The sequence below is a fragment of the Bartonella sp. WD16.2 genome, from assembly GCF_002022505.1.
Classification (GTDB): Bacteria; Pseudomonadota; Alphaproteobacteria; order Rhizobiales; family Rhizobiaceae; genus Bartonella.
In genome coordinates this window covers 576,713-634,383 of the sequence record NZ_CP019781.1, presented here as the reverse complement: position 1 = coordinate 634,383, position 57,671 = coordinate 576,713, and the positions used below count along the sequence as shown (strand labels likewise).

The window sequence follows — 57,671 nt, the reverse complement described above, 5'->3', positions numbered from 1 at the left end:
GGATATTGTTAGTGTAGTTTGTGGGTTTTTTACTAAATTGTTCATGATGAACTCCTTGATGTAATTAACGTTTGTTAATGACACCCAAAAGGGCGCCGGGTGCTAACAAACACGGCATCAAGTCCGTCGTTATGCTTTCCCCATAAAGGGTATTGTATCGCATAACCACACCCGACAAAGTCATTATATGCTACACGCATACAGTGAGTCAAAGTCTTAATAATGCACGGAAGACTGATTATTTCGGTAACCAATCCGCTTGATGTTTTAAGGTGTTTGTTAAGCACCTGGTCCGTGTATAAACGTATTCTCTTAATTGTGTCAAGTCGTTCCTGATATAAATGTAGCCCACTGTTCTAAGAGAGCATGTCGTTGTTCTAAAAAATCTGTTCTCATATAAGCTTTTGTCACTGAACTACCAACTGAATGAGCAAGGACCGTCTCTGCAATCTCAAATGGTGTTGATGTTGTTTCTGCTATCCAATCCCGTAAGCTTGAGCGAAAACCGTGAGGACGATACTTTAAACCACAAGAGGCCATATACTTTGACATACTCATATCCGAAATCGGGGTGCCTTTAAGACCAGAAAATAAAAAACCATTTTTTTCAAAGGGGAGAGCTTTTTCAATGACTCTCAAAGCTTCATTACTTAGCGGTACGCGAAAGTCTGAAACTTTTCCTACAATACCCTTCATATTTTCTTTTGGTATTGTCCATATATTTTTATCAATTTGCTCAAGACGTAAATATCGCAAGGGATATGACCGTACTCCAGTCAAAATTAGCAATTTCAGCGCTAAGTTTGAAAGGAGATCATCATTTAAGGATTGATAAAAAGCTGGAACTTCCCGCCAAGGCATAGCAGGAATATTTGTTGATATAGCGCGTGACTTTCCCAAAAGGGCGCGTGCTTTCATACAAGCTTGTAAATCAACATCCAAGCCAAGAGCGGCGGCATATTTTAAGCAAATATTGATACGGTTAAGTACTTTTCGCGCTGTATCTCCTTTTTTATGCCAAAGTGGAGCAAGAACATTGCGAATAATATTCGCTGTTAATTTTTCTACAGGAAGATTACCTATATGTGGAATAACGTGTAACTCTAGTGGAGAAAACCAACGACCATTTTTACCTTCATTTTTCAACTCAGCTTTTTTACTCTCAAAAGCTGCTTGAGCAATTTCTTGAAAAACATTACTTTGCTGTTTTAAAATACTTTGTTCTCGAAATACAATAGGATCGTTGCCACCCTTAAGAATATCACTATAATGTTTAGCAAGTTCGCGTGCTTCCTTTAAAGAAGTTTTTGTAACAGGACCAAGCCCCATTTCACGGCGTTTATTGCGGTATGTATAACGAAAAAACCAACCGCGTGTATTGTCTTTTCGAACATTTAACCATAAGCCTGCTCCATCACAATACTTACCCTGAGGAGATGTCTTTACAAACGATGCTGTTAACCTATGAATCGCCCTCATTTACCCCTCCTTTTCGACCACCTTTTTGACCACCTTTAATTTTTGATATCAGATTTTTTATTTAATCATTAATTTTCTTACTGAATCATAAAAAGCTATATACAGCAACACGTCTTTGCACATTTTTATGTGATTGGATTCTACTTGCTAAGGACTGATTCGCCCTCTGGGGGCACCAGTTTATTTTAATAAATCAAGTATAATCGACATATTATTATATTTGCAAATTTATCTTTTATTGCCTAATTTTTTAATGCGTTAGACTATTAATACATTTAAATTGTATTGCGTTAGTCGACTGATCATCTTTTTCATTATATTCTTTGTTGAGGTTATGAATACTAATAACCCACGCTATCAGAGCAAAATTCTAGAAATAACACTTACCGCTCTATTTCATAATAAAAAGCATTTTGCTATTTTTTAATAAAGCAATGCCTCATTTTAAGTTGTTGCTTTCAGTATTCAAAATTCATAAGTACAACAACATTCTTCAGCTATAGCCTTTTAGATATATACTAATAATAACTACACGATTTAAAGTATGCTTTTTTACAAAGAGAAGATCAAGACTCTCACAATAAGTAATAATTTCTGGAATAGATGATATGGATGTTTTGACATACTTTTATTTTTATCACATACAACCGTCCAACCACCTTTAATCAATGACCATATTAAAACATTTTTATGAACATCTCTGTAACAAATAACATAGGCCATTTGCAAATATTTGATTTTCAGGCGTAAAAGTTTCACATTACACTGCAATACAGGCCCAGCTACTTTGAAGATCATTCAATCGTGATTTAATATTAGTAAAGTTCCCTGTAAATACAACAAAGCTATCCAGAGTACCAGAAAATTTCTTGTATCTAATGTCAGCCAATCGCTTTTTGAGTATTTCTACATTTTGATAAGATGTCATTTACAATTCTCTGTTTGCACATACCTTTTTCAAAATTGACCAAGCTGCATATTCCTGTAAAACTGTACTTAAAAGCGGACGCGTGTAAGGGAAAGTAATCAGATCATCGCTATAACCTTGAACTCGAACAGTCATTGTAGCACGACCGAGATCTTCTTTTTGGTTTTCTAATATCTCTAAAGAAGGATGACAAGCTGATTTCAGCCTAAAGTTGTAGAATAGCTTTTATGTTTTTTTCTGTTGGCTGAAAATATTTTAAAAAGTGTGGATCATTGGCTAACCAATGAACCTCTGCATGTATTGCTAATTGTTCGCGAGCAGTAGTGATCCCTGCCCCAACCAAATATTGACGAAACTGATTTTCAAATTGTTCAATTAAATGCCTTGCTAAAGGCGTAGATGACTGACCAATGAGTTGCACAATAACATAAGAACTTTTCCATAAAAAATGCCGTTCAAACGGCACATTAGCAAAAAAACAATCAACCCAACTTGCAATTGTGCTTTCGTCATTCCCAATTAAAGTCCAAATATGTTTAGCATATGACACAGTAGAACGTTTTTGAACATTTTGTTCTAAATAATCTTCTAAAAGCGATAGAGCTTGTGTGGGAGGTCCAGGCAAAGCTACAAGAGAACTTTCTCCATAGGAGAGATAAAATCCAGGTGCTGTACCAGTAGGATTGTCAAGAACTTTTGCTGTTTCAGGAAACAATGCTTGACGTGCATTACTTGTATCCGGCACGATACCTAACTGTTGCAATTGACCTCTTATTGTTTGCCAAACTGTTTCATGATGAATCAATGGTTGTTGCACAGCTTGGGCAATTGCATCGCGCGTTTTGTCGTCAGATGTTGGCCTTAATCCTCCACGGAGAATAATCAAGTCTTCCTGCCTGAGACAAACAATGACCGTTTCACTAATTTGCTGTAATTGATCTGCACAAACGAAATGGCGGGTAACTTGGATATTTCTCTTTTCTAAGCTCTAACTTAAATCTTGCAAATTTGTATTTAAATATTGCCCTGAAAGAAGTTCATCACCAACAGTTATAATTGCTGCACGACAAACGGGTGTAGGGTTCACAATAAAACTGACAACAGCTTTAGCCATTTGACGTGTAGATGCTAAACCGCCTAGATCATAAGTTACGCTTTTTCCAACACGAATAACTTGATCAACACTATGAGATAGTTGTTGAGAAGCGTCCTTAAAACCCAAATGATCTAAGAGTAAAGCAGTGGTATACAGCATCGCAGATGGATTCGCTTTATTCTGCCCAACAATACATGATGCACTTCCGTGAACGGGTTCAAAACAAGCAATTTGACTTCCCACATTTGCACTAGGAACTAATCCTAATCCACCCATAACCCCAGCAGCAATATTGGATAGAATGTCAGCAAATATATTTTCAGCAACAATAACGCCAAAATGTTCTGGCTTTGTTACAAGCCATAACGCAACTGTATCAACATTATGAATATCTGCTTTGATTTCTGGATAATTTTGGCAATTTGTTCAAAAATTTCTTGTGCAAATTGACCACTTTCTCGCATAATATTTGGTCTATTGGCAAAAGTGATGCGTGAAAAACCATGTATCCGCGCATAAGAAAAAGCATATTCAAATAACCGCTCTAAACCAAAGCATGTCTGTAAACGCACTGTCCATGCTGCTTCATCAAAGCCATGTTTTTCTAAATTGAGATGTTTTAACCACGTCGCTGTTTCGGCAGCTATACCGCGAAAATCTAATCCTGCATATAAACCTTCTGTATTTTCTCTGATAACACAAAAATTAAAGGGCTTTTTCGAACGAATAATATATTTTACAGGTCGTACATTAGCAAACAAACCTAATTTTTGACGAAGCTGAATAACAGGTGAAACATATGTGGGATTTTTCTCTCTTAAATGCGGTACAAGCTCTTTTAAAGCAGCATCATTTCCTTTACTGGTAACAGTCCCAAGCAAAATAGCATCGCTTTTAGCAATTTTTCTCCAAGTAGCTTTAGGTACAGGATCCCCCTCTTGTTTCCAACATTCCCAGCCAACATCGCCATAGGTTAATTCAATCGGCAACTTAAACTGTTCTAAAACCATCAGCGCAGCATCACAAATCTCTGGCCCAATTCCATCACCAGGTAACACAAGAACTTTCTTTTTCATAAATCCATTATCCATTCATTAACAATCGCATGTACCATAGAAAATTATCTTCCCATAGGCGATATCAGCATTAGGGGTGAACTTATATTCATGGTCCGAACTGTGATTTGTGCTTGATTGTCTACAGTTGTAAGCTGTGATTTTTCCCAACTAAAGATAAAAATTTTCCACCATATTTGATCATTTCACCCTCGTATTCATATTTAAAAGCAATCGAAATCTCTTTTGCATACATTCATGTGTGAAAACCAATCTCTAAAAGCAAAATATCTCTTGTTTCTTGTACTAACTGCGTTACAGTATTCGGCAAAAAAACTTTATTAGAATTAGCTAAATAAAAAAAATCCTGGCTCCATAATTAACCGCTTCCATTAGCTGCGCGATATAAATAGCTTATCAAGCTGACTTATTCTCATAACATTGACACTAACACACAACCCTAAAAAGCTAGCATAACGGATACAAAGTGCAAATGTAGATTCAATAGCATTGTTATCCAGAAACAGCAGTAAGAGTACTGTCATAAAAACTTTGGATTCACGAATATCTGTTTGAGTGATATGTGCGGCTGCGCAATAATGATAAGCTTAGTATTAGGTATAACATTGTATGAAATTAGGCGTAATCATTGCGTAAAAACATATGCTTATGCTAACCATAGGTTTAAATGAACTTTTATGATAACCAACCTCAATATATTCAACATGAATTTCTATCAGATTTAATATATCCAATTATATATTTCAATGAAAAGAAATTGATCCACTATTTTCCATCGCACAAAATAATATCAAAATGTTTAAGCATAAATCCTCCCATTATATTCCTTAATTTGGTTTATGATTTTATCTCCAAAGTCATAAAATAATTTGCTTTTCGAATATAAATGATAAAACCCACTAGGCAATATGTAGCCAATAAAATTGCTACAACCCATGGAATATGTCCAGATATTTTTCCGATAATTGCGGCACTTAATGCAGCACTACCCAATTGCAAAGCTCCCATAACGCCAGATGCTGCTCCAGCAGTGTGTGAATGAGATGAAATAGCCAATGCAGTTCCCAACGGCAATAAAAAACCATTACCAAAGGTAATAATAGAAACGGTTATTAAGCTTGTCACAAGTGGCCACGGACTTACAAATATTTGTAAAGCAAACAATATTCCCCCTATGACAAAAATAATATACCCACGCCGTACAGTTTGTTCTATAGCCTCTCGCTTGAGAAACTTTCTCGCAACTAAATTACCTAAGATATAAGTTAAAGAAACACCAATGTAACTATAACCAATGTAGATAGACGACAGACCTAAAGTTGTTAGGAAAAAAGGCGATTCTACGATATAAGCAAAATAAGTCGCGTAAGCAAAACACGGAATAAGTGCATAAAAAAGAAACTGTTTATTTTTTAGAACCCCGAAACTATTCTTAATGAGTCCTATAGGAGTAAAAGATTGACGTTTTATAGGCGGTAAAGTCTCTGTCAGTACAGAGCAACATAATACAATAGTTAAGAGTATAAAAAGACTTAAAAAGATAAAAGTCGCCTGCCAATGAAAAGTCTGTAATAATATTCCCCCAATGAATGGTGCGAGCGCTGGTGATGCTCCTACAAAAGGAAAGATAACTAGATAAAGTTTTCCCGCTTCTTTTTTATCCAATAAATCATTGATAATAGCACGACTTAAAACAATCCCTGCACAAGCTCCAAAACCATGCAAAAAACGTAATACAAGTAAAGTCTGAAAAGTATCTGCATAAACTATACCAAGTGTTGTAAACAACCATAAAAATAAACCAAATAACAGTGTCTTTTTACGCCCAAAATTATCGCTAAAAGGCCCATAGATTAGTTGCCCAGAAGCTAATGCCAATAAAAAAATTGCTATTGTACTTTGAATTTGAGATTCAGTAACTTGGTAATGATAACGCATATCCCTAAGTGCAGGCAAAAAGATATCCGTAGAAATCAAACCACCTACTGATAAACATACAATAAGTATAATAAATACCAATATAGGTCTATAATTCATAAAAAACGTACTTTATTATTCAAAATTTAAATTTATTAATAATAAGATATAATTTTTATTTTACTATAATATTGTATTTATACTTATTTGAATTGTATTTATTTTTATATATAAATAAAATTCTTGTAATAATGCATTAATTTCATACAATAAAATTGCTCTTCATTATTCTACAAATAAAAAAATAATTTATATTATTTACAATTTAATATTATAAATTTCAATTATATTGTGTTATTATATACTTCAATAATTGACTTTAAAGTAAAATTACACCATAAATCCTAAGATTATAAGTAATTATCCACCATTATTAAATACCTAAATAAAAATAATAGCTTTATTGATAACCATTACTTTCCATTTTGGGAAAGAAAATTTGAAACTTCATCACAAAGAAAAAATCTCAAGCTAGAAAGTATTTTAGTTCTAATTTTTAATAATCTTATTCCTCAAAGAGATGCGGATTTTCAAAAGAAAGCTTTTCTCGTGCTTTTTGTAAGCGCTTAATGACTTCATCAATCTTTGACGTAAAACAAGAAGATTCTTGGTCGTTCAATAGGCGTTGTTTTTCTCTTCCTTCACAGAAACACTGCATCTGAGATTGAAGCGTTCTAATTTCCTGAAATAAAAAACGACTTGTTTCTTTAAAATTATTATTCAATGAAAATAATTGATCAGAAATTGATATTAAAGCTTGTTTTAAAAAGCGCTCATGTTCTTGACGCTTACGATATTCTAAAATAAGAGCGTAACTCATCTCATCTAACTGCTTTTTAGTGACATCAATTTGACGCAATAAATCTGGACTTTTTCCTTTGCTATCTTTTTTTACCTTCAAAAGCATAGCATAAACATCTAGCAGCTTAACCGCAGAATAAGATAAATAATCAACTAATGTAGATGTGTTAACATAGTGCTTTTTTGTAACCATCACAAACCCACCTAATGATTGGCTTTACAAAATTATCCCACTATTCATTTAGTACCTTATAAAATTATTCTAAAAAAAGTGCTAAAATACCGTCTAAAATATTGTTTTTAATTCATCGATATTAGACATTATGCTTTCTAAGCTTCACATCTAATAATCAGTTAAAGGAGACAAAAGGTGTATAGGTGCAGAAAGAATAAAGTCTGTTGTTTTTTTCAAAAAATGACCACTATCAGCAAAAATCTCTTGACCAGGTGATAATTCTGTACCCTGCATAATCGCTGAAGCTAAAGAACCCTCCCTAGAAAGAGCCATTAATGTCGGAGAAGACGCAAATACACTATGCGCCCCACCATCAACATCAGAAAAATCTAAAACTGCTATTTTATTCTTACGCAATATTTCGATACTTGAACCATCCCCTACACGAGCGTGCCCACCCGTAAGACGTCTTGACAAAGCGAGAGCCTTATCTTTACGAGATACTAAAATAGCTGTTGGATGAGGCAATTTTTTAATATCATGAAGTTGGCGTTCAAATACATCAAGATCAATATCTGGTGCAGCCATCAAGAAACTTGTAATACGGTAAATTGGTTTATATTTTTTCTGCAAGGCTAAAGTTCTGAATGCTTCCATGATAACGAAATTGCCCATAGAATGCGCAATAACCGAAATCTGATCAGCTGATGTTTCGCTGATAACTGTTAAGAGCTCTATTAGCCCGTCACGTGCAAAATTAGCACTATCACGATCATAAATATAAAAAGGCACGGATCCAGCAGAGGGCCACGAATAATGCACAGCAACTGCATCTAAAGAATAATCATAAGAAAATTGAGCTGTGCGGAATGTGCCATCTGCAAAATTATTATTATAACCATGAATAAAAAGGAAAATTTCTTTTTTTCCTTTTGGTTTTTTTGCTAACGCAAGATTTAATTGCTGTTTAAATCGTTCTTTATTATCATATTGTCGCAAAGCCACTGCTGTAAAATATTTATCGAGGCTGGGTTTATACGCATTTTTTTCAACGATACCTTTCATATGCTGTTGAGGAATTCCTACATCAACACGATTATAATACACTCTATTTGATCGCTCTGCCCCATAAGGTTGAGAATAATTATCTTGGGCCCTGCGGCTTGTTGCAACATACACTGGAACGATAGCTTTCGGAGAAATTAATCCGCCTTCAACTTCTCGTTGTGTAGCAATCATAGATGGTGTTGCATTTATCCCATGCCAAAGCACAGCACGCTGGTTGGTACACGCTATAAGTAAAGTGGCGCAAATAAAAAATATTACACATTTTAAAAATATTTTCATTACAACACCACCCAATCTTATCAAAAAGAGAGCTCATACTTTAAATTTATAGTAAAAAAAATGACTTTTAACGAACTGAAATAGAATTACTATTAGAAAATGTATTATAATAAAATAGATAAAGAAGGAATTTTTGTGTTCATCCACACTTCACAATAATAACAGAAAATGCAAATGAATAATAATAGAGAAGATAAATGGTTCTGCGAGAGAGCAAAGCAGGTTTTATCAATATGAATCAATTACATAAAATTGTGCAAAAATGCATTATTATGTATGGCTTTTTATGATTCAATAAGAAAATTAATGATTAAATAAAAAATCTCATATCAAAAATTAAAGGTGGTCTAGAAGGAGGGGTAAAATGAGGGCGATTCATAGGTTATCAGCATTGTTTGTAAAGACATCTCCTCAGGGTAAATATTGTGATGGAGCAGGCTTATGGCTGAATGTTCGAAAAGATAATACACGCGCTTGGTTTTTTCGTTATACATACTGCAATAAACACCATCAAATGGGGCTTTGGTTCTGTTACAAAAACTTCTTTAAAAGAGGCACGCGAGCTTGCTAGACATTATAGCGATATTCTTAAAGACGGCATGATTCTATCGTATTTCGAGAACAAAGCATTTTAAAATAACAAAGCAATATTTTTCAAGAAATTGCTTAAGCGGCTTTTGAAAGTAAAAAAGCTGAGTTAAAAAATGAAGGGAAAAATGGTCGTTGGTTTTCTCCACTAGAGTTACACGTTATTCCACATATTAGGTAATCTTCCTATAGAAAAATTAACAGCGAATATTATTCGTAATGTTCTTACTCCACTTTGGCATAAAAAAGGAGATACAGCGCGAAAAGTACTTAACCGTATCAATATTTGCTTAAAATATGCCGCCGCTCTTGGCTTGGATGTTGATTTACAAGCTTGTATGAAAGCACGCGCTCTTTTAGGAAAGTCACGCGCTATATCAACAAATATTCCTGCTATGCCATGGCGGGAAGTTCCGGCTTTTTATCAAAACTTAAATGATGATCTCCTTTCAAATTTAGCACTGAAATTACTGATTTTGACTGGAGTACGGTCATATCCCTTGCGATATTTGCGTCTTGAGCAAATTGATAAAAATATATGGACGATACCAAAAGAAAATATGAAGGGTATTGTAGGAAAAGTTTCAGACTTTCGCGTACCGCTAAGTAATGAAGTTTTAAGAGTCATTGAAAAAGCTCTCTCCTTTGAAAAAAAGGGTTTTCTATTTTCTGGTCTTAAAGGCACCCCGATTTCTGATGCAAGCATGGCAAAACATATGAAACTTTGTGGTTTAAAGTATCGTCCTCATGGTTTTCGCTCAAGCTTACGGGATTGGATAGCAGAAACAACATCAACACCATTTGAGATTGCAGAAACGGTCCTTGCTCATTCAGTTGGTAGTTCAGTGACAAAAGCTTACATGCGAACAGATTTTTTAGAACAACGACATGCTCTCTTAGAACAGTGGGCTACATTTGTATCAAAAATCGTTTGAAAAAATTCCAAATGATGAGTCTTTTTCTTCATTTTAAAGAACAAAAGTTGAGCAATGTTTGCACGACATTGCTCGCTTTTAAGTCAAAGAGTTTCAAAGAGAATTTTTAAAGTGTTATTTGTATATAATAGTTAGCTTTTACAATAATATAGGATGTTTGTTAGTTTATTATATTAGTTTTATGATTCGATATTTCTGCTTGCTGGAGGGATAATGGTAAAAACTACAAAAGTTTCTTTGAAAAAACTTAAACTTGATCCAGAAAACCCTAGAATTTCTGTACCATCAAATGAAAAGGATGCTATAAATTCTCTTTGCGATACAGAACAAATTACGGAATTGGCTAAAGATATTGCCGAAAACGGGATATCTCCATGTGAAAAATTTATCGTATTGCAAGATAGAGAAAAGTATATTGTTTTAGAAGGTAACCGGCGACTAATTGCACTTAAGTTTATTGATAATCCAAATTTAGCTCCAGAACGCTTCTTCAAAAAAATTAGCAAGTATAGTGCAAACCGTAAAGTTCGAATAAGTTCTGTAGAATGTATGATTGTTTCTAATAGAAAAGAGGCTAATCACTGGATAGAGATAAAACATTTAGGTCAAAATAAAGGAAAAGGTGTGAAACAATGGAATGCTATACAAAAAGCACGTCAGTCCCAATCAAGTCCGGATAGATTTGCATGCCTATTATTCGATCATCTATTAGAAGACCCTTCACAATACTATAATATTAGCACTGTGACACGCTTTATTTCAAAACCGATTTTTTCTGAATATACTGGAATTGATTATGATCAGGAGAAAGACAAGGTAATCTTTCCATCCTATGAAGAAAATTCTGCGCTTGATAATTGTCTGAAACAATTTGTACAAGATATGCTTGAAGGGAAGATAAATTCTCGTACCCACAATAGTAAAAAAAGCATTGAAAAATATTTCGAACTATTATTTCGAAGATTCAAGCTGACTAAGGTTTATTCTAGAAATGATTCTAGAAGAAGCAAGGATAAAAAAGAAACAAAACATTCTGAAGAACAATATAGACTATTATTTAACAATGATGCGAATAAAAATGAAAATTGTCAAAAACAAAAATTATCTTGTTATGATGAAGAAATTGCGAAACAATTGACTAAATTAGGTTATATAAAACTTATTAGCATATATTCTTCAGTAAAAAAATTAAATATTCACGCGGATACACCTCTTTTGTATATGGCATTTAATTGTTTATTCGAAGCGCTCACGGGTATATTAGGTCGTCCAAAAGATGTATCTTTTGATACGTTTTTAAAGAACCACTCATTATTAAAAACTATATTTGATAATACAAACTGTATACGGGACAATAAAAAAGATACTTTAGCTACTCTAACAAAGGTCAGAAAACAAACAAACATAGCTAAACATGCTCTCTTCGCAGCACCTTTAAGTTATGAACAAATTGTCAGTGATATGCAAGTATTAAAGCCATTGTTAATGCTGTTAATCAATGAAGCATGTAAGAACAAGCCACATGAGAATCAAGAAAATGTTTCAGCCACTGCTGTCCAATATAAACAAAATACGATGACATGATTTTTTCTAATACTGTAGGGGTTGAGAAAGATGGTTTGTAGTTATTCTCCATTAAGGTATCCGGGTGGCAAGACTGCACTCTATGGAAAAGTCAAAGAAATCTTTGAGACAAATGGATTAAACGGATGTTCTTATCGTGAACCTTTTGCTGGTGGTGGCGGATTGGCTCTAAAACTTCTTTTAAATGGTGATGTGAAAGATATTTACATTAATGATATTGACCCGTTTATTTGGAGTTTTTGGCATTGTGTTTTATACAAGACAGAAGAATTAATAGAAAAGATTAACACGACAACTATTAACTTAGAAGAATGGTACAAACAAAAAGAAATTTCTCCTGAAAAAGCAGATGTGCTTTCTGTAGGGTTTGCTACTCTCTTTTTGAATCGAACAAACAGATCAGGAATTATTAAAAATGCTGGTCCCATCGGAGGAAAAAAGCAAGCTGGGAATTACAAAATAGACTGTAGATTCAATAAAGAAAATTTAATTAGTCGAATTAGAAACATAAGCGCACAAAAAGATAGGATACATTTAACGCAGCTAGATGCACAGGAATTTTTGCTACGTTATGGAACAGACAAAGATGAAAATATTTGCCTTTATATAGATCCCCCATACTTCAAAAAAGGAAAAGGACTGTATACTTCATTTTATAAAACTAAAGATCACCATCATTTAGAAAATACCATTTCTAAACATGTAAATGCTCTTTGGTTAATTACTTATGACAATGTAGAAGAAGTTAAATTCTTGTACGATCAATATTCTAAAATAGAATTTAATATACGGTATTCTCTACAAAATAAGAGAAAAGCTCAAGAACTGATGATTTTCTCACCTAAAATCAAAATTCCACAATCACTAGAACAGAATACAACATCACTTTGCAATGCGGCTTAACTGTTTTCATAAATAAAATCTAAACTTGCATATTTTTATATAAGCTTGGTTATTTTTTCCATATTTTAAAGGAGAGGTTTGGTGGATCTAATTCTTTGAGAACTATGTGTTTTAAATATGTAAAATACTATCCATTGCATCTATGAGATGCCAAAATTAAGAAACAATAAAAAGATTATAAATACTATTCACTTGAAAGCGGGCGTATCAAATATAATCACAAAATATCTTTTCACCCACAGTTCTCTCCTCTGCACTTAAAGAGAACTTTTTAAATCCCTCTGCCTTTCTTATAAGCTTTCAAATAAGTTTTTTTGACGCGATCTGACATGAATATAACATCAAGCCTACAAAAAATAGTATTAATCCATCAATAATCTGAAAATGCTTTACCAATATAAGCACGTAGCTCAACAATGGTGTTTATTTTTCCTATCGAAAATTTGAGATTATCGAATACAAGTACTCTTTTACACGTTATTCATCATCAAAACCTTTACCATCTGATTCAACAGAAATAATCGCAGCAACCACAGTTTCTTCATAAACCGATGTATTGTGCTAAGGATTTAATCAGACCTTGTGTACATGCTTTGCAGTTACCACTGAGCAGTTTCTGCACAATCTCTGTCATGCATTTTCCCCTTCCATATAATAACAATTAAGACGGAGAAAAAAGGTTTTGGCATTTCTATCAAAGAAAATACGCTGGAAATAATCACAATTTAAGTAAAATTGTATAAACTTCAAAAAATAGACTAAAAATTATCTAATTAAATAAAAGTATATATATTTCAGCATATTGAAAATAAATAATGGTGCGGTCGAGAAGACTCGAACTTCCACGGGTTGCCCCACAGCGACCTCAACGCTGCGCGTCTACCAATTCCGCCACGACCGCACATGGTACAGGCCAAATACATTAACTTTGGGGGATTTAACAAATCATAAAGCGTGACACAAGCCCATTTTCGTGTTTTTATAACTTATTTTATCTTAACCGCCACAGTATACTTTAGATACAAGTCGCCAAACTCTGCACTTTATCATAGCTGGCGAAGTACCATCATCAAATTGGCTTGCGCAACTTGATCTTTTTTATAAGAGCCATGAAAACTTGTTGTAATTGTTGTAGCTCCGTGCTTTCGTATCCCTCTCATAGCCATGCACATATGTTCAGCTTCAATTACTACTGCAACACCGCGGGGCTTTAAATGTGTTTCCAAAGCATTAGCTACTTGAGCTGTCATGGCTTCTTGCGTTTGCAAACGACGAGAAAAAATATCTATGACACGTGCAATTTTTGAAAGACCAACAATTTTTGTATCGGGAAGGTAGGCGATATGAGCTTTACCAACAATTGGAAGGACATGATGCTCACAATGTGAATAAAAACCAATATCCTTCATAATTATCGGCTCATTATAACCTGAAACCTCTTCAAAAACTGTTCCTAAAATCTCCTCAACTGATTCATCATAACCAGAAAAAAGTTCACTATACACTTTAGCAACACGTTTAGGAGTATTTAAAAGCCCTTCTCGATCTGGATTTTCCCCTACCCATAACAACAATGTACGAACCGCTGCTTCCACTTCTTCAAAACTAGGACGCTTTTTCTCAGATAGAAAAAGATCTTTAGCTATTCCTTTCATAGGACTATGCATTTAAAAAACTCCAGCTTATTATGTATAAAATATTTATATACATTAATTTATTTTATAATAATCTTTACGCAAGTGAATTAAAAGCTTGAATATTGAAAACTCTTAAAATTCCAAGCAACAGCCCGTGATGGACAACATTTATAGCAATAAAATTCTTGAATATGCTGCTCATATAAGTAGAATTGGGCGTCTTAATAATCCTGATGCAACGTCAAAAAAACATGCACGCCTTTGCGGATCAACGGTTCTTGTAGATTTAAAAGTAGACAATGATATCGTTATAGATTTTGCTCATGAGGTATATGCATGTGCACTTGGACAAGCTTCATCTTCTATTTTAGCGCGTCATATTATTGGCAAAAAAATGCAAGATCTTAAAGCATTACGCGAAACTATCCTTTATATGTTAACAGAAAATGGCCCTCCTCCCCCTGCTCCATTTGAAGCATTTTCCTGCTTGCAACCCATTAAAGATTATAAAGAACGCCATGCCTCAACAATGCTTACCTTTGATGCAGTCGTAGACTGTATTGAACAAATTGAAGAAAAAACAAATGGTTAAATTACAGCCCAAACAAAAAAAAATACAAACTCGCAATTACACAGGTCTTTGGCGGAAAACACCTGGACGATTACTTGGCACTACGTTGATACGTCTTTATCAAATAACACTTTCCAGTTTGATTGGAAATCAATGTCGTCATATCCCAACCTGTTCAGAATATACCTATGAAGCGATTGCACGCTATGGTCTGTGGGCTGGTGCATGGATGGGTTTTTTTCGTATTGTACGTTGTGGCCCATTTGGAACATATGGCTTTGATCCAGTACCAACTTCTCTTGATTACTCTTATAAACCTTGGTATTATTGGAAAATTTCTGCCAAAAATGATAAATAATTGCTTTTCTTTTTTAATGCATATTGATAGAAAATTAATCTACTAACTTTATCTGACTATTGTTAAATTTTCACGAAACCATCCGCAATCGTTGGCGGAATTGGACTAAAAAGGTGTTTTATGTCTGACCTTATTTCTCTTTCTTTTCCTGATGGTTCAAAACGTGATTACCCCTCTGAAATGACAGGTTTAGAATTGGCTGAGTCTATTTCTAAATCACTCGCAAAAAAAGCAGTTGCCTATAGCCTTAACGGAATCATCCGAGACCTTTCAGATCCATTAGAACAATCTGGACAAGTGGAAATTATTACTCGCGACGATCCACGTGCACTTGAATTGATACGCCATGATTGCGCTCATGTTTTAGCTGAAGCAGTGCAGGAACTGTTTCCTGAAACACAAGTTACAATTGGCCCCGTTATTGAAAATGGTTTTTACTATGATTTCGCACGTAAACAACCTTTTACATTAGATGACCTCAGCATTATTGAAAAAAAAATGCGTGAAATTATCCAACGAAACAAACCTTTTAGAAAAGAAATTTGGTCTCGTGAAAAAGCTAAGAAAATTTTTTCTGAAAAAAACGAACTGTATAAGGTTGAGATTATTGATGCTATCCCTGAAAATCAAGACGTAAAAGTTTATTATCAAGGAGATTGGTTTGATCTTTGTCGTGGTCCACATATGCAATCTACCGGTCAAATTGGCAATGCTTTCAAACTGATGAAAGTCGCAGGAGCTTATTGGCGTGGGGATGCCAATAATCCTATGTTAACGAGAATTTATGGCATAGCATTTGCTAACGAAAATGACTTAAAAGCCTATCTCTATACGCTAGAAGAAGCAGAAAAACGCGATCATCGCCGCTTAGGACGTGAAATGAATTTATTTCATTTCCAAGAAGAAAGCCCAGGAATGATTTTCTGGCATCCAAAAGGTTGGAAAATGTTCCAAAATTTAATTAGCTATATGCGCCGCCGCCTTGATGATCATAAATATGACGAAGTTAATGCACCACAAGTTCTTGATAAATCACTTTGGGAAATATCTGGTCATTGGGGATGGTATAAGGAAAATATGTTTCAAACAACCCCAGCTGCTGATGATTGGGATAATCAATGTGTTTATGCTCTTAAACCCATGAATTGCCCTGGTCATGTGCAAATTTTCAAACATGGTTTAAAGTCTTACCGAGACTTGCCTATTAGACTTGCTGAGTTTGGTATTATTCATCGTTATGAGCCTTCAGGTTCTCTACACGGTCTTATGCGCGTTCGTAGCTTTACGCAAGATGATGCACATATTTTTTGCACAGATGAACAATTAGCTGATGAATGCCTTAGTATTAATGATTTAATTTTATCAACTTATGCAGATTTTGGTTTTGAAGAAATTAGTCTTAAATTTTCAACGCGTCCAGAAAAACGTGTCGGCTCTGACGAATTATGGGATCATTGTGAAAACATAATGTCATCTGTCCTTAAAACTATTGAGAAAAAATCAGAAGGACGTATTAAAACAAGCATCCTTCCAGGTGAAGGTGCATTTTATGGCCCAAAATTTGAATATACATTGAAAGATGCTATTGGTCGTGAATGGCAATGTGGAACAACACAAGTAGACTTCAATCTACCTAAGCGTTTTGGAGCATTCTATATTGATAAGGATTCAGAAAAACGTCAGCCTGTTATGATCCATAGAGCTATTTTGGGATCAATGGAGCGTTTTCTTGGTATATTAATTGAAAATTTTTCTGGACATATGCCGCTTTGGCTTGCCCCTCAACAGGTTGTTGTTGCACCAATCACATCTGAAGCAAATGAATATGCAGAAAAAATAACAAGAAAACTCAAAGCTATTGGTCTTTCAACTACAGCAGATCTTCGTAATGAAAAAATTAATTACAAAATACGTGAACATTCTTTACAAAAAGTCCCTGTAATCCTTGTATGTGGTAAACGTGAATCTGAAACAAATAGTGTGAGTATGCGCCGTTTAGGAAGCACAGATCAGACTGTTTTACCTATAGAAGAAGTAATGAAACAACTCTCAAATGAAGCAACCCCCCCAGATTTACGCCGTTTAATAAACATTCAATAATAAAAGTAATTGTGCTAAATTCAAAATAGTTTACTACTTATCGTGCTCTATCAAGCATACGCTTACATTCAATCAATTCAAATAGCGTTTCCTGTAATAATGTTTTATCAGTCTTGTCTTGATGGCTCTTAACAGCACCAACAAATTCCTCTTCACCCTTCATAAACCCTAAAAGTCCAAACGCTGCCTTTTTTGACTTACTCTTAGTGGATTCATTAATTTTGGTAGATTCAGATGTTTGTTCTGCACATTCTTTTTCTATTATAACATTCATGTCATTAAGATCGCTATTACCAAATGCAATAACAAAAGAAGTACCATTTTCTTTTAAAAGGCGTTGCACGCCCTTTATAGTATAACCTTTACCATAAAGTAGTTGTTTAATACCGTTGAGCAAATCAATATCAACAGGACGATAGTAACGCCTTCCACCACCACGCTTTAATGGCTTAATCTGAACAAAACGTGTTTCCCAAAATCTTAACACATGCTGTGGTAGCTCCAGTAATTCTGCTACTTCACTAATTGTTCGAAAAGCATCAGGGCTCTTGTCCATTTTGCAATACCTTATTAAATATTGTACTAATGATTTTATAATAACTAAATTAGTTCAAATCTCTTGCTACGATTGATCGAAAATAAGAATTATTCTCAATTACATTTTAATATAAAACTTGTTACCCAAATAGCAAAAAATTACCCATATAAATTTCTTTATCAAACATCAGACATTTTAAAATATCGCTATTTGGTATGAAATTTTACTTCTGCCTTGCACGATGTGCATCTAAAATTCTTTTTTTAAGTATATTCGCAGCTTTAAAAGTTACCACACGCCGTGGTGGAATAGGTGCTTCAATACCTGTTTTTGGATTGCGTCCAATTCGTTTACTTTTATTGCGAACTTGAAAAGTTGCAAAAGAAGATAATTTAACCACTTCACCTTTTACAAGTGAATTGCAAATTTCATCTAAAATAGACTCAACCAAAGCTGACGATTCAGTATGTGACAAGCCTACTTTCCTACAAACCACACTAGCCAAATCTGCACGTGTCACTGTCTTACCTGTCATCATAACCACCTATTAAAATTCAAAGTTACAAAGCGATTTATACGTTTTATTCAAATATGGTCAAGCCGCTATAATTTACCAACGAACAAGAATCGCCCCCCAGGTAAATCCTCCCCCCATAGCCTCTAACATAATGAGATCTCCTTTTTTAATTCTTCCATCTTGAACAGCAGTTGTTAAAGCTAATGGTACTGATGCTGCAGATGTATTACCATGTTGATCAACGGTCATCACAACTTTATCTAATGTAATCCCTAATTTTTTAGCTGACGCTTCGATAATACGTTTATTAGCCTGATGAGGTACAAACCAATCTAGCTGAGAAGAACTCATATTAACAGCTGCAAAACAATCATCAATCACATCAGTTATCATACCAACTGCATGTTTAAAAACTTCTCGCCCTTTCATACGTAAATAACCTGTTGTTTGTGTTGTTGAAGGACCACCATCAACATACAATTTATCTACATACGCACCATTAGAACGCAATTTTGTAGACAATATACCGCAATCAACAACAATATTGCCTTCAACTTCTTGCGCTTCCAAAACAGCTGCACCCGCACCATCACCAAATAAAACACATGTCGTACGATCTTGCCAATCTAAAATCCGAGAAAATGTTTCAGATCCAATTACTAAGATTCTTTTTGCTGCTCCACAACGTAAATATACATCTCCTGTTGTCAATGCAAAAATAAAACCAGAACAAACAGCCTGAATATCAAAAGCAAACCCATGCTTCATTCCCAAAGCATGTTGAATTTCAACAGCAGAAGCAGGAAAAGTATGGTTAGGTGTTGAAGTAGCTAAAATAATACAATCAATATCTTTTATTGTCATACCTGAATTTTTAAGTGCAGCTTGTGCAGCTGCTACTCCTAAAGAAACAGTCGTTTCATTTGTATCAGCAATATAACGTTGGCGAATTCCCGTACGTTGAACAATCCACGAATCAGACGTTTCAACAAACTTGGTAATCTCATTATTTGATAAACTTTTCTTTGGTAAAGCACTTCCTACACCACATATAACTGACCGAATCATAACAGTCCTCACCCTCTCTTAGAATTTCTTATCTCTACTACGAATACGATCATATTGTTTGCATATTAATTAACAGCTCTACCTTCATCATTTTCAAAGAGTCATTTTATTTTCATGAAAATATTGTAAATCTTCAATTATTTTTTTCAAAAGTCCGTTATTTACCATTTCATAACCAATGCGAATAGCAGAAGCAAAACCACCAGCATTAACACCCCCATGACTTTTTATAACAATACCATTTAAACCTAAAAGCACACCACCATTAATCCGATCAGGATCTATTTTCTGTTTCAGCTGACGAAAAGCACCTTGAGACAAAACGTATCCAAGACGTGAAAAAACAGAACGGCGCATAACAATATTTAAAAGCCCGGCTATTTGCCGTGCAGTTCCTTCTGCAACTTTTAAGGCAATATTACCAGAAAACCCCTCAATGACAACCACATCGACTACCCCTTTTCCAATGTCATTACCTTCAATAAATCCTTTATACTCTAACCCTTCTAATTGTACTTCACGCAATATCATTCCGGCTTTTTTGATTTCATCTAAGCCTTTTACCTCTTCAACACCTACATTCAAAAGCCCAACGCTTGGTTTTTTAACATTATATAAAGTACGAAACATACCAGCACCCATAACCGCTAAATCAACCAATTGATCAGCAGATGCACCAATTGTTGCACCAATATCCAGCACAATACTCTCCCCACGAAGAGTTGGCCAAATACCAGCAATGCCAGGACGGTTAGATTCTGCCATCATTTTTAAACAAAAATGAGACATTGCCATAAGTGCACCAGTATTGCCAGCAGAGACACAAGCATCAGCTTCGCCATTTTTTACAGCTTCAATCGCATGCCACATTGATGATTTACCACGCCCAATGCGAAGTGCCTGACTTGGCTTCTCATCCATACGTGTATAACTTTCTGTATTATAAAACTGCGACGCTGCAACCAAATGAGGATATTTTTTTAAAATTGGCTTAACAACCTCTTCTACCCCATAAAACAAAAAATGAATATTTGGCAAATGTTTTTGCGCAACTGCTGCCCCTTCAATAGTAACCTCTGGGCCATAATCGCCACCCATGACATCTACAGAAATTCTAATCACACCTGCACATCCTATATTTAAATTTACACTTGAAATTTCTCATTATTTAACAAACTACAAAAATTATCACCATAACAGGCTTACAGAAATACTGTCACTTTAGTCATACAGCAGATGTTTTTTATATATTTATAATCATTTCCATCCTTTCAAAACAGAAAATGGTGATATTTTTTGCTCAATTTCTTCTAAATTTTTAACTAAACTCATATTCTCATCTTCTTTACGTGGATAATGATTAATTGATAATTCAAAAAATTCTTCCATAACTGCACCTATATCAACTTTATCGCCATAAAAAACTTCCGGTATATCTGGTCCATCTGCATCTAAAAGCAATTCCCTTGTGTCCTTTGACACCTTTGGTTTAACCAAATTTGAATCCTCAGGAATAAACGTAATTTCAATATTTTCGTGGAGAATATTTTCCAATGGCTCCAATGTAATAACGCATGATTGTACTATATGTGCCTGCAGCAAACCTTTCACATATACCCCACGCTTTTTCCACGGTAAAACATGGAATTCTCCCTCACAAGATTTTACTTCAAGTAAATCATGATTCTTGGCTAAATGTGCGCATTCTTGCTGATCTGCGCAAATACGAATTTTTATACCCTTAGCAGACAATGAGCGTACTGATACTGGATAAGTCAGAGCAAACATCATTTGAGAAACATTTTTAACACTCATTGATAACTCCAAAATAAAAAAATGTAGTATATTGTGACTTCGTTTAAGCAACATATTTTATAATTTTTAAAGCAGTTTTCTATAAAATTACTGATTTTATAACAGAGGAAATTCGCTGTAAGCTATTGCAGATTATACTGAATTAAGCTAAAAGTCGAAAAAATCGCGGGTTACTTTTTCACCTATGCTTACGTGTAAATGGAGATGTCATTCAGATGCCTCACTTGGTAAATTTAATCAAACATAAATTATTGATTAGTCTATTTATAGTAAGTATGGCGGCGTTTACTGGATGTAGTTCAATTCATTCTTTAACTTCAAGCCAAACCTATAAGGAAGGTTATGTTCTCGATCAAAATGCTCTTGATTCTGTTTCCATTGGATCAAGTCAGGAGCAAGTTCTTTTAGCTCTAGGAACTCCTTCACTAAAAACAAAATATGATAACGAGGTTTTCTACTATATTTCACAAACTCGGTATCGTAAAATGCGATTTATGAAAACCAAAATTATTGACCGTAAAGTCTTGGCTATTTATTTCAATAAAAATGGTCAGGTCGCAAAGGTAGCTAATTATGGTCTACAAGATGGTCAAGTATTCGATTTTATCACTCAAACAACACCAACAGGTGGTAGTGATCAATCTTTTTTAATCCAAATTGTCAAAGGCTCTGCAAATACTCCACGTTAATCAACTACCTACTTGTAATTTTAATGACGTTTATAAAATCTAGTAATACTAGAATTTTATTTTATTATCTTTGCTGGCGGATTTCTTTTGCTATTCTATCAAGAATTGCATTAACAAGCTTTGGTTCATCACCTTCAAAAAACGCTTTTGCTACATCAATATATTCACTTACAATAACTGCAGTAGGTATATCCTTGTGATTCATTAACTCCCATAAACCTGCACGCAAAATTGCACGTAAAATCGAATCAAGACGTGAAAGTGACCATTCTTCAGAAAGTTTTTGCTGAAGCATAGGATCAAGTTGTTTTTGATCTTGTACAACACCAGCTATAACAGCTCGAAACCACTGAAAATCAGCATCAAGATATTGATCACCATCAATATCTTTTCCTAAACGATAAGCTTTATATTCTGCTGCTATTTCCGTAACACTAATGCCAACTATATCCATTTGATATAGTGCCTGCACCGCAGCAAGCCTCGCTACTCCGCGTTTATTAGCCAAATGCGAAGAATGTTTGCTTTTTATATCAGCCATATTTAATGATTATCTCCAAATTTCTTCTTGAGAGCAATCATACACAAAGCAACTTCAGCAGCAAAACCACCTTTATTCTTTTCACTCTGTTTAGCACGTGCCCATGCTTGTTCTTCATTTTCAACAGTCAAAATACCATTTCCAATAGCCAATTGCCTATGAAGAGTTAAATCCATTAATGCTCTACAAGAATTATCAGCAACAATTTCAAAATGATATGTATCACCCCGAATAACACAACCAAGCGCTATATAGCCATCATAAGATACCTTATTGTTTTTTTCAGCAAAAGCTATTGCACCGGGTATTTCTAGTGCCCCTGGAACCGTCACAACATCATAGCTTACTTCAGCTTTTTGCAAAACATTCACCGCACCTGCAAGAAGTTCATTAGAGATTTTATCGTAAAAACGTGCTTCAACAATTAATAAATGCGACTTTTTATCTATTTTTTTTGTCACAACAAAACACCTATTTTAAAGATTACATAACCATCAAATTTCAAAACAATACAATATTTTCAGTTTACTTATCTTTCATTTTAAAATCAGAAAGCCTGGCAACATAACGAGCAAGTTGGTCAACTTCTAAATTCACTTGATCCCCGACTTTAGCCTGCCCCCATGTTGTCACTTCAAGTGTATGGCGAATAATAAGAATATCAAAAATATTATCTTCAACACAATTAACGGTTAGAGATGTACCATTAAGCGCAACAGAACCTTTTTCTGCAATAAAAGGTGCCAAACGTACTGAAGTTTTTAAATAAAAACGAATTGCATCACCTTCATTTTTTTGATCAACGATCTCAGCCAAACCATCAACGTGGCCAGAAACAAAATGTCCACCTATCTCATCACCAAACCGCAATGAACGTTCCAAATTAACAAAAGTCCCTTTTGTCCATTGAGAAAGATTAGTCAAACACAACGCTTCTTTCCATGCTTCTACAACAAAGCAATTAGCATTCATTTGTTTTAGCTCACGTTCAATAACGGTTAGACAAATGCCTGAGCATGCAATTGACGCACCAATTTCTATAGTCTCTACATCATAATGTGTAGAAATACTCAAGCGTACTCCTTGCTTTAAAGATTGTATATCTTCAACACAACCGATATCCGTTACAATCCCTGTGAACACAATGTTTTGCTCCTCCATTTGCATAAACGATCATTTCCTAACATTTTCGTCTCAATTTCATTAAATTCTGAAAGATAAGTTGCAAAATGGGGAGCATCAATACGATCTGCACCTAAAATAATTGGTGCATGAAAACATATTAACTGATCCACACAACCAGCATTTAAAAATTTTTCTCCTGTCTTTGCTCCTCCTTCAAGCAAAAGACTATTGATTCCATGCTGACAAAGCAGTTGTAAAATAGCAAAAGGCTGCATCAAATGATCACTCATTTCTATTGAAAATACACATACACCACACTGTTCCAGTGACACTTTTTTGCTTTTTTCTGTAAGAGTTGCATTACAAATAATCCATGTAGGAATTTCTGTCGCTGTTTGTATAACCTTTGCATTAAGTGGAATACGTAAATCTGGGTCTAAAATAATACGTATAGGTGAGCGCATTTCAAGCCCAGGCAAACGGCAACTTAATTGCGGATTATCTGCTAATATAGTGCCAATACCAACCATAATAGCATCATTTTGAGCACGCAGAATATGGGTATATGTATGAGCTTGTACTCCACTAATTTCTACTCTCCCCTTCCTTTTTTTTCCTATACCATTATCTGCAGAAATTGCCATTTTAAAAGTCACTTCACACCGCTGCAGTTTTTTTACGCATAAATAAGCACTTAACGTTTCAAAAGCCTCTCTAGCTAGAACTCCCTCAACGACTTCAATGCCAGCTGCACGTAAAAGAGCAATACCACGACCACAAACCCGTTCATCTGGATCAGTAAGTGCGACAACAACCCGCGAAATACCTGAATCAATAAGTGCACTTACACACGGTGAAGTTTCACCATAATGTGGACAAGGTTCTAAAGTAATGTAAGCGGTAGCGTTATTGGATAATGGTCCTGCCATGAGTAAAGCTTGTACTTCAGCGTGGGGTCTTCCATGAATGGCTGTTACACCATAGCCGACGATGGGTGTTTTTATATTATCATCTCGGACAATTAATGCACCAACAGATGGATTTTGGCCGGTAAGTCCAATGTGACGTTCTGCTAAACGAATAGCTGCAGCCATAAAGCGGTTATCTTGTACTTCTTTACTCATCAAAATAAGATTTTATATCCGCCACATCTTTTGAAAGCTCATTTATAATATCATGAAAATCAGTTGCATTACGAAAATCGCGATACACGGAAGCAAAACGAATATAAGCAATATCATCAATGCTTTTTAACCATTCCATTACAAGATGTCCAATTTTTTCTGAAGCAATCTCAGGTTCCCCTAAATTCTCAAGCTGACGTACAATACCTGAAATTGCTTGTTCAATGTGATCAGGATCAATATTACGCTTACGCACCGCCACATTAACTGATCTTATTAATTTATCACGGTTAAATGGTTCACGCCGACCACTCTTTTTGAAAACTGACAATTCACGTAACTGAATACGCTCAAAGGTTGTAAAACGACCACCACAAACGGAACACACACGTCGACGACGAATTACAGCGCCCTCTTCTGCAGGACGTGAATCCTTAACTTGTGTATCTTCACATTGACAGTAAGGGCAACGCATCTTTTTCGCACCTCAACAAGTACTCAAATGAGAATAAAGAGGAAAATTGTCTGTCATATCTCTTACCTTTTTTTTAACAGTCTTTTCAATGGAAGCATTATCTTCAACACTTTCTACTGTTTTAAGACCATCAAGAACTTCTGAAATGAAGTCACCAATTTGGATAAATTCATTTTCTGCAAAGCCACGTGTTGTTGCTGCAGGTGTACCCAAACGAATACCTGAGGTTACAAATGGTTTTTGAGGATCAAAAGGAATACTATTTTTATTACAAATAATACCAGCACGTCCTAAAGCCAACTCTGCACATTTTCCTGTTAAATTTTTAGAACGCAAGTCAACCAACAATAAATGATTGTCTGTACCACCAGAAACAATATTAAAACCATTATTTTGTAAACGTTTTACTAAAGTTTTAGCGTTAGCAACCACATTGGTAATATAATCTTTGAAAGCAGGTCGTAAAGCCTCTCCCAATGCAACTGCCTTAGCAGCAATCACATGCATTAAAGGACCACCTTGCAAACCAGGAAAAACAGCTGAATCAATCTTTTTAGCTAAAGTTTCATCATTGGTTAGTATCATACCACCACGAGGGCCACGTAGTGATTTATGCGTTGTAGTGGTAACAACATGAGCATATGGTACAGGTGAAGGATGGACATCACCAGCAATTAAACCTGCAATATGAGCCATATCAACCATTAAATAAGCCCCAATCTCATCGGCAATTTCACGAAACCGTTTCCAATCCCATATACGTGAATAAGCCGTTCCACCTGCTAAAATAAGCTTTGGCTTATGCTTTTTTGCAAGGCGTTTAATATCCTCCATATCAAGAAGCTGATCTTCTTGACGCACACCATATGAGACAACATTAAACCATTTTCCTGACATATTAACAGGAGAGCCATGCGTAAGATGACCACCAGAATTTAAATCCAACCCCATAAATGTGTCACCAGGCTGAAGCAAAGCTAAAAATACAGCTTGATTCATTTGGCTACCAGAATTGGGCTGAACATTTGCAAAAGCAGCACCAAAAAGTTTTTTTGCTCGTTCAATTGCCAATTCTTCAATTAAATCTACAAAATGACAACCACCATAGTAACGCTTTCCTGGATAACCTTCTGCATACTTATTGGTCAAAACTGATCCTTGAGCTTCAAGAACCGCTTTTGAAACAATATTTTCTGATGCAATTAGCTCAATCTCATGATGCTGACGTTTAAGCTCACCATTGATTGCATCAAAAACTGTAGAATCAACAGTTTGTAAATTACTATTAAAAAAACACTTTTGTAGATCACTTGCTTTCTTAGTCATAAAGCATGCCCTAACATTAAAACAAAATAAAAAGTAACATAGTACATATCACAGACCAAATATTTTGAACCATTTTAATTCAAAAACTGCAAACACTATAATATCTATCTTATTCTTTTGCTATTTAAGCAATAAAATTCTAGCCACACAAAAATAAATGGTGCAAAATAAATGTTAGGCTTTTTAGAAAATTCCCTTTATTACGACATCTTTCATGCAAGCAAGACAGATTGTAGTCTTATAAATGCTCAAATTATTTAAGCTGAATACGATATTACAAGCTTAATATGACAGAAAACATCAGTTCAAGGTAAATATAATGGTAACAAAAATCTTTATTGATGGTGAGCATGGAACAACTGGACTGCAAATACAAAAGCGACTAGCAGAGCGCTATGATTTAGAATTACTTTCTATTCCTTATGCAGATAGGCATAAAATTGATGTGCGCCAAGAGTATCTTAATCAAACCGATATTGCTATTTTATGTCTTCCAGATGATGCTGCAAGCCAAACAGTAGAACTGCTCAAAAATAATAAAAAAGTTAGAATTATTGATAGTTCAACAGCACATCGTATCGCACCAGATTGGGTCTACGGCTTTCCTGAAATGACAAAAGGACAAAAAAAACGTATCCAAGAAGCACGCTATGTTGCTAACCCCGGATGTTATCCGACCGGTGCAATTAGTTTGATTCGACCATTACGTGAAGTAGGCTTACTAGACGCTCATTACCCAGTATCAATTAATGCTATATCTGGTTACACGGGTGGAGGTAAACAATTAATTGCACAGATGGAAAACCAATCTCAAGAAGACGCTCTTCGAGAAAATTACTTTACTTATGGTCTTAATTTCAAACATAAACATGTACCAGAGATTAAATTTCATGGGCAGATCAGCCAAACACCTATTTTTATACCAAGTGTTGGCTGTTTTCCCCAAGGAATGATCGTAAATCTCCCACTCCATCGTCATTTATTTGCAAAATCAGCTAACTGTTCCAATCTGCGTGAAATTCTCAACGCTCATTATAATGGCCAAGATATTATCTCAGTCGCATCGCAAGAAGAAACTGAAACACTTACTAAATTAAATCCAGAATGCTTAGCGCATAAAGACGGTATGAAACTTTTTGTCTTTGGCAATGACAATGAAGGTATTTTCAACCTATGTGCCATATTAGATAACCTTGGGAAAGGCGCATCCGCGGCTGCTATTCAAAATCTTGATTTAATGCTTGCAAATAACTAACTTTTTCTGATTGCAGATCTTTATTCAATAACGCGATATGCTCCCTTTGTTGCTCGCCAATGCACAACTGAAAAATACAATATAACTAACGCAACACCTTGATGAAGAACTCCCCAACCTAGGGGTACTTCATTTAATAAGGTAACAATGCCAAAAAGCGCTTGAACAACTATGGCAATGCATAAAAAAAACGCACGACGAGCATGAGCTGAATGTGGAATGTTTTTTCGTACATAGAAAGCGTGAACAAGCGCTATAATAAATAAAAAATAAGCAAAACAACGATGAACAAATTGAACTGTCAAAGGATTTTCAAATAAATTAAGCCAAATTGGATCATAATTTAGTAAACCGTCAGGAATAATCTGACCATCCATCAATGGCCATGTATTATAGACTTTACCTGCATGAAGACCTGCTACTAAAGCACCAAAATAAATCTCAATTAAAACAAGAAAAACAAGCCAACCAGCAAAACGTTGAACCGCCTGTGTTGCTGGTTTTTCTGTGCATTCTGTAAGACCTCGAGATAAATAAGCGACAAAAACAATAACAAAACATGCTGCCATGAGATGAATTGCCAAACGATATTGACTGACACTTGTCAGATTGCTTTGACCAAGCCCTGATGCCACCATCCACCAACCAATAACACCTTGAATAGCAATAAGAATTGGCACAACAATAAGTTGGCGCAAAATACCTTTTTCAATACGTTTGGTAATCCAAAACCAAATCAAGCCTAATAAAGCTACAAGACCAACAAGACGACCAAGAACACGGTGCCCCCACTCCCACCAGAAAATAACCTTAAATGCACTTAATGTCATATCGCGATTAAGCAACTTATATTGTGCTATTTGTTGATATTTCAGAAATTCTTCTTGCCACTCATCTATACCAATTGGTGGAATTATACCATGAATTGGCTTCCATTCAGTTATCGATAACCCCGACCCCGTCAAACGGGTAGCTCCTCCCACTAAAACAATTGCCAAACAAAGTAATAAAATGGCATAAAGCCACACTTGAAGCTGTTTTCGATTTTGTTTTTGCAGCGATGTCAAAGCTACATCATTCAATTTCTTTATTGCCATTTTGGGTTTCCTTTAGTTTGTCTTCAACTGCAAAATTTTTTAAATCTAAAAATTAAATTTCAATTGTTTTTATAAGATTCTAGTAATGCTACGCAAAAAGAAAGTGTTTTCGCTATAATAAGCGATTACCATTCCTATTTTGCCAATGTTCAATACGAATTCACACGACAAACAGTTTTTGGAAATCTTGATATCATCTGCACTATCCAGTTATGTTTATCAAAAGTAGCATTACAAATATAATAATCTGTCGATTGTGCAATTTGCTCAGATCCGTATTTGGGTTCGCTAGTTATTTCTAAAATAATCAAATCATAACCTTTTTTAAATTCTTCTAATAGACGGGGAATATCATTTAAAAAATCCTGAGCACGAACAGTGCTCGCCAACCCTTGCGGAAGAATATCAACTCCTGTATCGTAATCGCGATAAATAACATCTTGTAACTGTGCATCGCCAGTTAACACATCACTCAATCCTCGATGTGGGCCAATTATTTTTTCTATTTGCTGGCCAGAAACATCTACCAGCAAAACTGTTTTTTTCTCTTCTACAAGATGAAGAGATAATTTTGCCGCCATTCGAGCAGCCTGTGCTCCAATTATTGAAATAATCATTGAAGAACGTAATTTTAAAAAAACCGATAATCCTTCTATTGTCATAAAAGTTTCAGAATTTTCTATTACCTTAGTCAATAAAGCATTTCTGCTGTTTTCTAAATCTTCTTCCGGTTGAGTTTTTTTTGTTTCAGAATATCTTTGAAATAACAATAACCCCACTAAAAGAGCTATCAAACTTGCTAATATACTCACAAAGACATTTTTGCTATAAAGAGCCATAAAAGAAACAGGAGCTACTGTTATTGGAACAATCATACGAATCTTTGCCTTTTGTAATAAAGGAGTATGAATGTTCATCTCTTTATTTTGCCTATCTATCACTATTTTTACTTTACTTTCCAGCTCATTTAACATTTGATTGAAAGACTGAGATTGATCCTTTACAAAAATTCTAATCTTCTCTCTTAGCTGTATTTCAAAATTCTTTGCGACAATCTCATCTGAATGAATTTGATTAGTAATTTGCAAAATTTTATCTTCTAACTGAGTAGAAAGCGCTTTCGATTCCGCAATCATTGCTTTAATTTGAGGATGTTCCCAACCTAATTGGGCAGCCATATGAGCTTTTTGTGTTTCCAAAAGATTAATTTTAGCTTCTAATGCAACAACAGCTGAGTTGTTTGCAATAAATGATAAAGATAATAAAGACTGGCCATTTTTACGCATCATTTTAATGGTCGAATTCAAAATTGTTAAGTGAATACGCCTTAAAGTCGCATCTGTTAATTTAGCATAAAGGTTATTAAGCTCAGCCTGTTTTGCTTCATGATGAATGGAAGAATTAGTAGATGAGCGAAACGTCTGTAATATATTTAATATTGCAGTATTATCATATTGTTGATCAGCTTTCTTTTCTACCGATAATAATTTTTGATTTCGTTTAATGACTGTGTCTGAAAAAGCAGAAAACCAACTTTCCAACCCTTTTTGAGCATCTTCAACAGTTTTTGCTTCAAAAGCAAGTTTGATCAGGTCACCATCACGAGAAAACCGAATATTTTCATAAAGTTTTTTCTCATGCACACCATGAGGAAAAAATCTTTGTATATTTGAATTATTTAAAAAAACAGGTTGAGCAAACAGTAATGCAACAATACTATCTTGTTCATCACTTGGTAATGGGATTCCAACAGAATCAGATAACGTAAATGTTAAGGTCGCTTGGTAGGAGCGTGGTTGAACAAAATAATATAACCAAATCAAAAATGCGCATAATATTACTGAGAAAAAAACAATTAAAGCGTTTTGCGATATTATGCGTATTAACAATTTCTTATCACGCTCAAAACTCATCTTATTTTAACCAACAAAATATTTCACACTCTCTATTTAAGAGAAAGGAGTAACTATCCTCTTAACTCAAAGCTATATTATTTTTGGATTAGAAAAACGTAAAAATAAAAGAAGTTTTTTTTATATATAGATCAAAAGAAGGGTTTATGCATATTTTTTATATGATCTAATCGTTTCTTTGCTTCATAAGTAAGGAGTGCCCGGATAGTAACAGAACCATCATCATGACTTTCCCGCTCTATCTTACCAGAATTTCTATAAAACCAATCAATAAGTTGCATCTCATCAGGCTTTAAAATCAATTTAACATCCTGCATTTCTCCAGAAAGCCTTCTTTCAATTGTTATTAACAATTGATTTAATCCTTCTCCAGTGAGCGCTGATATCATTAATGCAGGATTTAACAATGTTTTTGCACTTGTTTGCAAAACATTTAATGTATGCTTATCCAACATATCAGCCTTATTCCAAACTTCCACGATATGATCTGTATTGCCAATATCAACACCTAAACTTGAAAGTATTTCCAACACATCTTGAGCCTGAGCACGATGATCAGGATCTGATATATCTTTTACGTGGATAATTAAATCAGCTTCAATTACCTCTTCGAGGGTTGCTCTAAAAGCCGCAATCAAATGCGTTGGTAAATTAGAAATAAAACCTACAGTATCAGATAAAAAAATAGCTTGCCCATGAGGGAGAATAATTTTGCGTAAAGTTGGATCAAGCGTTGCAAACAACATATCCTTTGTTAATACACCCGCATTACTTAAGCGGTTAAAAAGTGTTGATTTTCCCGCATTAGTATACCCTACTAAAGCAACAACAGGGTGAGACGTCTTCTTTCTTTTAGCTCGATGAAGAGCACGTGTTTTAACAACATTTTCTAACTCACGACGAATACGAGTGATTTTATCTTGCAGAAGGCGTCTATCTGCTTCAATTTGAGTTTCACCAGGCCCTCCCAAAAAACCACTACCACCGCGTTGTCTTTCCAAGTGTGTCCAACTCCGGACAAGCCTGCTTTTTTGATAAGACAAATGTGCCAATTCTACTTGCAATTTCCCCTCTTTTGTTCGTGCACGACGACCAAAAATTTCAAGAATCAAAGCCGTTCTATCAATAACCTTACAACTCCATAGTTTTTCCAAATTACGTTGCTGTACTGGTGTGAGAACATGATCCACAATTGCAAGGGCAATATGATGCTCACTTATATAATTAGCAAATGCACTCACTTTTCCTATCCCAAACAAAGTCGAAGGGTGTGGTGTACTAATATTAATGGTTTCACAATGGACAATATCCAGCTCAATAGCTTGTGCTAATCCTAATGCTTCTTTTATCCGAGAATCTATTGAGTGCTCACTTAAAACTTTTTCATTCTTGTTTACAGGAAAAAACGGTAAAAAAATAACAGTGCGCACTCGCTCTGTAACCTGTGAAACCAATTTCCCAGATCTTTTATTTGTATCCATCATAACAATTCAAGGTAATAGAAAAAGAACAAAAGATCTCAAGATAACAGCCCTATTATCTACTCAGACCCCTCACCTTCAAACATTTGTACAGATTGACCCGGCATAATTGTCGAAATAGCATGTTTATAAACCAATTGCGCATGCCCATCTCGCCGCAAAAGAACACAAAAATTATCAAATGACGTTACAACACCTGTCAACTTAACACCATTCACAAGAAAAATTGTAAGAGAAATTTTTTGCTTACGAACTGTATTTAAAAACACATCTTGCAGGTGCTGTGATCGTTCTACCATATTCTTACACCTTTGCTGCGAATCGTAAAAAAAACCCGCTATTTCATATCGACTAAAAAATAACAAATTGTCAATGTATCAGTATTAAAAAATTCAGAAAATTCCGTTTAATATTGGAAAAATGATCTATTATATATAAGTTGAACATCACTCTTAACAAGATCAGAAATCAAATATAAAAATTTTTAAACCTTCGTTTTTTACTGATTACACTACTATTTCTAAAAGTAGACTTTTTTGTAAAAAGGCATCAACAATATATAATGCCTCTACGTAACAACATTCGCTATATATTACTGACTAGATTTAGTATCCATTCAACACAAAAGTATTGAATATTAACTAATATACTATAATTTAAAGGCATAACAAAGAAGCATCTTCCTGTAGATGAATTAGATTATTAAATTCATTTTTGTCACTATTAGCAAACCCTGCAACTACAGTAAAAAAACTTATAACGGCACAGAAAAATGTCCTAAATAACATGACAAACTATATATAGATTCTTACACATGCTTATAAGTGAAATGAATAAAACAAATGAAAAAACTGTAATATTTTGATCTAGTATCTGTAGTAATGAGTCCCATTAATTCTTCATTTGTTTCTTAAATCTAACTTATTGCTATTATAGGTTGTTTATTTGTTTCTATTATAAAGTGTACATTTCCATTACTTAACACAATTCACCATCTCCTCATTACAAATAACTTTGAAATGGCGCTAAAAAAATACATATCTAATATTCTTTACATAATTAATTACTTTGTTTAAATTTTGTTATGGTATAATCATTTTGTATCAATTTAAACATGAATGGTTATGCACTTAAAAAAACTAGCACATTTTGCAAAAATCTTCGATACGTTATATGTCACTGAAATGCTTTATTCAATTATTTTATCAAACATATTAAGTCTATAATATTGATTATCAGAACAAACTATAAATAATTTTATTTCAGATATAATTCCGTAGTGTATTGTTTTTAATGAATTTTCTACCATTTTTAAACAAGCAGCAAAATTCGCGTTAACCCTATCTTGATAAGTTGTAAAACTTTTACCTTATACATATTCCTTTCTAAATAATTAACAGCTAATATATTAGAAATAACTGGAAAGGGGCGTATTTCTTTTCCATCTGTAAAAGTATGAGGCAAGTATGGCACGTAGAACCAAATTACAAGAATTTGAAGTCGAATTTGAAGAAGCTCTCGAAAAAGCAATGGACTTTAACCTTGATGATTCGGCAATTGAAGCAATGTCATCAAACGATCCTTCAAACCCTATTCACGTGGATGATTTGATTCAAAAAATTGCAACAGCAGAAGAAGAACTTCTTTCTGAAAACAGTGCTTTAATTCTTACCTCTAATGTTCATGATGACGTTGTTATTGATGAATCTGTTGCTGAACAACTTTTTGGACAAAAACCTACAAATGAGCTTTCTGGCGGAACTGTGCGTGACACGTTATTAGCTACAAAACCCCTCCCTGCTAATGATGATATAATAGAGCCTTTAAATTTGGGGCCATTAAAACAAAATTCCATCTCCCGGATTTATTGGAGTACAACAGCACTTAGTGCTCTGTGGACAACAGGGGGTGCTTTTATTGCTCATAAATTAGCTCCTGCTGGACTAAATTCTTTAGCCAATATTACTGCTTTTATTACGTCACCTACTGGGCTAGTCGTAACTGCAGGAACTATAATTCCTATTCTCATGTCTTGGGGTTTTGCTCAGTTAACAAAACGTTCAACTGAATTACGCAATATTGCTGTTCTTATAACACATGCAGCACAACACCTTAATAAACCGCAACACATATCTGAAAAGCAAGCTATTGCTATAGGAGAAACCATTCGTAAAGAAGTAGCTGCAATGAACGAAGGAATCGAGCGCACTCTTGGACGTGCTGTTGAACTTGAAGCTATTATACAAAGTGAAGTTCATAATCTCGAACAGGCTTATGCAGAAAATGAATCGCGAATTCACAAATTAATAGAAGAATTAAATAATGAACGTACAGCAATTTTGAATCATGCTAACCGCGTACAATCAACAATTAAAGGAACACAAAAACAGTTGAGTGATGAATTTGATTTAGTTGCATCCAAAATTTCAACTAATATTGATAAACTCACGCAAACTCTTTCTCAAACTTTAGAAAAACAAGGCGAAGATCTTGTTACGAAACTTTCCTATGCAGGAGATGATATAACAAAACAGCTCGTTGAAAAATTTAACGAAACAACAGTACACATTCAGCAAAAGAACACAGAATTTTTCGATGAATTAGGAAAAAACTTTGATAGTTTCTCAGAACGCTTTGATAATAATGAAAAGCAATTAGAAAAAACTTTTAATGAAACAAGTGTTAAAGCTGAAATGCATATCGCTAAAATTGCGGAAAACATACAGGCTGCAACAGATCAAACTCTCTCCAGTATTGATGAAAAATTTAAAACTGTTGATACAGTAATTATTGATCGTCATAATCAATCATTGCAAAATTTGGATGAAAAAATCATACAGCTTGACGAACAAGCTTATAAAATCTCTTCTACATTCGATAATATCACCGCAGAAGCACTTGAAGCTTTTGAAAACCGTTTAGCAAATGTTGATTTGTCTCTCAAAGAGCATGGTGATTCTATCATCGAATCCTTTATTTCCCGTAGTCAAACCTTAGAAGATAACGTTGAAAAACTTAGTGGATTTTTGGAAGCTCACACCTTGCAAATTAGTGCAAATCTTCAAGAAAGAACTGCTGATATTGCCAATGTATTTACAAACGGTCATGATAATGTTCTTTCTGCAATCGATGAAAGCAAAAAACTTTTGAGAGAAGAAATCCAAAATGTTGATGATGCAATTGTTGATATTATAAAGGAACGTTCACAAGACTTTAAATTACAAATTGCTGATCAAAGAGATATAATGGAAAATATGCTCACCAGCGAAAAGGATAAGATTGCTGATACATTGAGAAATCAAATTGATGAATTAACCCAAAATGTTTCATCGATTGAAAAAACTTTAACTGATAATATTCAAATTATTGATCAGCGCGCGGAAAATCACCTGGCCGCTATAGCTCATTGCACAGAAAAACTACAAGAAACCATTACTCAAAGCTGCCAAACAACTCAAGATGCCTTAGAAACGCAAGCTAAAAATATTGATATACGTGCTGAAGCTTTGCGTGATTCTTTGGCTACCAATAGTTTTTCTCTTAACGAAGTTCTTGCAGATCAAACTCGCACGATCGAGCAACGTATGGAAGCAATCCATCATATCATAGCAAAAAGTGATATACACATTGATACAGCCTTAAAACAGCAAATGGACTTGGTTGAAAATGTTATTGATAGTAACAACAAAACCATCACCGAAGCTGTTCAAAACCACGTCAAAAACCTTGAAAATCATACCGAAACCTTAAAAGATACTCTCTCTCAATCTAATGAGACATTGTTCAAAACCTTTGAAAATCGGATAGAATCGTTCGATGAAAATCTAGAAAATAGAACAGGTCAAATCTTTGAACGCGTAACTACATTAGGAGAGACATTATCCGAGAAAATGGGCCAAATATGTGAAACTATTAAAGAACAAACATCTGTATTTGAGGAACGCTCTGACACCTTAAAAACATCTATTGCTTTTAATAATGAGCATACCCAAGCAATCCAACAAGCGTTGGAAACAAGCGTAGATAATATATGCGATACATTAGAGAATTCCGTTAATACGGTCACAGGTAGTTTACATGACAAGGTTATGGAAGCATCTGATATTCTTACCTCTACAAGTGCACAAATGCTTTCATCGTTAGATGATGAAGCAAATAAAGCACAAGAAAAACTCGTTAACGCTTCTCAACAAGCGGCATTAATAATGGCCGATCAAGTAGAAAAAACAGAAACCTCTATCCTTTCTGCCGGTAATCAGTTTGTTTCATCTGTTGCTGATGTTACTACGAAAGCAGAAAATATTATTTTTGAATCTGGTAATCGTATTGTCTCAAATGTTGAACAAACAATTCATAATACCAGTGAAAAAATTCTCTCTGTTTTAGAAGAACAGACAGCTTATACTGCAGAAGCCGTTACAATAGCAGGCAACAATGCACAAACATTGTTTAATGAAGCAATTCATTCTTCAACAACAGCTATTGAACAATTGCTTAATGAGCGCTCCAACGTTCTTTATCAATCCATGCAGGAGCTCGAAAATAATTTAGGATATCGGCTGTCTGATGTAAGCAATCGTTTAGAAGAAGCAAATAATCAAACAATTTCTCAAGTTTCAGGGTATGTTGAACACTTAACAGAATTAACAGATTATTTAAATCAAACTACGCAAAATACAACTGAATCATTTGGTAATTTAACGCAGCATATCAGTGAACAACTTGCTCTCTCAACACAAGATGCTGAACAAAGAATTTTCGCACAAAATGAAGGCTGGATAAATACTTTTACACAGACAAATTCTGAAACTATTCAAACCATGGCTACTATGAAAAAAGATCTTATCAATAGTGTCTCGGCAATCCTTGAGCAGTTGAATCAATCAATTTATAATATCCACGAAAATAGTAATATTTTGATATCAACAGTCCAAAACATTGACACTCAATTTAATAAAACAACAAATAACTTCTTCCAAAACACCAATCAAGCAGTAGAACACTTATCAACTTCAGGTCAAATACTCAATAATAATGTGGAGTCTCTACAAAAGTTTATGCAAAATATATTTGATAAAATTAGTCATATAACAACAAATTTCAGTGAACATGCTCAAACACTTTCTGACGCCATTCATATGCTTGGACAATCAGAAAATACACTAAATGTGACACTTGAAGAAAAGCAAAATGCGCTATCTACACTGAGCAATACTCTTGTTTCAAAGTCTAATGAGATTAATCAACTTATCAAACATTATGAAGATACTCTCAGTTTAGCATTTAAACACACTGATGAAAATGCACGTAATTCTACGCAATTACTGGAACAGACACTTAATCAACTTATTGATGAAGTTTCAACACGTTTTTCAGGAGCTGCAGAAGATATACGCAAATCAGCTAGTGAGATTCGTTTAGAACTTTCAAAAGTTAATAACGATATTAATGAGAATATTCAAAAACTACCAGCACAAACAAAAGAAACAATACAAACAGTCCGTCACACTTTGAATGAACAAATTACAGCGTTAAAAGACTTGACAGATGTCATACAAAATAATGACAAAAATAGTGCAAAAGAAGATCGATTGATATCAGCCATGACTACATCATTAATGTCAAATGGAGCCGATAGTACTTCTTCCGAAACTACAAAAAAGATAGTGCCACCAAAGCCCATTTGGTCGCAAAAACATAATAAATCAAATCAAAGCAGATGGGTATCAGACCTGTTGGCAAGAGCTTCGTGTGAAAAAACGCAGCCTGAAAGTGCTGATAACAGTTCAATTTCTTCATCAGTACAGACAAAATCACATCCTGCAGGTGGATCACTTAATTCATTAGCAACAACTATTTTACAAGCTATTAATCATAATGCCATTGTTGAGTTATGGAATCATTATCGGCGTGGACAAAAAAATATCATAACTGAGCAGCTTTATACCTCGAACGGGAAAATGATATTTGAAATGATTAAGCAGAAATATACAAGTGATATTAATTTTAAAGACTCGATCAATCGATATATTACAGATTTCGAAAAATTATTACGTGATGTATCCAATAATTCTGGAAATACCCGTGCAGCACGACAATATTTAATATCAGATACCGGGAAAGTTTACACTATGCTTGCCCATGCAAGCGGACGAATTCAATAAAACTAATAAAAAAGGGAAAAAGAATAACTTTTTCCCTTTTTCTTTCTTAATTTACATTAATCAATCATCATCATGATGAGTCTATGCAATATTATGAACAATACCAATAAGTTTTAACCATAGAAGTAGCTAACTTTTACACCGCATCAATTATAAGCAGCAGTTCCTTCATCATTTCAACTTGCCAATATTCTTTTTTAAGCATACTTAGTTAGTAAAAAGCATAAATGTTGTTTTAAAATCTTGTTACTCGCTTATAAAAGAAACATACTTCATGGAGTTAGGATTAAAGAAACCACGAGCTACCGTTTATGCTTAAGCAGGAAACAAGGAAAAATATGTATATGTGTACATGTTATTAGAATAAGAAGATATGATCATAAATGAATACCATTAACATACCTTAAAAATAATAGCATAAACTATCGTTAATCTAATATAGAAATTGTGCACGTTATTTACAAACATAATGGACAAAAGAAGAACAAAGCATATCCACTCCTAACACATTTACTTTGAATCCTTGTTAGTTAATAACGACAATCTACATGTTGCGAATTGGAAATTAAAAATACGAAGAACTTATGACAAATCTCATCCAAAATGCAATCGCTCTTATAAGGAATTATAAAAGTAATGTTAAATTATGTTATCTTACAAATGGTTAAACTTATTCATAATATCTTCACATCCCTCTACACATCAATCATAAATTTAGGTCTTTTTTCTAAGCACACACATTAGACTTGCATCATTTCTCGTAAGCATTAAAAAAACTAATTTATAACGTAACCATCAACGCTATCTTATCAGAGCTTTTTCAAACTGATCGATTGTTGTAAAATTTTTAAGGAGGCAAAAATAATAATGTTAATATTAATGAAATTATCAATTAACACAAATAAATTAATTTGGTGTATTAGTTTGAAAATTCAAAAGAATTTGTGCACATTTATACCTTTTTATATTTAGAAAAATCGGATTTTTTAACGGGCATAATCTCATTGTAAATGGCAATGTCCCTATAAACATATATTAACTTGGATATCACAAAAATGTCTACAAAATCAAATAATAATGTCAGTTCACATCAAACTGAACTTGATAGTGCAGCGCTTTTTTACCACCAATATCCAAAGCCTGGAAAACTAAAAATACAAGCAACAAAACCACTTGGTAATCAACGTGATCTAGCACTTGCTTATTCTCCAGGTGTTGCTGCACCATGTCTTGCAATTCATAAAGATCCAAACCTAGCAGCTCAATACACTTCCCGTTCCAATTTAGTGGCTGTTATATCAAATGGAACGGCTGTTTTAGGATTAGGAAACATTGGCCCGCTTGCTTCTAAACCTGTCATGGAAGGAAAAGCTGTTTTATTTAAAAAGTTTGCAAACATTGACGTTTTTGATATCGAACTTGATGCACCTGATATTGCACAAATGGTAGAAATCGTATCTGCATTGGAGCCGACATTTAGTGGTATCAATCTTGAAGATATTAAAGCTCCTGAATGCTTTGAAATCGAAGAGAAACTTCGTGCTAAAATGAATATTCCAGTCTTCCATGATGACCAACACGGAACTGCTATTATTGTTTCTGCTGCTGTATTAAATGGATTACATCTTGCTGGTAAAAAAATTGAAGATGTAAAAATAGTTACCTCAGGTGCAGGTGCTGCTGCATTGGCTTGTCTTAATCTTTTAGTTCATCTTGGAGCAAAAGTTGAAAATATTTGGCTTAGTGACTTAGACGGTGTTGTTTATAAAGGCCGCAAAACACTTATGGATCGTTGGAAAATTAACTACGCGCAAAAAACTGATGCACGAACTTTATCTGAGATTATTGATAATGCAGACATTTTTTTAGGTGTTTCAGCAGGTGGTGTTTTAAAACCTGAATATCTCAAAAAAATGGCCAAAAAACCTTTAATTTTAGCACTCGCTAATCCAACACCGGAGATTATGCCAGAAGAAGTGCGTACTGTGCGACCAGATGCAATGATCTGCACAGGACGTTCTGATTATCCCAATCAAGTCAATAACGTTCTTTGTTTTCCTTATATCTTCCGTGGCGCATTAGATGTTGGTGCCACCGCAATCAATGAAGAAATGAAAATAGCTGCAGTTCACGCTATTGCTTCCCTTACTCGTGAAGAATCTTCAGATGTTGCAGCACGTGCCTATTCAAAAGAAACACCTAATTTTGGCCCAGATTATCTTATCCCCTTCCCTTTTGATCCACGCTTAATACTGCGTATCGCCCCTGCCGTTGCCAAAGCAGCAATGAAAACCGGTGTAGCAATTCGGCCAATTAAAGATATTACTGCTTATCATGACAGTCTCAACCGCTTTGTATACCGTTCTGGTCTAACGATGAAACCTGTTTTTGCTGCTGCAAAAACAGCAAAACGCAAACGTGTAATTTATGCCAATGGTGAAGATGAACGTGTACTTCGTGCAGCACAGATTGTTCTTGAAGAACAAACTGCAATTCCTCTTCTCATTGGCCGTCCACATGTAGTGGAATCTAGATTAAAACGCTTTGGCTTAAAAATTCGTCCCGGCGTAGATTTTGAGCTCACAAATCCAGAAGATGATCCACGTTTTCGTGATTATGTTAATTTACTACTTGGTTATACAGGTAGATGTGGTGTATCACCTGAAGTTGCGAAAACAATTGTAAGAACATCAACAACAGCTATTGCTGCTCTTGCGGTTATGCGTGAAGAAGCTGATGCAATGATTTGCGGTTTAGAAGGACGTTTTGAACGTAATCTTCAATTAATCGAGCAAATTATTGGACTTGATTCTAATGTTAGTCGTTTTTCTTCTGTCAGTTTACTTATCTCTCCCCATAGCACTCTTTTTCTAACGGATACTTACGTTAATGAAAATCCCTCTGCAGAAGAAATAGTGGAAATGACAGTTTTAGCAGCACAAGAAGTTGAAGCTTTTGGTATAATACCCAAAGTAGCATTATTATCGCATTCAAATTTTGGTTCCAAAAACACAGAAAGTGCGCGTAAAATGCGCCGTGCTGCTGAAATTTTGGCAGAGTTATATCCAGACTTGGAATCAGATGGGGAAATGCACGGTGATTCTGCACTTTCTCAAATTTTTCGTGATCGTGTTTTTCCTGATTCACGTCTTAAGGGTGAAGCTAATTTGCTTGTTTTTCCAACACTTGATGCAGCCAATATCACACTTAATATTGTAAAAAATCTAACAGATTCACTCCATGTAGGCCCTATTTTAATTGGGGCAGCACGTCCTGTACATATTCTCACACCTTCAGTGACTTCACGAGGAGTGGTTAATATGACAGCACTGGCAGTGCTTGCTGCAAATAGAAAAAAAACTCATAACAAGGCAAATAAAAATAAGTAATACTTATTACGATAAAATTTAGCGTTTTTCCTTGTAAACAATCAAAAAGAGATACTTAATCCATTGCAAATTCACTTTTCATCTTGAAAAGACAATTGCATTTTGGATTAAGTCTTTTTTTTTAGGTAAAAAAAGCTAGATAGAGTTATATTTGAGATGTTATGAAGCTATCAACCTATAATAAGGAATTATACATTGCCCTCTACTTTTGATAAAGTTGCTGATGTTATTGCTGAAATCAGCGAAATCGATCGCAGCGTGATTACGCTTGAAAGTCATACAATTGATGATTTAGGAATCGACAGTCTGGATTTTCTTGATATCGTTTTTGCTCTTGATAAAGCTTTCGGAATTAAAATTCCACTAGAACAGTGGACTCAAGAAATTAATGAAGGTGTAGTCGCAACCGAAGAATATTTTGTTCTTAAAAACCTTTGTGCAAAAATTGATGAACTCATTGCCTTAAAAAAGGCTAATTGATTTCTTTCATCATGCAGGATCAATCTGTATTCATTACCGGTATAGGATTAATAAGCTCTTTAGGTGAAGGGGTTGATTGCCATTGGGAAAAATTGAACGACCCTACAATCACACCAAATCTAGATTGTACGAGCTTTTCACCCTACACTGTCCATAAATTAACCGAAATCGATTGGAATTTACAAATTCCAAAACGTAGTGACCAACGACAAATGGAAACATGGCAGCGTCTTGGTACCTATGCGGCTGGCCTTGCTCTTGAGGATGCGGGAATAAAAAACAATAAACAGTTAACATCAACAATGGATATGATCGTTGCAGCCAGTGGAGGTGAACGTGATATTGCTGTTGATACACAAATTCTTGCTAAAGCACGCATAACAAATGATTATGCTTCTATGCTTAATTCTGTCCTTTTAACTGAACTTCGCCCAACTTTATTTTTAGCACAACTATCCAATCTTTTAGCCGGCAATATTTCAATTGTTCACAAAGTAACAGGTTCTTCTCGTACATTTATGGGTGAAGAAGGTAGTGGACTTTCTGCTGTGCAGGTAGCTGTTGCCCGAATTCGATCAGGACAGAGCACACATGTTTTAGTAGGTAGCTCCTATAATGCTCAAAGCTATGATATGTTATTAGCCTATGGGCTTGGAGGCCTTTTAGCACGCGATGGATGGTCGCCAGTTTGGGAGCGTAAAAATTCCCTTGGTAGTGAAATAATAACCGGCTCTGCAGGTATTTTTTTAGTGCTTGAAAATGGTGAGCAAGCAAAAAAACGCAATGCCCGTGTTTATGCTGAAATCAGCCAAATCATCACAGATCAAACAAATAGGACAAAAATTCCACTTAAAGATACAATTGTTACAATGTTAAAAACAATAAAGGCTAAATCTATTTTTACAATTTCAGGTGCTTCAGGATCTCATGAAGTAACAAAAGCAGAGCAAAATGCGCTTGATGCTGCTAATATACCTTACCGTGGTATAACAACATTATTTGGTTACTTGCGAGAAGCGCAATTTCCTTTAGCACTCGCATTAGCTGCTATCGCTGTTGAGAAAAAGCTTAGCTTTCCAACACTGAGCGCTCATGAAAAACCATTTTCTGGAGAAATACGTGAAGCATTAGCCACTACAGTTGGTATAAAAAGAGCTGAAGGTATAATACACTTAGCTGCTGTCTAAAAGGAATTTCTATGACAGAATATAACGATCATTTCGGACGTCCACTTATAGCAATAACTGGAGCAGGCGTTGTAACATCACTGGGGCAAGGTAAACAAGAAAACTGGCAAAAGTTAATCAATGGCATTAGTGGTATTCATAAAATAACACGCTTTCCCGTTGAAGGATTAAATACAATTATTGCAGGAACTGTTGATTTTCTTCAAGAAAGTACAATTGGAGCTTCAGCTCTTTCTGAAAAACTAGCACATCTTGCAGCAGAAGAAGCTCTAGAGCAAGCCAATCTTGATAAAACAAATTTCAATGGACCATTATTCTTAGCAGCTCCCCCTGTCGAACTTGAGTGGAAAGCTCGTTTTGCTCTTGATCAAGAAGAGACATCCAATAATGAACCTTCTTATGCGCATCTTCTTGAAGTCTGTAGCCGTAAACCCCAGCACACACTTTTTGAAACAACGCAATTTGGGGCAATTGCAGAAAAGCTTCAAAAAACATTTGGGACAAAGGGACTTCCTGTCACACTTTCAACCGCTTGTGCATCTGGTGCAACAGCAATTCAATTAGGTGTAGAATCTATTCGACGAGGAGAAACAGATCGCGCACTCATCATCGCTACAGATGGCTCAGTTTCAGCAGAATCTCTTATTCGTTTTTCTTTATTATCTGCTCTTTCAACCCATAATGATCCCGCAGAAAAGGCGTCAAAACCATTTAGTCGTGACCGAAACGGTTTTGTCATGGCAGAAGGATCGGGTGCTCTTATTCTTGAATCTCTTGAGAGTGCTTTAAATCGTAGGGCAAAAGTTCTGGGAATTTTAGCAGGTTGTGGAGAAACAGCAGATGATTTTCACCGTACTCGTTCAAAACCCGATGCATCACCAGCAACTGAAGCAGTTCGTAAAGCCTTAGCTGATTCACAAATAACAATTAATGAAATTGATTATATCAATGCACATGGAACTTCCACACCTGAAAATGAAAAAATGGAATATCTAGCACTATCAACAGTATTTGGCGATATTTTAGAACATATTCCCGTTTCTTCCAATAAATCAATGATTGGACACACTTTAACTGCTGCTGGCACTATAGAAGCTGTCTTTTCACTTTTAACTATCCAATCGGGAATACTTCCTCCTACAATCAATTATGATGATCCAGACCCTACTATCCCTTTGGATGTCGTTCCTAATTATAGCCGTAAAGCTTGCGTCAACACGGTTTTATCTAATTCATTTGGCTTTGGCGGTCAAAATACTAGCCTTGTTATTACAGCATATAAAGAGTAATCCTTTAATGATTAAATTTCCTAAGCCCTAATCTTAAGCAATAATATATAGAGAATAATGATGCGTGCACTGCAACTACTCAATGAGCGTCAACTCGAGATCACTAATATTGCCCCACCACCACCGCCTAGCCCTGGTGAAGTAACAGTCCGTATAAAGGCCATTGCCCTTAATCATATTGATGTATGGGGATGGCGTGGTATGGCCTTTGCTAAAAGAAAAATGCCACTCACTATAGGTGCAGAAGCTTCTGGTGAGATTATTCAACTGGGAAATGGTGTTGAAAATCTACAACCTGGGCAAATTGTTTCAATTTATGGTGCACAAACTTGCGGCTTGTGCAAAGCCTGTCGTGAAGGACGTGACAATCTTTGCAGTGATGTAAAAGGTGTTTATGGTTTTCATCTTGATGGCTTTGCTTGTGAACTTGTTAATCTTCCAGCACGTCTATTGGTACCAGCTCCACCAGAATGTGACACAATAAAAGCAGCTGTTGCTCCTATTACTTTTGGTACTGTAGAGCATATGCTTTTTGATAACGCGAAACTACAAGCTGAAGAAACAATTTTAATACAAGCCGGTGGTTCTGGTATTGGTTCAGCAGCCATCCAGATTGCAAAAGCTATGGGGTGCACAGTCATTACCACTGTTGGTTCAGATAATAAAATTACAAAAGCACAATCCCTTGGAGCGGATTACGTAATTAATTACCGTAAAGATCGTTTTGAAGGTGTGGTCCGCAAAATAACTCAAAAAAAAGGCGTTGATGTTGTTTTTGAACATGTGGGTACCGATACATGGACAGGTTCTATATTGTGTATGAAACGGGGAGCTCGTTTAGTAACTTGTGGTTCAACTTCTGGTGTTTCAGCACCTATGAATTTAATGCAACTATTTCAGCAACAACTTAAAATATTTGGTTCATTTGGCTGTCGTATGGAAAATATGGCAAATGCTATGCAAAAAATGGCACAAGGAATTGTGTCTCCTATCATTGATACAATTGTCGATTTTGATAAAATCGATACAGCTTTAAAACGGATGGAAAACCGTGATGTTTTTGGTAAAATTATCCTCAAAATTGACTAAATTACAATAAAGTATTTTATAAAAATTTCAATGTATCGTATTAAAATCATTATTAAAAAGTCTGTAAACTGGTTGTGGGCACATTTGCTTATTGCTTTTTTGGCTGTTTTACGGCATCTTCCTATTAATATTGGATTTTCTTTTATTTCTTGGTTAGCAAAAACATTTGGTCCTCTTGTATCTCGTCATCAGATCGCACTTGCAAACCTTAGAGCTGCATATCCAGAAAAAACGGAACAAGAATTACATGCAATTGCACTAGAAATGTGGGAAAATATGGGGCGACTTCTCGTCGAATATATTTTTCTCGATAAAATTTTTGATTTTGATCCAAATGCCAGCCAACCTGGTTTAATTGAAGTCAGTGGAGCTGAAATATTTCAACGATTAAAAAATGAAAAAAAGCCTCATATTTTTTTCACAGCCCATACTGGAAACTTTGAGCTTCTTCCTATATGTGCACAAAGCTTTAATCTTAATGTTACAGTGTTATTTAGACCACCCAATAACCCTTATATTGCAGATCAAGTTTTGAAAACTCGACAAAATTCTATGGGACATCTTGTACCATCTGTAGCACATGTAACTTGGATATTAGCAGAAAAATTAGCAAAAAATGAAAATGTTGGTATGCTTGTTGATCAAAAATTTCGTCGAGGCATTCCTAGTACATTTTTTAACCGACCGCTTAAAACTAATCCCTTAATCATAAAGCTCGCCCGGCAATATAATTGTGATATTTATCCAGCACGTTGTATTCGATTAGCTGGAGGACGTTATCGTTTGGAGTTATATGAGCGTATGGAACTTCCACTTGATGACAAAAATGAAATTGACATAAATGCCTCTGTGCAAAAATTAAATGATACTGTTGAAACTTGGGTGCGTGAATATCCCGGACAATGGATGTGGTTTCATAAACGCTGGGGTGAATAATATATCTATATAAAAGAGACAGCAATGTTAGCATCAAAAGATATTAATGACCTTATTACAATTATTACGATATTACGAAATCGTGATAGTGGTTGTGCTTGGGATATAAAACAAACTTTTGAATCCATCATACCTTATACAATCGAAGAAGTTTATGAAGTTATTGATGCCATTGAGCGAGGTAACCGGATAGATCTTTGCGATGAATTGGGGGACCTTCTTTTACAGATAGTCTATTATGCTGCGATTGCTAAGGAAGAAGGTAGTTTTTCTTTTGATGATATTGTTTATGCTATTACCTCAAAAATAATTCGCCGTCATCCTCACGTTTTTGGAAATGCAAAACAAAGAAACTTAGATTTTCCGGAGGATACATGGGAACGTATCAAAAAAATAGAAAAAGCTGAACGGAAACAACGGCTCAAAGAAGCAGATTTACCAGACGATACACCAACAGGCTATCTTGCACAAGTAAAGTCGACTCAACCAGCAGATCGAGAAGCGCTCGCTTTACAAAATATGGCTGCTAAAGTGGGCTTTGATTGGCGTAAAAAAGACAAAGTCTTCAAAAAATAAAAGAAGAGTTCAATGAACTTAAAGAAGCAATTAAGATTGATAAAGCTTTAGAAATAGAAGAAGAATTCGGTGATCTTTATTTTGCCATACTTAATCTTGCACGCCATTTGAATATTGACCCCCAAAAAGCATTAAAAAAAACAAATATAAAATTTAGAAATCGCTTCACCTATATCGAAGAAAGTCTATCAAATCAGTCAAAAAAATTAGTTGACGTATCTTTAAAAGAAATGGAAGCTCTTTGGAATGAAGCTAAAAATACACAATAAAAAAACTAACTACAATCTTGCTTTACTAAACACAATCTCACAAAACTCAATGAGTTTCATATATTTCATTCAATTTATTTTGTGAAGCAGGATGAATTTCTACTGATTCACCACACCCGCATGCTGAAATTTGATTGGGATTGTTGAATATAAAACCAGAACGAAGTGTGGTTACTTCATAATCTATCTGTGTCCCTAATAAAAATAATATTGCATCGCGCGCAATAAAAACACGAGCACCATTAATTTCAACAACGTCCGCATCGTGCATTTCTTCTTCTGCGAGAGTAATTGTATATTCCATTCCCGCACAGCCACCTTTTTTGATACCTATAAGAATACCACACGCATTTTTTGTTTTCATAATATCTTTAATGCGATCTATTGCGATTTCTGTCAAACTTATTACCGAATGTCCCATCGGTTCACTCTTCCCTTACCAAACAAGCGTTTTTAATGACTTTATCTACGATAATTTTATTTTTTGATATATTAAAAACGAAATAATAAGACATAAATTGGAACATTTAACCCTTTTTGTAAACTTGAGTTTTGATTGCTCATTTCAAATTCACTCCAAAATAATGAAGTACTAAGTTTCATTTTTACCTTTAAAGATTTTTTTAAAATAGAAAAAGGACATTTCATTAGATTTTATTCTGTTTATTTTTTCTCTTGCCTTTAAAGAGACAGTCGTTTAGTCGTTTTGGGCAGTTCGGAGCGTAGCGTAGCCTGGTAGCGCACTTGACTGGGGGTCAAGGGGTCGTGGGTTCGAATCCCGCCGCTCCGACCATTTTATATTCTATTCAAAAAATGAGAAATATACATTTTTAAAAATTAGAATAATTTTTCTGATACCTATTTTAGTATACACAATAAACACACTTATTCTAATCTAATATCTTGCTGACTCACCATACATTCTATTGAACTATCAAAAAAAAATTGTTGCTCATATAAATAGCTATCAGAAGTAAGTTTATACTATCTCTCATACAGTTACTAATTGATCTACAGAAATCATCTTATCTTTACTACATTTAAGCTATTTCTATTAGCTTGTATAATTGAAAATAATGCTATTATTCACAATCATTATTTACACAACAAACTTTCAATTAAACAGCCTTTTCATCAGTATAAAACAAAAAAACGCGAGACTTTCGCCTCGCGTTCTGAATATTTAAAATTATAATTTATTCCGTTGTTTCAACTTCTAAACTCGCTTTATGCATATTATGACCATTGCTATTTTTAGCAACAGATGGCGACGCTTGTTGTACAACTATCTTCTTCGGTTTTAATTCAGCTGGCATTTCTCTTTTAAGCTGAATATGAAGAAGACCATCTCTTAATTCTGCTCCTATGACCTTAACATGATCAGCTAAATGAAAACGCCTTTCAAAAGCACGCGAAGCAATTCCTCTGTAAAGAAATTCTCGCCCTTCGTTATCATTTTCAGGTATTTTCTCACCTTTAATGGTTAGCTGGTTACAATGCGTTTCAATATCGATTTCATTTAAAGAAAAACCAGCAACAGCCATAGAAATCCGATAAGAATCCTCACTTAAACGCTCAATATTATATGGTGGATAAGAGGAAACATCATCCGGTTGTGTTCTGGAATCAAACCAGTTTAAAAGATGATCAAAACCTACTGTTGAACGATAGAACGGTGAAAAATCTACTTGACGCATAATTGCCCTCCTTTAGAGCGACTATAATTAATTACAAAGTCTCCAAATGGCAGACTTCTTTACAAACCAACAATCCCATCATGGCGATTGTGATATTTATTTGGTAATTAATCTTTTCCATTTCAACTCTTTTGTATTTTCATTGGTAAAAGAGAGCAAAAATAAGATAACTGTTTCCTATTCTTTCATCACAATTATAATCTAGTATTAAGTGCTTTTTCAGTTTTAACACTATGTGATAAGGGAAATATAGCTTTCTGCTTTGATCTAAGAACTTTAGTCAGAAAGTTTCTTATAAAATATATTACCTATTTTCTTCTATCTTTCATATTTTTTTGAATAACCAAAATTCGGTGAGGAAAAAACATATTGGAATTAAATTCATATATCTTACAATTCACATTACTAAAAACAGGTAGCACTGTGACAACTCAAAATACCGTTTTTTATGGCGTTTCAAAATAGAAAATTAATACACTAAACTCTCTTTTATTAGTATTAACAGTTTTTAAAACCGATATATTTATAAAACTTTTAACCTAAATATACCCAAAATGAGAAAAATTTAAAAACAAAACACACAACTAAGAAAATTTAAAACATATAAATGCTTAGTCTTCTTCCAATGTCATATATATTTTAAATTGAATTCAATTTAAAACAACATTATGTATCCTTGACAAATATGCAAGAGTTAACCATTTTGCTATTCATTCTAATTATAAACATTTTACCGCTTTTTTATAAATATTTTATATCGTATACATCAGTATAGTGATAAACTGATAAATGGAGCAATTGGACATAAACATGAAACGAATCTTGCTCGCGGAAGATGATAATGATATGCGCCGTTTTCTAGCAAAAGCACTAAAACGTGCAGGTTATGAAGTTATCGACTTTGATAATGGTGCTAGTGCATATAAACGTTTACAAGAAGAGCCATTTTCTCTTCTACTCACTGATATTGTGATGCCAGAAATGGATGGAATTGAACTAGCACGACGTGCTACTGAAATTGATCCTGATTTACGGGTTATGTTCATTACAGGTTTTGCAGCAGTTGCATTAAATTCAAATAATGATACCCTTCCCGATGCTAAAGTGCTCTCTAAACCGTTTCATTTGCGTGAATTAGTTAGTGAAGTTGAAAAAATACTTATAGCTGCTTAACAGAACATTTTCTGTAAATTATCTGCATTTAACCAAATAAAACATTAAATCAGACATTGACGTTTATAATTCTATATGCAGTATGCGGATATGCACCATTATTGAATGGGCGTGTAGCTCAGCGGGAGAGCACTACGTTGACATCGTAGGGGTCACAGGTTCAATCCCTGTCACGCCCACCAAGCGTTTTTTTGCCCATATAACCTATTGATTTTTTAGTATTTATTTAAGGTTGGGGATAAAATAATAAGGCTAGGAAATAAGATTCTCTCAACACAAACTTGCTTTGTATTATATCACAGTTACAAGATGTAATAGAAAATTTAATAACAGAAAAATTCAAGCTCATATTCCTAATGAAATTCAGGAGGCTGTGAATACTGTCCCAAAATCCACAAATCTTATTATGTCAGATGCAGTGTGCATGTTTTACGACCGACATTGCTAGGAATCGAGCGTTACTACTTGATTTATTCCAACCCATCCCGAAAACATTACAAGTTATTAAAGATGTTAAAGCAAATAGTGCTGAACATACATCATTAAATAGTTTACAAATTAACCCACAACAACAAAACATGTATCTTTAAAAAGTTAAAAATCCCTTGCCCACTTTAATGGAAAAAAGTAAGATTATATTTCCTTAATCTTGTACCAATTTTTGTGCTTTGTTCTAATTTTTTCAAATTAGCTTGTACAGAGAGTGTTTTGTATTTCCAATAAATACATACACAAACAAATAAAAAGCTTTTAAATTTTTCTTTAAAGTGTGTTTCTGTTAATTTAAAATGCATATTCAATTCAAAAGTGATTAGCGTTTTTTTCTATTTTACTGTTCTTCTTTCAATCTCTGTAAGTGAAATTACATTCTCTCGTCTCTCCTATTATTTCAGCGCCTTTTTATGAGTATTTTCAATCGCTTTATGCATATATCAAGCATTGCCAAGTCATATCATCTTTTACTTTTTGACAGTAGAAAACAAATTCTGCACATGTGGGTATAAATACCTTTGACATCTCCTTGACCTAACCAGCGAGAATATTTTCAACGGCTTGTACAAGAGCGTATGCTGAATATCACAATCAAGTACTAATTAATGATTTTCCTTTTTATTTAACGCAATTATCTTAGTATGAAATCAAGAATAATTAAGATACGAAATCTGACTATATTCGTATGAGGAATACAAATTTATAAATAATTATACCCTCTCCTCAATTATTCAAAACGTTTTTTTAAAATTTCACTTAAAGGCTCATTACTAATACATAAAACAACTTTCACATATGCTACACTTACTAATCTTATTAGTAATATAGGATTTCCATAAAGTAGATTTTTCTAGCTACCTAATCACTAAAACTCGGTTTCTCAATGACAATGCGCTTATAATATTTACCGCATTTGTAATGATTATCCACCAAAATAACAAAAATGCTTTGTTATTAATAAATAAAAAATTCAATTTTTATAGATAGCTTTTCTGTTTTTTTATTAAAAAAATTAAGTACGTAAAAGCAAACTACAAGCCAACCAATCCAAACAACTCCTATGATTAAAACTGGTCGTGTATCATTAAAAAAGCATAACAAAAAGAAAATAAAAATCATAAACAAAATAGCAAAAATCGATCCTACTGGCCAAAATGGAATCGGAAATTTTAAATTATGCTGTTCTTTTTTAGGCATTTTAAGTCGCATAAAAATTTGCGAAAGCAAAATCATTCCCCAAACGAAAACTGTCGCAAATGTTGCCATTGCTGCAATGAGAAAAAAAAGTTGATCGTGATAAAAATAGTTAAGAACAACACCAAAAAGAAACATGACAAATATTAGTAAAATAACAAAAATTGGTATACCGTTTTTTGATAGATATTGAAATTTCTTAAATGCATAGCCTTCTTGCGATAGCCCATGAATCATGCGACTAGCACCATACATTTCACTATTAATGGCTGAAACAGCCGCTGTAACAACAACAACGTTAAGAATATTAGCCGCTGATGAAATACCAAGGTTTTCAAAAATTGAAACAAAAGGACTGTCAACAAAACCAATTTTATTCCAAGGATAAAGTATCATTAAAACTGTTAAAGTCATAACGTAAAATAGTAAAATCCGAATCGGAATAGAATTAATTGCCTTTGAAATAATTTTATTAGGATCTTGCGTTTCCATAGCCGCTATTCCAACAATTTCTACCCCACCAAAAGAAAAAACAACGACACTAAAGCAAGCTAAAAAACCAAACCAACCATTGGGAAATATACCACCATTTTGCCATAAATTATGAATAGTGGGTTGCGTGCCCATATTCCAATTAAATACAATAATTGCTACCCCTAAAGCAATCATAACAATAATAGCAATTACTTTGACAAAAGACAGCCAAAATTCTAGCTCACCATATACTTTTACTGCAGTTAAATTAATGGCGGTAATAATAAGTGTAATGCTCAATGTCCAGATCCAAGGAGAAACACTAGGATACCAAAACCCCATATAAGTGGCAAAAACTGTGATATCAGCTAAACCAACAAGAACCACCTCAAAAACATATGTCCACCCTGTTAAAAAACCAGCCAAAGGTGATATATGCTTTGCAGCATAACGGGCAAAAGAACCTGGCAAAGGATTATGAATAATCATCTCACCTAGAGCCCGCATCACCATAAAAACAGCTAAACCTGCAACACAATACGCAATAAGAACACTTGGGCCAGTAAGATTAATTGCTTGTGCAGACCCGTAAAAAAGACCTGTTCCGATAGCAGACCCAAAAGCTAAAAATATAACCTGACGTTTATTCATACCTCGTTTAAGTTGGTTTATTGACATTTTTTTCCTTTTTCAAATGCTATATAATCCCTATAAAGGCGCAAATCTTCAGACTAACAAGCACCAAAACCGACTGAAATGCAAAAAACTTTAATGGACTTGAAAGATTTTGAAATTTCTATTTTTTCATCTCATAAAAAATATAATATCATAACGGTTAAAATGCATAATCATTATATATGATGATGCAATTTGCACTATTCATAACAAAAAATTATATTCTTTTTGTTTTCTCAGTTTTAGGAGGTGTTGATAATAAATAATGCCTTTTTTATGATGCTTTCGATGTATTGCCATTACATTATTACAACCCAAACATAGAAATGGTGAATATGCTCATTTAATTTATAAACCGTCTCTACTTACTCAATCGGTAAAATATATCATCTGACACCAAACCTATATGAGGAAAGCCTAGAAAATATAATGAGCTTTTTCCTTTGCTTAATCTCAAAATAAATATTATTTCAGCTCTAATTGCGGAAAAATGTTTTTCGGTAAAACAGACTAATAAATGTCCCTCACTTACAAGTACATGCACCTTTTCAAGATCTACAGTCATATAACGATCTGCTTTAAGAGTCGTGATATTTCTACGTAAATATTCCATAACAGACTGCAATAAAGGACTTGTCTTTAGAGGAGTTCGGCATTCAATTCCCTGCGCTGCAACAAGTGTCTCAATACCAATAATAGTAAAAAGATTTTCGCTCATAGCTAATAATCGACGAGCGCCATGGCAAGCCATTGAAACATGATCTTCTTGATTTGCCGAAGTTGGTGTTGAATCAACCGAAGCGGGATATGCCATTTGCTTATTTTCAGACATTAAAGCAGCTGCTGTTACTTCAGCAATCATGAAGCCTGAATTAAGACCTGCATTTCGTACTAAAAAAGCAGGAAGCCCATAAGAAACTGCTGGATCAACCATAAGAGCAATGCGTCTTTGAGAAATTGAGCCTATTTCACATAAAGCAAGCGCGATCTGATCCGCAGCGAAAGCAACAGGTTCAGCATGAAAATTTCCACCCGATACAACCGCACCGTTACTTAAAATCAATGGATTATCTGTTACTGCATTTGCTTCAATAATTAGTGTTTTTGCTGCCGCTGTAAGAATATCAAAACAAGCACCCATAACTTGTGGTTGGCAACGTATACAATAAGGATCCTGGACACGTTTATCATCACGTAAATGCTCTACCCGAATTCCTGAACCTTCCATAAGTTTTTCTAATGCCTGCGACACAACAATCTGCCCATGATGGCCGCGTAAAATATGGATATCGGGATGAAATGGGGCTGTTGAGCCCATAATGGCGTCTGTAGACATTGCGCTAGAAAGAAGCCCTCCACATAATGCTCGATAACAGCGAAAAAGACCTGCAAGTGCAAGTGCTGTTGACGTTTGAGTACCATTGATAAGAGTTAAACCCTCTTTCGCTTCTAAAACGATAGGCGATAACCCTGCTTTTTCTAAAGAAGCTGCTCCACTCATACGAATATTCTGAAAGAATGCTTCTCCCTCACCTATCATAACAGCTGCCATATGAGCAAGTGGTGCAAGATCACCCGATGCACCAACTGATCCCTTTTCAGGAATGACAGGAATAACTCCCTTTTTAAGCATATTTTCTAATAAATGCACTAATTCCAGACGAATACCAGAAACCCCTCGCCCAAGCGAAATAAGTTTTAATGTCATTATCAAACGTACAATATTTTCAGCTAAAGGAGCCCCTACACCACAACAATGCGATAAAATAAGATTTCTTTGTAAAATGACCACATCACCTGCATCAATTTTAATGGAAGCTAACTTTCCAAAACCGGTATTAATGCCATAAACTGGTTCATTACCCGCAACAATTTCAGCAATACGTTCCACCCCCTTCTTAATAGCTAGATAGGTATCTTTATGAAGTTTGCTTATTTTACCGCCCCAATAAACAGATTCAAGTTCGCTAAGCGTTACCTCGCCTGGCTTAAGTATAATTGTCATAATCTTCTTTCTTATTAATCTAGTATAATGCAAAATTAGCGTCTTTCTTATGAAAAGAAAAACACCACAGCTCTATACAGCTTGTATTTATTTCATCAAAAATAATACTAGGTCATTAAACTTTAATATCAAATATTATAGTGAGTATACCTAATTTATAAGCATGATCTTTTAACGCCTCAATAGTAAAATACACTTACAAATGCGGTGTAGATAGCAATAATTACTTGAAGTTAGAAACTAACAATACATTAACGAGAACTTTTGCATTAGATGTAGAATATCTTAGCCAGTTTTACAATTAATTGATGGTAGTAAATATATTAAAATGGCTTCATCAATTATAAAACAGCGCTTTAATATAAGGAAATCAATCTACTATTTTACTAATGAATATTAATTTTAACAAAAATATTGTTAGAGTAATGTGTATATTAATATAGTTCTGTAAAGTATTATATTTCAGCTATTTTAGCAGATACAAAAATTCAAAGCTTTATAAATAAAAACTCTACTTAACTTTTAATAAAATAAAGAATACACAATAAAGAAAAATTTTCTTACATTATTGATTTTCTTACGTTATTATAACAATCTGCCATTCAATTTTTACTTAACTAAACTAAAGTATTTAAACTAACAGTATATCATTTATAATGATATACAATAGTATTGAAAAAAGTTTGGTGCACCCGACAGAATTCGAATCTGTGACCTCTGCCTTCGGAGGGCAGCGCTCTATCCAACTGAGCTACGGGTGCCGAAAAACTGCTTTAAAATCAGTTGAGGTCTTTTAACTGATCATGCTCTCAGCTTCAATGGTGAACTGACATTTTGAAAAAAATTGCAAAAAGAAAAATATTATTCCACAATAGATTAACTTTTCATACAAAATTCTTCTTTTTGCAAAAATTGTGCTTATATAAAACTTCCAAATTCTAAAAAATACATTAAAAATAGACTGCGAATATCAGGACAATTTTCAATGCCGCCATTACCAAGTCGTTTTCATTTCATTTCTGCTGAAACTGAAGAAACTATCAAAACCACCAATAAATTAATCTCCGTTTATGGCCATTCCTCTCTTGAAGAAAGTGATGTAGTTGTTGCACTCGGTGGTGATGGAACAATGTTACGAGCGGTGCGAGATGTTATGAATACTGGAAAACCTATTTATGGCATGAATCGAGGTTCAATAGGATTCCTTATGAATGAGTTTCATGAAAAAAAATTACCAATCCGTATTGCTGCTGCGCATAAAAAAGAAATTCATCCCCTACGCATGATTGCAAACACTGAATGTCAACAATATATTGAAGCACTTGCAATTAATGAAGTATCCTTATTTCGTCAATCTTATCAAGCTGCTAAGATTCGTATCAGCATTGATAACAAAGTGCGTATGGAACAATTAAATTGTGATGGTATCCTTGTTGCCACACCGGCAGGATCTACCGCATATAACTTGTCAGCACAAGGTCCTATTTTGCCTCTTATGGCGCCTCTTATGGCCCTCACCCCTGTTAGTCCTTTTCGCCCTCGACGTTGGCATGGAGCATTACTTCCCAATACAGTAACAGTACGTTTTGATATGCTCGAAGCAAACAAACGCCCTGTAAACGCTGCTGCTGATAATGTGGAGGTTAAATCTGTTCACTCAGTTATCATTTCATCGGCCTCAGAAGTAACAGCCTCTATTCTTTTTGACCCTGATCATTCATGGGACGAACGTATTTTATCAGAACAATTTCGTTATTAATTAGTTTTTACCGTTGCCTTCTTATACATATAGATTAGTTACAGTTGACTTTTTTGCAAATGCATCTTAACCCTCTCCAATAATGTGGGATGCTAACCAATCTAACTAACTAGGTTAAAATTGCAGAACAATCGATAGAAAAATGACACTACCTTTGAATAGTTTTGACAATTTAGGCCTTTCCGAAAAAGTTATTAAAGCTGCAAGATCAGCAGGATATACGACTCCAACACCTATTCAGAGTGAAACAATTCCTCACGTTCTTCAACGTAAAGACGTGCTTGGAATTGCTCAGACTGGTACT

General features: G+C 34.6%; 40 protein-coding genes, 4 tRNA genes and 5 pseudogenes (2 of these 49 running past the window's edge). 21 read left to right on the top strand and 28 right to left on the bottom strand.

Translation table 11 applies throughout. The features are described 5' to 3' along the window. The 6 genes and pseudogenes from BWD162_RS07855 to BWD162_RS02410 all read right to left on the bottom strand — a co-directional run. A pseudogene (locus tag BWD162_RS07855) lies at nt 1-45 on the bottom strand (Rha family transcriptional regulator); its annotated part reaches 261 nt to the left of the window's first position; the annotation flags it as partial. Between the two features lie 276 nt (nt 46-321). Continuing rightward, complete coding sequence (locus BWD162_RS02430; protein WP_078705287.1) at nt 322-1,479, bottom strand: tyrosine-type recombinase/integrase; 1,158 nt, start codon at nt 1,477-1,479, stop codon at nt 322-324. Nucleotides 1,480-2,403: 924 nt separating this feature from the next. Further along, nucleotides 2,404-4,579 (bottom strand): annotated as a pseudogene (locus tag BWD162_RS08185) (isocitrate/isopropylmalate family dehydrogenase). A gap of 837 nt (nt 4,580-5,416) precedes the next feature. Continuing rightward, complete coding sequence (locus BWD162_RS02420; RefSeq protein WP_078705286.1) at nt 5,417-6,616, bottom strand: multidrug effflux MFS transporter; 1,200 nt, start codon at nt 6,614-6,616, stop codon at nt 5,417-5,419. A 445-nt stretch (nt 6,617-7,061) separates the two neighbouring features. Then, nucleotides 7,062-7,550: a hypothetical protein gene (locus BWD162_RS02415; RefSeq protein WP_078705285.1), complete on the bottom strand. Its 489-nt coding sequence runs from the start codon at nt 7,548-7,550 to the stop codon at nt 7,062-7,064. A 150-nt stretch (nt 7,551-7,700) separates the two neighbouring features. Then, the gene (locus BWD162_RS02410; RefSeq protein ID WP_078706120.1) at nt 7,701-8,879 is read right to left on the bottom strand and encodes an alpha/beta hydrolase; all 1,179 of its coding nucleotides are present in this window, start codon (nt 8,877-8,879) and stop codon (nt 7,701-7,703) included. A gap of 364 nt (nt 8,880-9,243) precedes the next feature. Between BWD162_RS02410 and BWD162_RS02405 the strand changes: the two are divergent. The 3 genes and pseudogenes from BWD162_RS02405 (at nt 9,244) to BWD162_RS02395 (ending at nt 12,889) form a co-directional block, all read left to right on the top strand. Further along, nucleotides 9,244-10,402: pseudogene (locus tag BWD162_RS02405) on the top strand (tyrosine-type recombinase/integrase). Between the two features lie 213 nt (nt 10,403-10,615). Further along, a complete protein-coding gene (locus BWD162_RS02400; protein WP_078705284.1) occupies nt 10,616-11,986 on the top strand; it encodes a hypothetical protein in 1,371 nt (456 codons plus the stop codon). A gap of 30 nt (nt 11,987-12,016) precedes the next feature. After that, the gene (locus tag BWD162_RS02395) at nt 12,017-12,889 is read left to right on the top strand and encodes a DNA adenine methylase (RefSeq protein ID WP_078705283.1); all 873 of its coding nucleotides are present in this window, start codon (nt 12,017-12,019) and stop codon (nt 12,887-12,889) included. Between the two features lie 816 nt (nt 12,890-13,705). Here the strand turns inward: BWD162_RS02395 and BWD162_RS02390 are convergent. After that, nucleotides 13,706-13,790: transfer RNA gene (locus BWD162_RS02390), tRNA-Leu, on the bottom strand. 145 nt (nt 13,791-13,935) lie between these two features. Continuing rightward, nucleotides 13,936-14,556 (bottom strand): GTP cyclohydrolase I FolE, encoded by a 621-nt coding sequence (gene folE / locus BWD162_RS02385; RefSeq protein ID WP_078705282.1) that lies wholly within the window; start codon nt 14,554-14,556, stop codon nt 13,936-13,938. Nucleotides 14,557-14,680: 124 nt separating this feature from the next. Here folE and BWD162_RS02380 point away from each other — a divergent pair, with 124 nt between their 5' ends. The 3 genes from BWD162_RS02380 to thrS all read left to right on the top strand — a co-directional run bounded on the left by BWD162_RS02380 (nt 14,681) and on the right by thrS (nt 17,555). Beyond that, nucleotides 14,681-15,118, top strand: a complete 438-nt coding sequence (locus BWD162_RS02380; RefSeq protein WP_078705281.1) for an iron-sulfur cluster assembly scaffold protein — start codon at nt 14,681-14,683, stop codon at nt 15,116-15,118. Beyond that, a complete protein-coding gene (gene yidD, locus BWD162_RS02375) occupies nt 15,111-15,455 on the top strand; it encodes a membrane protein insertion efficiency factor YidD (protein WP_078705280.1) in 345 nt (114 codons plus the stop codon). The genes BWD162_RS02380 and yidD overlap by 8 nt, the downstream gene beginning before the upstream one ends. A gap of 120 nt (nt 15,456-15,575) precedes the next feature. Next, entirely contained in the window at nt 15,576-17,555 is a 1,980-nt protein-coding gene (thrS, locus tag BWD162_RS02370) for a threonine--tRNA ligase (RefSeq protein WP_078705279.1), read from the top strand. 37 nt (nt 17,556-17,592) lie between these two features. Here the strand turns inward: thrS and BWD162_RS02365 are convergent, their stop codons facing one another. The 5 genes from BWD162_RS02365 to BWD162_RS02345 all read right to left on the bottom strand — a co-directional run bounded on the left by BWD162_RS02365 (nt 17,593) and on the right by BWD162_RS02345 (nt 21,493). Beyond that, nucleotides 17,593-18,111 carry a MerR family transcriptional regulator gene (locus tag BWD162_RS02365; RefSeq protein WP_078705278.1) on the bottom strand — a complete coding sequence of 173 codons (519 nt, stop codon included), beginning with the start codon at nt 18,109-18,111 and terminating at the stop codon, nt 17,593-17,595. 205 nt (nt 18,112-18,316) lie between these two features. After that, nucleotides 18,317-18,628 carry an integration host factor subunit alpha gene (locus BWD162_RS02360; RefSeq protein ID WP_078705277.1) on the bottom strand — a complete coding sequence of 104 codons (312 nt, stop codon included), beginning with the start codon at nt 18,626-18,628 and terminating at the stop codon, nt 18,317-18,319. A 75-nt stretch (nt 18,629-18,703) separates the two neighbouring features. Further along, on the bottom strand, nt 18,704-19,678 hold the full coding sequence (locus BWD162_RS02355; protein ID WP_078705276.1) for a beta-ketoacyl-ACP synthase III: 975 nt from the start codon (nt 19,676-19,678) through the stop codon (nt 18,704-18,706). A 93-nt stretch (nt 19,679-19,771) separates the two neighbouring features. Further along, entirely contained in the window at nt 19,772-20,800 is a 1,029-nt protein-coding gene (plsX, locus tag BWD162_RS02350) for a phosphate acyltransferase PlsX (protein ID WP_078705275.1), read from the bottom strand. A 135-nt stretch (nt 20,801-20,935) separates the two neighbouring features. Beyond that, nucleotides 20,936-21,493, bottom strand: coding sequence for a YceD family protein (locus BWD162_RS02345; RefSeq protein ID WP_078705274.1), 558 nt, complete (start codon nt 21,491-21,493; stop codon nt 20,936-20,938). A 215-nt stretch (nt 21,494-21,708) separates the two neighbouring features. Here BWD162_RS02345 and BWD162_RS02340 point away from each other — a divergent pair, with 215 nt between their 5' ends. Then, on the top strand, nt 21,709-22,182 hold the full coding sequence (locus tag BWD162_RS02340; RefSeq protein WP_078705273.1) for an outer membrane protein assembly factor BamE: 474 nt from the start codon (nt 21,709-21,711) through the stop codon (nt 22,180-22,182). Nucleotides 22,183-22,246: 64 nt separating this feature from the next. On the opposite strand, the gene nusB is transcribed toward BWD162_RS02340, so the two are convergent. From nusB to glyA, 6 genes are all read right to left on the bottom strand, one after another. Continuing rightward, nucleotides 22,247-22,723 (bottom strand): transcription antitermination factor NusB, encoded by a 477-nt coding sequence (gene nusB, locus BWD162_RS02335; RefSeq protein ID WP_078705272.1) that lies wholly within the window; start codon nt 22,721-22,723, stop codon nt 22,247-22,249. 2 nt (nt 22,724-22,725) lie between these two features. Further along, a complete protein-coding gene (locus tag BWD162_RS02330) occupies nt 22,726-23,184 on the bottom strand; it encodes a 6,7-dimethyl-8-ribityllumazine synthase (RefSeq protein ID WP_078705271.1) in 459 nt (152 codons plus the stop codon). 64 nt (nt 23,185-23,248) lie between these two features. Continuing rightward, the gene (locus tag BWD162_RS02325; RefSeq protein ID WP_078706119.1) at nt 23,249-23,866 is read right to left on the bottom strand and encodes a riboflavin synthase; all 618 of its coding nucleotides are present in this window, start codon (nt 23,864-23,866) and stop codon (nt 23,249-23,251) included. Further along, nucleotides 23,848-24,972, bottom strand: coding sequence for a bifunctional diaminohydroxyphosphoribosylaminopyrimidine deaminase/5-amino-6-(5-phosphoribosylamino)uracil reductase RibD (gene ribD, locus BWD162_RS02320; RefSeq protein ID WP_078705270.1), 1,125 nt, complete (start codon nt 24,970-24,972; stop codon nt 23,848-23,850). Before ribD ends, BWD162_RS02325 begins: the two co-directional genes overlap by 19 nt. After that, on the bottom strand, nt 24,965-25,447 hold the full coding sequence (nrdR, locus tag BWD162_RS02315; protein ID WP_078705269.1) for a transcriptional regulator NrdR: 483 nt from the start codon (nt 25,445-25,447) through the stop codon (nt 24,965-24,967). The genes ribD and nrdR overlap by 8 nt, the downstream gene beginning before the upstream one ends. A 12-nt stretch (nt 25,448-25,459) precedes the next feature. After that, entirely contained in the window at nt 25,460-26,773 is a 1,314-nt protein-coding gene (glyA, locus tag BWD162_RS02310) for a serine hydroxymethyltransferase (protein WP_078705268.1), read from the bottom strand. 319 nt (nt 26,774-27,092) lie between these two features. Here glyA and argC point away from each other — a divergent pair, with 319 nt between their 5' ends. Next, nucleotides 27,093-28,028, top strand: a complete 936-nt coding sequence (argC, locus tag BWD162_RS02305; RefSeq protein ID WP_078705267.1) for an N-acetyl-gamma-glutamyl-phosphate reductase — start codon at nt 27,093-27,095, stop codon at nt 28,026-28,028. Nucleotides 28,029-28,048: 20 nt separating this feature from the next. Here the strand turns inward: argC and BWD162_RS02300 are convergent, their stop codons facing one another. The 4 genes from BWD162_RS02300 to hfq form a co-directional block, all read right to left on the bottom strand. Then, nucleotides 28,049-29,125, bottom strand: a complete 1,077-nt coding sequence (locus BWD162_RS02300; protein WP_078705266.1) for a COX15/CtaA family protein — start codon at nt 29,123-29,125, stop codon at nt 28,049-28,051. 149 nt (nt 29,126-29,274) lie between these two features. Then, the gene (locus BWD162_RS02295) at nt 29,275-31,038 is read right to left on the bottom strand and encodes a hypothetical protein (RefSeq protein WP_078705265.1); all 1,764 of its coding nucleotides are present in this window, start codon (nt 31,036-31,038) and stop codon (nt 29,275-29,277) included. Between the two features lie 131 nt (nt 31,039-31,169). Beyond that, on the bottom strand, nt 31,170-32,522 hold the full coding sequence (gene hflX / locus BWD162_RS02290) for a GTPase HflX (RefSeq protein ID WP_078705264.1): 1,353 nt from the start codon (nt 32,520-32,522) through the stop codon (nt 31,170-31,172). Nucleotides 32,523-32,578: 56 nt separating this feature from the next. Continuing rightward, the gene (gene hfq / locus BWD162_RS02285) at nt 32,579-32,818 is read right to left on the bottom strand and encodes an RNA chaperone Hfq (RefSeq protein WP_007477688.1); all 240 of its coding nucleotides are present in this window, start codon (nt 32,816-32,818) and stop codon (nt 32,579-32,581) included. A 1,167-nt stretch (nt 32,819-33,985) separates the two neighbouring features. On the opposite strand from hfq, the gene BWD162_RS02280 reads away from it, so the two are divergent. From BWD162_RS02280 to mazG, 8 genes and pseudogenes are all read left to right on the top strand, one after another. Then, on the top strand, nt 33,986-38,683 hold the full coding sequence (locus BWD162_RS02280) for a hypothetical protein (protein WP_078705263.1): 4,698 nt from the start codon (nt 33,986-33,988) through the stop codon (nt 38,681-38,683). 1,055 nt (nt 38,684-39,738) lie between these two features. Continuing rightward, nucleotides 39,739-42,072 carry an NADP-dependent malic enzyme gene (locus BWD162_RS02275; RefSeq protein WP_078705262.1) on the top strand — a complete coding sequence of 778 codons (2,334 nt, stop codon included), beginning with the start codon at nt 39,739-39,741 and terminating at the stop codon, nt 42,070-42,072. 195 nt (nt 42,073-42,267) lie between these two features. Further along, nucleotides 42,268-42,552, top strand: a complete 285-nt coding sequence (locus tag BWD162_RS02270; protein WP_078705261.1) for an acyl carrier protein — start codon at nt 42,268-42,270, stop codon at nt 42,550-42,552. A gap of 11 nt (nt 42,553-42,563) precedes the next feature. Beyond that, nucleotides 42,564-43,739 (top strand): beta-ketoacyl-ACP synthase, encoded by a 1,176-nt coding sequence (locus tag BWD162_RS02265; RefSeq protein WP_078706118.1) that lies wholly within the window; start codon nt 42,564-42,566, stop codon nt 43,737-43,739. Nucleotides 43,740-43,750: 11 nt separating this feature from the next. Then, nucleotides 43,751-45,028 carry a beta-ketoacyl-ACP synthase gene (locus BWD162_RS02260; protein WP_078705260.1) on the top strand — a complete coding sequence of 426 codons (1,278 nt, stop codon included), beginning with the start codon at nt 43,751-43,753 and terminating at the stop codon, nt 45,026-45,028. 60 nt (nt 45,029-45,088) lie between these two features. After that, complete coding sequence (locus BWD162_RS02255; RefSeq protein ID WP_078705259.1) at nt 45,089-46,117, top strand: zinc-binding dehydrogenase; 1,029 nt, start codon at nt 45,089-45,091, stop codon at nt 46,115-46,117. Between the two features lie 30 nt (nt 46,118-46,147). After that, complete coding sequence (locus BWD162_RS02250) at nt 46,148-47,053, top strand: lipid A biosynthesis lauroyl acyltransferase (protein WP_236824126.1); 906 nt, start codon at nt 46,148-46,150, stop codon at nt 47,051-47,053. Nucleotides 47,054-47,077: 24 nt separating this feature from the next. Beyond that, nucleotides 47,078-47,898, top strand: a pseudogene (gene mazG / locus BWD162_RS02245) (nucleoside triphosphate pyrophosphohydrolase). A gap of 46 nt (nt 47,899-47,944) precedes the next feature. On the opposite strand, the gene BWD162_RS02240 reads toward mazG, so the two are convergent. Beyond that, a complete protein-coding gene (locus BWD162_RS02240; protein ID WP_078705257.1) occupies nt 47,945-48,319 on the bottom strand; it encodes an iron-sulfur cluster assembly accessory protein in 375 nt (124 codons plus the stop codon). Between the two features lie 295 nt (nt 48,320-48,614). On the opposite strand from BWD162_RS02240, the gene BWD162_RS02235 reads away from it, so the two are divergent. Further along, nucleotides 48,615-48,691: transfer RNA gene (locus BWD162_RS02235), tRNA-Pro, on the top strand. A gap of 403 nt (nt 48,692-49,094) precedes the next feature. Here BWD162_RS02235 and BWD162_RS02230 read toward each other — a convergent pair. Then, nucleotides 49,095-49,595, bottom strand: coding sequence for an Hsp20 family protein (locus BWD162_RS02230; protein ID WP_078705256.1), 501 nt, complete (start codon nt 49,593-49,595; stop codon nt 49,095-49,097). A gap of 810 nt (nt 49,596-50,405) precedes the next feature. On the opposite strand from BWD162_RS02230, the gene cpdR reads away from it, so the two are divergent. Further along, a complete protein-coding gene (gene cpdR, locus BWD162_RS02225; protein WP_078705255.1) occupies nt 50,406-50,768 on the top strand; it encodes a cell cycle two-component system response regulator CpdR in 363 nt (120 codons plus the stop codon). A 107-nt stretch (nt 50,769-50,875) separates the two neighbouring features. Next, a tRNA-Val gene (locus BWD162_RS02220) sits at nt 50,876-50,950 on the top strand. A 1,264-nt stretch (nt 50,951-52,214) separates the two neighbouring features. On the opposite strand, the gene BWD162_RS02210 is transcribed toward BWD162_RS02220, so the two are convergent. The 3 genes and pseudogenes from BWD162_RS02210 to BWD162_RS02200 all read right to left on the bottom strand — a co-directional run bounded on the left by BWD162_RS02210 (nt 52,215) and on the right by BWD162_RS02200 (nt 56,369). Beyond that, nucleotides 52,215-53,606, bottom strand: a complete 1,392-nt coding sequence (locus BWD162_RS02210; RefSeq protein ID WP_078705254.1) for an amino acid permease — start codon at nt 53,604-53,606, stop codon at nt 52,215-52,217. Nucleotides 53,607-54,068: 462 nt separating this feature from the next. Further along, nucleotides 54,069-55,608 (bottom strand): annotated as a pseudogene (gene hutH, locus BWD162_RS02205) (histidine ammonia-lyase). A gap of 684 nt (nt 55,609-56,292) precedes the next feature. Then, nucleotides 56,293-56,369 (bottom strand) — tRNA-Arg (locus BWD162_RS02200). 224 nt (nt 56,370-56,593) lie between these two features. Between BWD162_RS02200 and BWD162_RS02195 the strand changes: the two genes are divergently transcribed. Together BWD162_RS02195 and BWD162_RS02190 are read left to right on the top strand one after the other, a co-directional pair. Then, nucleotides 56,594-57,367, top strand: a complete 774-nt coding sequence (locus BWD162_RS02195; RefSeq protein ID WP_078705253.1) for an NAD kinase — start codon at nt 56,594-56,596, stop codon at nt 57,365-57,367. A gap of 142 nt (nt 57,368-57,509) precedes the next feature. After that, on the top strand, nt 57,510-57,671 hold the beginning of the coding sequence (locus BWD162_RS02190) for a DEAD/DEAH box helicase (RefSeq protein WP_078705252.1). The gene runs 1,242 nt beyond the window's last position; 162 of the gene's 1,404 nt are visible here — the first part of the coding sequence; the start codon lies at nt 57,510-57,512; the stop codon falls past the right edge of the window.

Excerpts from the sequence above, each read along its gene's own strand:
- BWD162_RS02430 (WP_078705287.1), bottom strand. The coding sequence starts at position 1,479 with ATGAGGGCGATTCATAGGTTAACAGCATCGTTTGTAAAGACATCTCCT.
- BWD162_RS02420 (WP_078705286.1), bottom strand. The coding sequence starts at position 6,616 with ATGAATTATAGACCTATATTGGTATTTATTATACTTATTGTATGTTTA.
- BWD162_RS02415 (WP_078705285.1), bottom strand. The coding sequence starts at position 7,550 with ATGGTTACAAAAAAGCACTATGTTAACACATCTACATTAGTTGATTAT.
- BWD162_RS02410 (WP_078706120.1), bottom strand. The coding sequence starts at position 8,879 with ATGAAAATATTTTTAAAATGTGTAATATTTTTTATTTGCGCCACTTTA.
- BWD162_RS02400 (WP_078705284.1), top strand. The coding sequence starts at position 10,616 with ATGGTAAAAACTACAAAAGTTTCTTTGAAAAAACTTAAACTTGATCCA.
- BWD162_RS02395 (WP_078705283.1), top strand. The coding sequence starts at position 12,017 with ATGGTTTGTAGTTATTCTCCATTAAGGTATCCGGGTGGCAAGACTGCA.
- folE (WP_078705282.1), bottom strand. The coding sequence starts at position 14,556 with ATGCATAGTCCTATGAAAGGAATAGCTAAAGATCTTTTTCTATCTGAG.
- yidD (WP_078705280.1), top strand. The coding sequence starts at position 15,111 with ATGGTTAAATTACAGCCCAAACAAAAAAAAATACAAACTCGCAATTAC.
- thrS (WP_078705279.1), top strand. The coding sequence starts at position 15,576 with ATGTCTGACCTTATTTCTCTTTCTTTTCCTGATGGTTCAAAACGTGAT.
- BWD162_RS02365 (WP_078705278.1), bottom strand. The coding sequence starts at position 18,111 with ATGGACAAGAGCCCTGATGCTTTTCGAACAATTAGTGAAGTAGCAGAA.
- BWD162_RS02360 (WP_078705277.1), bottom strand. The coding sequence starts at position 18,628 with ATGACAGGTAAGACAGTGACACGTGCAGATTTGGCTAGTGTGGTTTGT.
- BWD162_RS02355 (WP_078705276.1), bottom strand. The coding sequence starts at position 19,678 with ATGATTCGGTCAGTTATATGTGGTGTAGGAAGTGCTTTACCAAAGAAA.
- BWD162_RS02345 (WP_078705274.1), bottom strand. The coding sequence starts at position 21,493 with ATGAGTGTTAAAAATGTTTCTCAAATGATGTTTGCTCTGACTTATCCA.
- BWD162_RS02340 (WP_078705273.1), top strand. The coding sequence starts at position 21,709 with ATGCCTCACTTGGTAAATTTAATCAAACATAAATTATTGATTAGTCTA.
- nusB (WP_078705272.1), bottom strand. The coding sequence starts at position 22,723 with ATGGCTGATATAAAAAGCAAACATTCTTCGCATTTGGCTAATAAACGC.
- ribD (WP_078705270.1), bottom strand. The coding sequence starts at position 24,972 with ATGAGTAAAGAAGTACAAGATAACCGCTTTATGGCTGCAGCTATTCGT.
- nrdR (WP_078705269.1), bottom strand. The coding sequence starts at position 25,447 with ATGCGTTGCCCTTACTGTCAATGTGAAGATACACAAGTTAAGGATTCA.
- glyA (WP_078705268.1), bottom strand. The coding sequence starts at position 26,773 with ATGACTAAGAAAGCAAGTGATCTACAAAAGTGTTTTTTTAATAGTAAT.
- argC (WP_078705267.1), top strand. The coding sequence starts at position 27,093 with ATGGTAACAAAAATCTTTATTGATGGTGAGCATGGAACAACTGGACTG.
- BWD162_RS02300 (WP_078705266.1), bottom strand. The coding sequence starts at position 29,125 with ATGGCAATAAAGAAATTGAATGATGTAGCTTTGACATCGCTGCAAAAA.
- BWD162_RS02295 (WP_078705265.1), bottom strand. The coding sequence starts at position 31,038 with ATGAGTTTTGAGCGTGATAAGAAATTGTTAATACGCATAATATCGCAA.
- hflX (WP_078705264.1), bottom strand. The coding sequence starts at position 32,522 with ATGATGGATACAAATAAAAGATCTGGGAAATTGGTTTCACAGGTTACA.
- hfq (WP_007477688.1), bottom strand. The coding sequence starts at position 32,818 with ATGGTAGAACGATCACAGCACCTGCAAGATGTGTTTTTAAATACAGTT.
- BWD162_RS02280 (WP_078705263.1), top strand. The coding sequence starts at position 33,986 with ATGGCACGTAGAACCAAATTACAAGAATTTGAAGTCGAATTTGAAGAA.
- BWD162_RS02275 (WP_078705262.1), top strand. The coding sequence starts at position 39,739 with ATGTCTACAAAATCAAATAATAATGTCAGTTCACATCAAACTGAACTT.
- BWD162_RS02265 (WP_078706118.1), top strand. The coding sequence starts at position 42,564 with ATGCAGGATCAATCTGTATTCATTACCGGTATAGGATTAATAAGCTCT.
- BWD162_RS02260 (WP_078705260.1), top strand. The coding sequence starts at position 43,751 with ATGACAGAATATAACGATCATTTCGGACGTCCACTTATAGCAATAACT.
- BWD162_RS02255 (WP_078705259.1), top strand. The coding sequence starts at position 45,089 with ATGCGTGCACTGCAACTACTCAATGAGCGTCAACTCGAGATCACTAAT.
- BWD162_RS02250 (WP_236824126.1), top strand. The coding sequence starts at position 46,148 with ATGTATCGTATTAAAATCATTATTAAAAAGTCTGTAAACTGGTTGTGG.
- BWD162_RS02240 (WP_078705257.1), bottom strand. The coding sequence starts at position 48,319 with ATGGGACATTCGGTAATAAGTTTGACAGAAATCGCAATAGATCGCATT.
- BWD162_RS02230 (WP_078705256.1), bottom strand. The coding sequence starts at position 49,595 with ATGCGTCAAGTAGATTTTTCACCGTTCTATCGTTCAACAGTAGGTTTT.
- cpdR (WP_078705255.1), top strand. The coding sequence starts at position 50,406 with ATGAAACGAATCTTGCTCGCGGAAGATGATAATGATATGCGCCGTTTT.
- BWD162_RS02210 (WP_078705254.1), bottom strand. The coding sequence starts at position 53,606 with ATGTCAATAAACCAACTTAAACGAGGTATGAATAAACGTCAGGTTATA.
- BWD162_RS02195 (WP_078705253.1), top strand. The coding sequence starts at position 56,594 with ATGCCGCCATTACCAAGTCGTTTTCATTTCATTTCTGCTGAAACTGAA.